The sequence below is a fragment of the Pseudomonadota bacterium genome (assembly GCA_039028935.1).
In the GTDB taxonomy this organism is placed as follows: domain Bacteria; phylum Pseudomonadota; class Gammaproteobacteria; order Steroidobacterales; family SZUA-146; genus SZUA-146.
In genome coordinates this window covers 173,015-227,932 of the sequence record JBCCHD010000002.1, presented here as the reverse complement: position 1 = coordinate 227,932, position 54,918 = coordinate 173,015, and the positions used below count along the sequence as shown (strand labels likewise).

Genomic DNA, 54,918 nt, shown 5'->3' with positions numbered 1-54,918 from the left:
GAAGCAAACAAGATCGGTCTTAATTTGCCCTTCCAGCTCGCACAGTTCCCCGATCTAAAACAACCGACGCGCTATGCCATGTACACCTGGCAAGGCGGCCTTGGCCTGCCGGATCGGGAATACTATTTCAATGACGATGAGAAGTCGGAGAGCATTCGCATTCGCTACCGCGAACATATGACCCGCATGATGCTTATGACCGGTTTAGGCGATGCCAACGATGTGGATGCCATTTATCGGCTAGAGAAAAAGCTTGCTGACAAGCACATGAAAAAAGAGCTCACGCGCGACATCGTGAAGCTCTACAACCCCTATACCCGCGAGGAACTCAGCACGCTGGCGCCTAACTTTAACTGGGATCGCTACCTGGAAGCGTCCGATCTTGGTGACTTACCCCGACTCATCGTAGCCATGACCGACTACACGCGCGAATTCAGCGATATTTTTGCAGCGACCGATGTCGACACGTGGAAGACGTTTCTCACGTGGCAGGCACTGCGTAACAGTAGCCGACGACTGACCGCAAAGCTTGACGAAGAAACCTTTGATTTTTATCGCCGAACGCTCACCGGTGCCGAAGAGCAGCCGCCCATGTGGCGACGTGGCGTGAACGTGGTGAATGCGACGCTCGGCGAAGTGGTGGGCAAAGTGTATGTCAAACGACACTTTCCGCCTGCGGCTAAAACCGAAATGCAAACGCTCGTTGACAACCTCATCAACGCCTACGGCGACAGCATCAAGGCGCTTGATTGGATGGGCGAAGACACTCGCGCCGAGGCCCTCGATAAGCTGTCGAAGTTTACGCCCAAGATTGGCTACCCGGACATTTGGAAAGACTATGACGACCTGACCATCGACGCCAAAGATCTTTACGGCAATTTGGAACGCTCAAGTCGCGTGGAATATGCGCGTGCGCTCGCAAAGCTCAACGGTCCGGTGCAAAAGCACGAGTGGGCGATGACGCCTCAAACGGTCAACGCGTATTACAACCCGCCGCAGAATGAGATTGTGTTTCCGGCCGCTATTTTGCAGCCACCGTTTTTTGACCTTTCTGCCGATGAGGCGGTGAACTACGGCGCCATTGGCGCAGTGATTGGCCATGAGATTGGTCACGGGTTCGACGACTCGGGCAGCACGTTTGACGGCGACGGGGTGTTAAGAAACTGGTGGACGGACGACGACCGCGCCGAGTTTGAAAAACGCACGGCCAAGCTGATTGAACAATACAATGCGTTTAAAGTGTTTGACGATCTCAATGTGAACGGCGAGTTCACGCTCGGCGAGAACATCGGTGATCTGGGCGGTTTAAGCATCGCGCTCAAGGCCTACAAACTGTCGCTCAACGGCAACCCGGCGCCTGTGCTCGATGGTTTTACCGGTGAGCAACGCGTGTTTTTAGGCTATGCCCAAGCGTGGCTGTCCAAGTCGCGCGAAGAGGCCATGCGCCAGCGCGTTGGCACTGATCCGCATTCCCCGCCACAGTTTCGGGTCAATGGCGTCGTTCGCAACGTGCCCGAGTTTTATGAAGCGTTCGACGTGAAACCCACCGACGCGCTGTATCTGCCTCCGGAAGACCGAGTCAAAATTTGGTAAGACGCACAACATACGTGTCGCGAGACAATGAGGGCGCTTTCTCAAAAAGCGCCCTTTTTTGTGCGTCGAGGCAATTAATCGACACGCCCGGCACCGTCACCTAAACTGGTAGACTCATCACTACTCGCCGAAACATGTAGGTGCACGCCATGGCCGGACAAGTTGAATCGCTGACCAAACTGCTCAAAGAGCACGACGTGGGACTCTCTGCTGTCGCCGCCAACAAACTATTGTTAGCCGCGGGTGTGCTCGAAGAGCGAACGCGCCCCAGTTCTGCCGATCCCGCAAAAATAAAAAAATTCAAAGTCCTCACGGCGCTCGGACGCGAGTTTGGCGACAATATTCAAAACGACTTATCGCCGGAGACCACGCCGAAGTATTTTGTCGACACCTTTCCCGATTTGGTCACACGCTTCCTCAAACCTCCCGCCCGTGTGATCGAATCGGAATGAGAAACGCTACCTAATTAGACATAAGCTGCGCATCAGCCTGCCTGTGTGGCGGTGCTATACTCGTCTCACGCGCTGACAACAATAATCACCGGCGCCGAGCCCGCTATGAATACTCAGTCGATACTTTCCACAGGATTGCTTCTTATAACGCTATTGATCGCGCCCGACGCGCGCGCCCAAGCGGAGCTGCAAAACGATGACGACAACGACGGCATCATCAATCTCTACGACAACTGCTACACACGCCCGAATCCCTCGCAGTTCGACGCGGACGGCGACGGCTGGGGTAATGCCTGCGATCAGGATCTGAACAACGATGACAGTATCGATCTCAAAGACTTTGCGCTTTTGCGCGACGTTTTTCTCACTCAAAACAAACCCGCAGACTTTAACGAAGACGGTATCGTCAACTTTATCGATGTGCGTTGGTTCAAACTCGGCTTGAACAACGGACGACCCGGCCCGGCCATTGTGGTGCGATGGCTGGGCGGCTCGGGCGATTGGGGCAATCGGCACAACTGGCGGCCAGCCACGCTACCCACCTATTTGTTTACGCATGCCATCGTAAATACTGGTCCGGACGAGTTCGTGACGAGCGCCCCTACCATTGCTCATAGCGCGAAAAGCCTGCAATTAGACGGCAATCTACGCGTGTTTAATGGTCTCACCGTCCCTAAAGGTTTCGCGATGAATGGGCAGCTCATCATCGAGCAAGGCGGCGACGTCTACCCGTTCAGCGGATTAGATTTGAACGGCACCGTTTTATTGCAGGGAGGAACGCTCCACGTTGAAGTCATCCGTGAGATGGGCCAGTCAAGTCAGATTCGATTCGACAATGAAAGCCGGCTCGAATCAGTGACACCCGCTAACAGCGTGACTACCGCGGTTGATGTCGTAATACCGCCTGGCACAAAAGGTATTTTCAGCTCTCAGCGATTAACTCTGGACGGGGCAACCGTTCACATTCAGTCAGAACCTGATCGGCCTGAAATATTTAGCATGGAAGGCTTTGCGTTTGACGGGTCGGGCACCATTTCCATTTCTGGCAAAGCGAGCGATTCTTCGCCTGGACTCCTCTCGTTCGGGGCAAACGGTGGTCAATTCGGTGAACTCGGCGAGAATATCGAACTTCGCGTAGCGCCGGGTGCCAACGGTTATATTAACGGTCAGTCGCTCTCGATTGACGGCGATATTACGCTCACGAACAATGCCACGCTGCAGCTACCGCGCTTCGGCTCGCTGTCGAATGCCGGCGACCTGACCTGCGAGTCGGGAAGCCGTATTACCGAATTGGTCGACGGCAACACCAACGTGGGCGACAGCGTATTGATCAACACTCCTGGAGGCACGCTTACCGCCGATGAGTGCACGCTGAACTGGCCCACCCGATTGCTCAATCAAGGCACTTACACGGTCACCAATAGTCAGGCCCTGTTGCCCTTTATTGGATCGGGCGGTCAACCAGTGGACATCACGCGCTCCGACCTCATTATCGGGCGTTTTTACTCCCTGCTTGCACCCGACTTTTACATTGTGCACCCCGACCAAGACAACAATGTGGAACTTCGGCAATTGTTGCCACTTGATTCAGGCACGATTGAAATCGATGCGCAGCGATGGCGCATTGCGATTGCGAACGACATCGACACCGACGACGAAATCGGTTTCTCGTTTGGAACTGTCAAAAGCGACACGCCGTTCAATCTTGCCAATGGCGAAACACTAAGCCTGACCAATATGACGCTGGATGCTGACGTCACGATTGCCAGTGGCGCCACGCTTGCAGCAAGCAATATCACGCTGCAGGACCGCACGCTCACACTCGATGCCACCGCCAACGACCCACTTTTGCCCGCGCGTCTGGCGTTTGATTTTGACACAGCGCTCAGCGGTCAAGGCACAATTGTGATGCACACATCTGGCACCGCGTCGCGTAGCGTAATCATGCAAAACAACAGCAATGCGTCCATTGTACTGCCCCCAACGATCGATTTGGTCGCGTCGGGTACCGGCGCCAGCACCCTGAGCGCGGGTGACAATGACGGCGACATCGATCTGGCGGGTAGCATCACCATTGAAGGCGAAGCAGCGTCGTTTATTCTGACTTCCGATACGCGCGTATCCGGTGCCGTGACCTCAATGGGTGGCGGGCAGCTTAAGATCGACAACCGAGCGTTAACGTTTTCTGGATTGAGTTCGATGCTGCGTATCGAAGTCGCCGAAAGCGAATCGTCTCGCGCAGCCATCAACGCAACGGGGGCGGCCAGCATCGACATTACCGATGCCGCGCTCTCGCTGTTCGCCGCACCGGGCTACCTGCTTGAGAGCGAGAAAACCGTGCGCATCTTGGATCACGCCGCCGATTCGGCGCGCATTGGCGTATTTGGTGATACCACAGGCGCGGCGATCGACGGTCAGCCGTTCACGCTTGATTACGCATCCACCGACTTCACCCAGGCTGTTGGACCTGTGCTGCCACAGTGATAACGCGGTTGCTATCGAGCTCACCGCATGCTTCCCACATTGTTCGAGTCACCGTCACCACACAGGCGGCGGTTCGGCATAAATTGTGTTGTCGCGCACTTCGACGTTCCACGGCGCAAGAGAGCGACCGAGGCACGGACCGCCGACACACAGTCCGTTCTCCAATTCGAACATGGCACCGTGGGCTGAGCACATGATGTGTTCTTTGGTTTTAGTTAGAAATGCATGCGGCGCCCAATCCAGCGGGCGGCCCGCATGCGGGCAAGAATTTTTGTAGCCGTACACCTGGCCGTTTTTTTGCACCACAAATCCGAATACGGGGTGCTCACCCGCCATCGTTTTAAACCCAAACGCGCCGGGGTCACCGATCTCATCGAGGGAACAGACTTCGTGCCATGTCTTACCGTCATCAGACATTTTTATTGCACTCATTTTTACTTTGGCAAGTGATTAGCATTCTGCCGCGGCGCGAGGGCCACTCACCAATGCCCGCGCCGGTTCGTGTGATGTGCGATACCGCCACACCTGCCGCACTCCCTTCGAATTGATCGCCGTATTGATTCATGATCAGTCAGAGGACTCGTTCCAGGGCGCAACAATAAACAGCATTAGCATGCCCGGAATTGCACAGGCAAAACACAGTAAAAAGAACTTCTCATAGCCCATCGCCTCAATCAGAAAGCCAGTGCTTGCCGATGCCAGGGTGCGCGGCACCGCCGCCAAGCTCGACAACAGCGCAAACTGCGTTGCCGTAAACTCCGTGTTGCACAGCCTCGCCATAAAGGCGATGAGCGCCACTTGCCCCAAACCCACGCCGAGGTACTCGAGGCTGACCGCCGCGCCGAGCGGCACCAGCATCGACATCGATGTGCCAAACAGCACGAAACTGTCCTGCCCCTGTAGCGAGGCCAACCAGGCATAGCCCAAGATTGAGACGATCTGCGCAACCCCAAACACCCATAGCGCTCGATTGATGCCGAGTTTAATCATCATCACGCCGCCGATAATCGACCCCACCACCGCGGCCCACAGCTTGCAGGCTTTGGCCACTGCACCAATTTCCGTGAGCGAGTAGCCCATGTCGATGAAAAATGGTGTTTCAAGCGCTACGGCCATGTTGTCGCCAAGCTTGTAAAGCATCATGAACAGCAAAATGGCCCCAGCCTTACTGAGGTTCCGGCTTTTGCTAAAGAATTCGACAAACGGCTCCACAATCGCATCGAGTAAATTATCGGGCGCCTTGCCAGAGTGCTCGGGCTCGTCGCACACCAATGTTGTGAGCACCCCAACCAACATGAATGCCGCCACAATCATATTGACCGTGCTCCAAGGCATGTAGTCGGCCAAAATCAGTGCGAGCGACCCGGGCACCAGCGATGAAATCTTATACGCGTTGATGAAATAAGAGTTGCCGACACCGAGCTCGTCGTCGGACAGCAGCTCGCGGCGATAGGCATCGAGCACAATGTCCTGACTCGCCGAGAAAAAGGCGATGCCCCCCACCAACACCAATAGCAGCGACAGACTCTCAGCCGGTTTAACCAGCGACAGACTGGCAATGAGCAACACTAATGCGATCTGCGTGACGAGCATCCAACCACGACGTCTACCGAGCAGTGGCAGCGTGTAGCGGTCCATCAGCGGCGCCCAAATAAACTTCCATGTGTAGGGAAAACCGATTAACGCAAAAAGACCGATGGTTTTAAGGTCAATCCCCTCTACCCGCAGCCAGGCGGGCACCTGTTGAATCAGAATATAAAGCGGTAAACCCGACGCAAAGCCGGTGAACAGACACACGAGCATGCGCCGATTGAACAGCGTGGTCCAAAAGCGTTTGTCGGTGAATGCAACCATCTTTTATTAGACGTCGAGCTTAAAATCGTAGTCGTGGATGAGTGGCGCGTGATCAGAGAAGCGCTTGTCGCGATAGACACGGGTTTTAGTGAGCGTCTGACCTATTCCTGGCGTACACACCTGGTAGTCTATGCGCCACCCCACGTTATTCGCCCAAGCCTGGCCGCGATTGGACCACCAAGTGTACTCATGCTCTTTTTGTTTGAGCTGTCGGAAGCTGTCGATCAGACCCACGGGCCCAAACACCTCGTCGAGCCACGCTCGCTCTTCCGGTGTGAAGCCCGAGTTTTTCTGATTGCCCTTCCAGTTGCGAATATCTTCGTTTTTGTGAGCAATGTTCCAATCGCCACAGATCACATAGTCGCGTTTTTTCTTCTTGAGCGACTTTAGATACGGCAAAAACAGATTGAGGAATCGCCATTTGGCGTCCTGGCGTACGTCGCTGGACGAACCCGACGGTAAGTAGGCGCTGATGACACTCAGATTGCCAAACTGCACTTCGACAAAACGCCCTTCGTCATCAAACTCCTGCCATGCGTCTTGCCCACCGCATGCCTCTTTGAGTGTGCGAATCACTTTGCGTGGCTTGTGGCGGCTGTAAATCGCCACACCGCTGTAGCCTTTTTTTACCGCATCAACGTAGTAAACATGATGGTTGTTGGGGTGGAACACCGGGTCGGTTAGCTGATCGATTTGTGCCTTGGTCTCCTGTACGCAACACACATCGGCGCGCTGCCGTGAGAGCCACTGAAAAAAACCCTTGCGCGCCGCGGCACGGATGCCGTTCGTATTGACACTGATAATTCGCAACGTCTCTCCCCAACGATTAGTGAGGCGTGTATCATACCCAACCACACGGTGAAGCTCAGCATTCGTTCGTTAAATATCAGAACAAATCACGATTCACCACAATCGACTCGACACGCCATGATGCACAACACTCGCGATTCCGTTTGGTACTCAACATGACTCATTACACGCACGAATTCCTTCAGCTCGCGGTAAAACTGGGTGTGCTTCGATTTGGCGAATTCACGCTCAAGTCGGGCCGCACGAGTCCCTACTTTTTTAACGCAGGTTTGTTCAATAGTGGTGCCGCGCTGGCCAAACTGGGCGCGTATTACGCTCAGGCGCTGGTGGACTCAGGTGTTGAATTCGACATGCTGTTCGGCCCCGCTTACAAGGGCATTCCGCTCGCCTCGGTGACCGCCGCTGCGCTTTACCATGACCACGGCCGCGACGTGCCGTATGCGTTTGATCGCAAAGAGGCCAAAGCCCACGGCGAGGGTGGCAAAATTGTGGGTGCGCCGTTAGCGGGTCGTGTGATGATCGTGGACGATGTGATTACGGCGGGCACCGCCATCGGCGAAGCGATCGCGACGATCAACGCCGCTGATGCCACGGCCTGCGGTGCGCTTATCGCACTCGATAGACAAGAAAGAGGAAAAGGAGAATTATCGGCGATTCAAGAGGTTACGAAAGTTCACGAACTCGACGTGGTGAGCCTTGTCCGACTAGACGACCTGTTTGGATTTATCCGCGAACAGCACGACCCGGAGCTCGAATCGCATTTGGATGCACTGACGGCGTATCGCGAACGTTATGGTGAAAAATCGTCAGAATCCTGAGCCTTTCGCGACCCCGATCACACAGGATTATGAGGGTATTGTGCTATAAATGTGGCTAATTAGAGAGCAACCCGTTGTTTTATGTAATCTGGAGTTGACGTGACGCTATCCCGACCCATTCTTTGTTTGACCGCGCTCATGCTGGCAGCCCCCGTGGCCGCCGAGCAGATGTTCAAATGGGTGGACGAAAACGGCGTCACGCATTACGGCGACTCGGTACCGGCTAAATATGCCAACAAAGAACGACATGTTCTGAATGAGCAAGGTGTTACGGTCAAAAAGCTCGACCGCGAAAAAACCGACGCCGAACTCATCGCTGACGCCAAGCATCAAGCCGAACTTCAAGCGCAGGCCGCCGAAGTTGAACGCCAGCGCGAACGCGACCGGGTGCTGCTCGACACCTATCTCTCTGTAGATGAAATCGCTATGCTGCGCGATCGCCGCTTGATGGCCATCGAAGCGCAGGTGGGCGTCATCCGTCAGTATCTCGGCACCTTGCAGTCGCGTTGGGAAGAACTTGAAACCGAAACCCGCAAGTTCAACTTCCCGTATAACGAAGAATCCGACCTGCCCCCTCTCCCGGAGGATTTGGCTCAGCTCATCATCCACACCGAGCGGGCAATGGCCGAGCACATGCAGACCGTGCAAACGCTGCGACATGAGCAAAATCAAATCAAAGCGGAGTTTGCCGCCGACGCGGAACGCTTCAAGCAGCTAAAGGCACAAGCGCGCAACAACTAGCCTCGTCGGCGCTCGCGTTCGCCGCCAGCATCAGAGCAGAGCGCGTCGCTCTCGTTCCCGTTCAATTAACACCCGCTGACGGCAATCGGCGCACTAGCGCGTACCCGAATGCCCGAAACCACCCTCGCCGCGCTCAGTTTGATCGAACTCTTCCACCACGTTAAACGTCGCTTGGACCACCGGCACAAAGACCATCTGACAAATACGCTCACCCGGTTCGATCGTGTACGTTTTGCCTCCGCGATTCCAACACGAGACAAACACTTGACCCTGATAGTCTGAATCGATCAACCCGGTTAGATTCCCCAGCACCAAACCGTGCTTGTGACCCAAGCCCGACCGCGGTAGCAGCACAGCCGCAAGACTTGGATCGTTGATATGCATGGCAAAGCCCGTGGGCACGAGATGCGTTTCGCCTGGCTGAACCGCGAGCGGCTCGTCAATACACGCCCGAAGATCCAGTCCGGCCGATCCGGCCGTGGCATACGCCGGCAGCGCATCGCGAACGCGCGCATCGAGAACTTTGAGTTGAATAGCAGGCATGGCGTGTCCTTTCGGTTCAATCAGGCGCGCTGGATGCGCGTTTCAGCATAGCGTTGGGCAATGAGTTTGACGAGCGCTTCGCCGAGTGCTCTTTTGCTCATTGACGGCAATTCGTGCTCGGCATGGGCGGTCAGTACCAGTAGCGCATTGGTGTCGCTCTCAAATCCACGGTTTTCACCACAGGATTCAACATCGCCCACACGGTTGGCGGCAATCATATCGAGCTTTTTCCGCGCCAACTTATCGAGCGCGTACTCTTTGATCTTGTCGGTCTCCGCCGCAAACCCAACCGTGAATGGCGGTGAGGGTAAATGACCAACGCTCGCCAAAATATCCGGACACGGCTCAAGCTCGAGCGTGATGGTGTCACCGGACTTTTTGAGTTTGTGATCGCCGGCATTGGCTGGACGATAATCCGCTACGGCCGCGGCAGCAATAAACAAATCGACATCAGCAATTCTCTCGTGAACGGCGTCGTACATGTGTTGTGCCGACTCGACATCCACCCGCGTGACCTCATCGGGCGTGTCCAGTGATACTGGGCCACTAATCAGCGTTACCTGTGCGCCCGCTTCGACCGCCGCCTGCGCCACCGCATAGCCCATCTTGCCCGAACTGCGATTGGTCAAATAGCGAACCGGATCGAGTCGCTCACGCGTCGGCCCCGCGGTGATCATCACATTGACGCCATTCAGTGGTCCCTGCCGTCGGCGGTCGGTGAGTGTGCGCGCCACCTGCTCGACGATCGCGAGCGGTTCGAGCATGCGACCAGAGCCTGTTTCGCCGCACGCCTGATCGCCTTCGCCCGGTCCCATCAACACGACGCCGCGATCATCGAGCATGCGGGCGTTGGCGGCAGTCGCCTCATCCGCCCACATCACGCGGTTCATCGCTGGTGCAACACAGACCGGGTGCTCGGAAGCCAGACACAATGTGGTGAGTAAATCGTCGGCGCGCCCTTGCGCAAGACGGGCCATGAAATTGGCGCTAGCGGGCGCCACCACGATGACATCGGCCCAGCGCGCCAGCTCGATATGCCCCATGGCCGCTTCCGCATCACGATCGAACAAATCACCACGCACCGGCTTTCCCGACACCGCCTGAAACGTCAGCGGAGTGACAAACTGCGTGGCGCCCTGCGTCATCACTACCTGTACGTCACAACCGCGATCACGCAAACGCCGGACCAGGTCCGGACTCTTGTAGCTGGCGATACCGCCCGTCACACCCAGCAGTATCCGCTTATTGGTTAAGATATCGATCATGGCGCAAAGCTTACCCCATCATCGACGGCCTGACAGCCCACCCGCTGCCAGCGTGACAATCACCGCCCCCGTGGCCGGGCGATCGGACGGTGGAGGCCTCTATTGAGCACGAGATGGTTTAGGATAGAGCCGTTCAGTAGTGACGCAGGCGTGTGATGACCCCACCGACTCTTTATACGATCGACCAAGCGCGCGGCCCGCTGCGCGTTAAAACCAGCGACATTGAACTGGGCGTATTCGTCGCGGGTCCGGACGACGGGCTTCCGGTTATCTTGTGCCACGGTTTTCCGGAGCTGGCGTATTCATGGCGGGCTCAGGTGGCGGCCTTGAGTCACGCCGGTTTTCGGGTAATCGCACCCGATATGCGCGGGTATGGGCATTCGGATCAACCGATCGATATCGCGGCGTATTCACTGGCAAATCTATGTGCCGACATGGCTGGCCTGCTCGACGCTTTTGCGATTGAAGCCGCCGTATTTATCGGTCATGACTGGGGCGGCAACGTGGTTTGGCAAATGCCGTTGCGTTATCCCGAGCGCGTGCTCGGCGTCGCCGGTCTCAATATGCCGTTCGTGCCGTATCACGCGCCGCGCCCGGCGGTCGAAGCCTATCGCGAAAAGTATGGCGACGACATGTACATCGTGCGCTTTCAAGAACCCGGCGTTGAGAAAATTCTCGAGGCGGACTGCGACGCGACAATGAAATTTTTCATGCGTAAGAGCCGCTATACGCCTGAAGAGTTCGCGCGCGCGCCAGCGCATGCTCGTAACCTTGATTTCCTGGGCGCGATTGAAAACGGCGACAAAACCGAATGGGCAAAGCACGTGTTCTTAAGCCGGGAAGAACTCGCCGTGTACGCCGGCACGTTTTCGCATAACGGCTTTCGCGGCCCGGTCAACTGGTACCGCAATTTCGAGCGCAATTGGCGCCAGGACAAAGGCCTTCCTCAATTGGTGGAGCAGCCAAGCCTAATGATCATGGCGGACAACGATGTGGTGTTGCCGCCTTCAGCAGCCGATCATATGGAAACCTATGTGCCGAATCTCACTCGTCACCTGGTCAAAGAATGCGGTCACTGGACCATGCAAGAGCAACCCGAAGAGGTGAATCGGGTACTCATCGACTGGTTAGAATCCTCCTGGTGATTGATAACTGCGAGCGGTGTTGACCTGTCTTTCGCGTGCGTACCGCGATGCGCAAGCGAGGCGTTTAGCAAGACTGATTTCACATTCACCGCGTGCCTCGTTGTTACTCACGCCTAACTCGCCACAGGGTATCGGGTGTTCCTGTCGAGCCGCACACTCGTTGCATCGTTCATAACACACCGCGAACGCTACCCCGACCCCATTCCGGCGGGTCAATATTACTCCCACGATTACCGCAATTCGTTTATTGAGCGGGAGCGGTCGTCGCGGCACACTTTTATCGTCGCCCACGCCCAAGGACGGGAAATGAGGATGAGGATATGCCACTAAGCGACTGGCCAGCCGGCGAGCGCCCTCGCGAAAGATTGTTTTCACAGGGCGCCGCCGCGCTGTCCGACTCAGAACTACTCGCCATTGTGCTTGGTCGCGGAATTCGCGGCTTGACCGCCGTTGATCTAGCCAGGGAATGTCTAATCGAGTTTGGTAATGTGCGCACGCTACTGCACAGCCCGGTCACCAAACTGTTGACTCAACGCGGACTCGGCCCCGCCCGCGTCGCGACCTTAAGGGCGGCTACCGAGCTTGTGCGGCGAAGTTTGTCCGAAACACTTCAGCGCGGCAGTCCGATGCTTAAACCGCGCGATACCGAGGCGTTTTTGCAGGCGCAGCTTCGCGACCGACAGCACGAGGTATTCTGTGTGCTTTTGCTCGACAACCGACACCGTATCATCGAGTTTTGCGAGCTTTTTCGCGGCACGATTGATGGTGCGAGCGTGCACGCGCGGGAAGTCGTCAAACACGCGTTGTTCACCAACGCGGCCGCGGTTATTTTTGCCCACAATCATCCGAGTGGAATAGCCGAACCAAGCGCGGCCGATGAACGCATTACGCGCAAGTTACAGCACGCCCTGGCGCTGGTCGATATACGCGTGCTCGATCACTTTGTGGTCGGAGATGGCCATACCGTCTCGTTTGCCGCGCGAGGTTTACTGTGAATCACAACCAACGGACGTCACATGGTTCAGCACTCTCGAGAGCGCTCTGCACGAACATCGAGGGCCGACGCCCGTACTTCGGATAAAGAAAGGCGCGATGGATACCGAGCAAATTCTCGATCACCACCGCGCCGGCTATCTTCACGTCTTGCGCTCGGCCCGCCAGGGATTCACTGTGCGACTCGAGGCGCTCGGACACGCCACAGCGCGTGTACTAGAGATTGCCAAATTTGCCGTTGTCGTTTTTCCACTGAGATTTGGGTGCGATCGTTTCAATGACATCCCAGTGCTCGACGATCTTGCCATTGTCTACGCGAAACAGATCGTAGAAAGAGGTGTGCTGATCGGCAAACGTACCTTCACTGATCACCAGCACAAAGTTGCCCTCACCGAGCACTTTGTGGACAGTGTGATACACCATAGTGATGCCTTGCTTAGCCATCGCCTCGAGTGCGGCACTCAGTCCAGACAAACCGTCCGCAACCGCTGTGTTGTGCTGTCGGTAATTGTCACCCTCGATAAACTCGTTCACCCGATCAAATTGCCCCTTGACCAGTATGGTCTCCACAAAGTCACCAACCAGTCGCTTGTTGTCGGCCGTAGCCGCTAATTCGGTTGCTCGTGTGGGGCCGTCAAGTTGAGTGCGGCCGCTCGGATTGGGCTGGGCCGCTTTCTCGGCAAGATTATCCCAGTGCTCAACAATGCGCCCGTTTTCAAATCGAAACACATCGAAACCCACTTTGGGCCCGAAGAAATCATAATCGGTGTGGGTAAACACATAGTCCCCATCTTCGAACGCGCGCACAACTCGCGCTTTGGCACTGCCCCGGGGCAGCGCCTGCATGACCTCACCGAACCCCGCCAGGCCATCACCCACCAATAGATTATGCTGGGTGTAGTTTTGCGGATCGATAAATGCAATTGGTGCTGTATCGCCCGTCTCGATACTTTCAAGAAGCGCGATGGCTTTTACTCGGTTAGACAGTTCCGGCACCTCCGATGGTGTATCGGTTGACGCACATGCGGATAAGAACAAGACCGGCGCAACCGCCGTGATGAACCAATTCGAACGCATCACAAATCCCCCTCTGAATAGAATAGGATCCAGCCTACTCCGGGTGCCGAGTGTACGAAAGGTAGATTAGAGCCCTTTTACGGTGACTTTATACTCAGGCGCCGCACCATGCTGGACTGGCGGTGCGATTGTCAGGCGATCTCGCGCTGAAATTGACTTGGGGTAAACCCAGCGTGCTTTTTGAAATACTTCACAAAATTACTGACATCATCGAAACCAAATTGATACGCAAGCTGCGATACCTTAATGCGTTCAATTGCCAAGCGGCGCTTGGCTTCCAGAATAATGTGCGCGTCGATCAACTGCTTGGGCGTTTTTTGAGTCATCTGCTTACACAATTTATTCAATGTCTTGTACGACAACCCCAACGACTCGGCATATCCCGAGGCGTCTTTACTGGTCGAAAACTGTGACTGCACCAGCTCCATAAAACGCGCAAAGCGCTGTTGGTCATGCTCACTAATCAGGCCGTCAGTAGACGCCGGGCGGTATCGATGCAGCTTGACCATGAGCGTTGAAAACAGCAATTTGGTCACCGTCCCGTCACCCTGTTCATCGCGTTCTTTGCTCAACTCCAACAGCAGTGTTTCGCAGCTCGCCTTCAATCGGCCTTCAACGGTTAACACCGGCGCAAAGGACTCGGAATGGAAGCCGGTATTAAATGCTGCGAATCGAATATGGGTGCGAATCGAGTCAACAAAATCCTGAGTGAACAGCAATATGTATCCGCGTGGACGATGGTCCCGATCAAACGCGTTAACTTGATGCCGATTGGCAAAAATAAAGCTGCCCGCACGGAAGGGCTGAGCATGAAAATCAATCGTATGGGCACCGCGTCCTTCTGCGATGTACACCAGATGATGAAAATTGATGCGATGAGGCGAAAATGGGTCGATGTCGAGCTGATCCGATCGTTCATACAGCGAATCGAGCTCGATCAGCTCAAAGTCACCGCCAAAAGTCTGGGTGGGTGCGAACTCAACGACAGGAATGGACGTAGTGTCGGCCATGGCGACCGATCATAACCCGATCAACGCCTGCACAACAGTGAGCGAAATCAATCGGTTGCATGATAGGGCGTCATTCGTCGACCGGCGACGTCGACGTGTTCGATTCGGTGCTGAGCAGTGACCGCACCAGCCTGCGCTTGGAGCGATGGACCAAACTTTGCTGGAGCAACTTAACACGCTGATTTATCTATTTATTCGAACTTTAATGAGCCCGTCCGCAACTCAACATCGTTCCTGTCGCTGGCCCGACAGGAGAAACTGTCGAACCGACCACACCGAGGCCAATAAGTGATTGCTATTGCCGGCATTGGCTGGTATAAATTGCGGCCCTTTCAGTGAGCGCTGAGGCCGGCGTGCGCGGTGACCGCGAAAATCGGCTAAGTTATTGAGGAATATAGAAATGTCTAGAATTTGCCAAGTGACCGGCAAGGGCCCGACAACCGGAAACAACGTGTCGCACGCCAACAACCGCACGCGACGACGCTTTTTGCCCAACCTGCACACGCACCGAATTTGGGTAGAGTCCGAAAACCGCTACGTTAAGCTTCGGGTGTCCAAGAAAGGTCTGCGTATCATCGATCGCGACGGCATCGACGCGGTTTTGAAAAAACTGCGTAACAAAGGCGTAAAGGTTTAAAGGAGACTACTCATGCGCGATAAAATTCGACTGGTGTCGTCTGCTGGAACCGGACACTTCTACACCACAACAAAAAACAAACGCCTGCACCCGGAAAAAATGGTCGTGAAAAAGTTCGACCCCCGTGTGCGTAAGCATGTTGAGTACAAGGAAGCGAAGATCAAGTAATCGCCACCCGCTCAACACCGAAATACCCGCCCATTGGCGGGTTTTTTGTGCGCGATTCGTTGGTAGCGATGGAAACAGCGTTTGGGCTGCCCAGTTGAATCCATCCACACAGCCGGTTTAGCTGGATGCGAGTTCCACACGCAGCCACGCACGTGCGGCCCGCCATCCGCGTTTAACGGTAGCGGGTGAGGCGTCCATCACGCTTGCCACCTCGTCCACTGTGAGACCGCCAAAATAGCGCATCTCCACAATGCTCGCATGACTGTCGTTGATGTTCTTGAGCTTCACGAGCGCCTCTTCGAGCGCAAGTAAATCCACCGCCTGATCATTGCGTCCCTGCAGCTCTGTGATCAGCGTGACTTTTTGGTGCTTTCGTTTGTTTGATTTTTTTTGCCGCGCGTGGTCGATCAACACGCGCCGCATCATGCGAGACGCCAACGCCATAAAGTGAGGTTTATCGTTCCAATTAATACTCTCAAGACTCATCAGTCGAATAACCGCTTCATTAACCAAGTCCCCCGGTGATAGTGACACCGCGCCCTCTCGCGACAGCATGGCTGCGGACAACAATCGCAGCTCATGATAGAGCTGATCAAACAGCGCATCGCGCGCATCGAGATCGCCGCTGCGCCACTCATCGAGCAACACGGCTACATTTTTTTCAGGCGGCATTGCCATCACTCACGTTCGATGCTGGCCACAAGCGAAAACAACACACACAGCATGACGTAGCCGCTATCACTGGTTCGCCTAAACCGTCACACGGCAAAGCGCGCTCGCGTTGACTCAAGGGCATGGGGGCTGTGATTCCACATAGGCTTTGATTCCAGCCCGATCATTTTCGATCAGGTTACCCGCATCATCCATGAGCTGCCCCCAACGCTGCACTTCGGCAAGACTTTTGCACCGCCCTTCGTCATTGCCCCAGCCCTCATAGAACGCCGTTAGCTGTGCATTGATCACCATCATTGATCGCTGCGCCGAGCCCATGTCGGGATTCTCGTCGTAGCGTGCCTGGAAGAAGTCTCTCGACGCCATCATCATCGTTTCCGCTTCCTCAAAGCGCTTAAGCGCGACCAAACTTCTGGCAGCTTCGCCTTGAAAAGAGGCGATGCCCCGGGCCGCATCAATATTACCGGGGTCTCGTTGTGCAATATAGCGCGTGTATTCAATGGCCTTTTCAAAATTCTCCACGGCGGCGTCGTGATCATTGGCCATCCAACTCGGTGTGGCTAATCGCCAGTAGCTAGTCGCCATAGCCCGATGCTTAAGCATATTGGCGGCTGGATCGTCGCTGCCGCGAGAGCGTTCGATCTCTATGGCTCGCTTCGCAATTGGAATCGCTTGTTCGGCGGTTTCGTCTGTACTCAAAAACTCGGCTTTTGAGCGTACCGCTTTGGCGATGTCCTCAATCAGCGTCGCATCGTTCGGATAGGTTTCAAGTAGTCGTTCGTATTCACCAATAACAGCCGACACCAATTCGGTGGCTTGCTCTCGCCGATCATCCCAGCGCTGAGTAATGGCAAGCTCCATCTGACTCACAAGCAAGTCTTTCTTTAGGTCAAGACTATCCGGCTGAAGCGCAAGCGCGCGTTCACTCAGTGCAATCGCCTCTTCGAGCAGTACTTCCGCGTCATCGCTTTGACCTTCAATGAAAAACTCCCGGGTGGCGCGCACCAGCGCCATGTCGCGGCGGGCCTTGAGTAAAGGCACCGTCTCAGGCGCGTTGGTATCGATGCTCGCAAGAATGGTTTGGGCGCGATCGATGTAGCCTTTGGCTTCCTCGTAGTCGCCCATATGGCTCATACGCGGCGAACCTAAAATATCGGCGAGTCGAACAAATCCTTCTGCGGCCTCTGTTTTGAGTTCGTCTGAGGCGCTGGCATCCAGCGACAGTTCGTTGAGATATTCGGTGGCCGCCAATGCTAATCGCTGTTTCGCAGCGAGTGTTCCGGCCACTGCATCCATCTCATCATAGATGTCGAAGATCATCGTGTTCGCCAGTTCGCGCACGTCATTAAACCGCTGATCCGCCACCGCGCGTGCTTGCTCGGCGTCGTTATACAAATGCGTGGTGATGGCAAGCGCGCCAATCAACCCCACCATCGCCAACGTCGACGCGGTCACCGCTAAACGATTGCGTCCAACAAACTTACGCATTCGGTAAGCCCAGCCGCCGTTCACTGCATTGACCGCGTGGCCGTCGAGAAGATTTTGGATATCGTCGGCCAACGCATCCACCGACGCATACCGTGTTGCGGGGTCGTTATGCGTCGCCTTATTCACTACCGCATCAAATTCCGCGGTTTTTTGCGATGATGCCACCATCGCATCCAAGAGCTTTCCAAGCGAGAAAATGTCCGACAACGTGTTCACGCTCTGACCAAACTGACGCTCTGGTGCGGCGTAACCCGGCGTGAAACTCAGACTCGCCACACTATCCTCTGTTTGGGATGCGTCCCTTTCGTCAACGCTCGGTTTCGCAATGCCAAAGTCAATGAGCTTGACGTCACCGTCTTGTGTGACCAACACATTGGCGGGCGTGATATCGCGATGAATAATGAGGTTTTGGTGTGCGTAGGACACCGCGCTACACACCGTAGCGAAAAGGGCGAGTCTGCCTGCCAAGGACAACGACCGGCGAGCGGCCCACTCTGTGATCGGCAAGCCCTCAATATATTCCATGACGATGTAGGGCTCACCGTCTTGGGTTTCGCCGCCGTCGAACAACCGCGCAATGTTCGGGTGAGAAAAACTCGCTAGAATTTGCTGCTCGTTTTGAAACCGCGGCCGCAGTTTATCGGTCAGCAGGCCTTGTCGAATAATCTTGATCGCGACGGTGTGATCAAAGTCGCCCGTGCGGCGCTCACCCTTTAGCACGGCACCCATACCGCCTTGCCCGATACGTTCGGTGATGGCGTACGCGCCGATGGATTCCGGTAACGCCGATTGTGTGACGTCGCGCATGTGATCGCGCACCGCGCCACCGGTGGCAATGATCGAGTCCGCTTCGCCATCGGCGGCGAGCAGCGCAAGCGCCTGCTGACGCACCGCGTCGCTCACACCCTCGTAAGCCATTAACCACTCTTGGCGCGATACCGATGGTTGCTCGAGCGCTTGTTCAAACAGTGCCAGAACCTTGGCTCCAAACTCATCCGTTGAGTTCGACATGATGCCCCCCACTTGGCTAGTTGTTCGTGACGTTGCGGCGGAGTTTGTCAGCGACGCCGTTTGCTTAGCTGGTTGCCAACCCTCTCGAGACGCGACACCTTGATTCGCCTCGGCTTAATCCCCTACAAAACCGCTTTTCTAAGGCTTTTGATCATACGCGCAACGGGACAATTCGGGCAAATTCACGTCGACAGCCGTCGTTATTATGGTCAATTGTAGCGGACAAACAGTCGCCACCCGTCCGGTCGGCGCACCCCAGCGCAGACATCAGTAGCGGGGCGAGAAGACTGTCACCGCAGACGCCAAAGGGAAGATGGGGACGGTGAGAGTCCGACGGACGCAGAGCGACGGACGGCTAACGCCTACGCGTGTTGGTGTGACCGCCGAACCAATACCATGCGCCTAGACTCGATAGCATCAACCACAATGCAGCCGGAATCGGCACGGCGCGAACCAACAATGTGCGTCCGATACAGTCAGAACACACGCCAACTTCAAAGTCGCCGTACAGCGGCACTTCTGACAGATACTCAAGTGTTGACACCCTCGTTGTGCCAAATAGGGGAATATCAGACTCTTGTTCCGCGATTAAAATGAACGGTGTAAAGGCCCAGTTGCGCGTGTCCGAGCAAAGGTTGGCATCGGTGATTTGGCTGCCGCACGCCCATGGCTCGACATAGGCGTCATCAAAACCATTTGTACTGATGCCCAACGCACCAATCAGTATCATAAAGTCGGAAAACGCCAGCGGCACTATGGTTTCGTCGCCGTTGCCGGAGGGCGGCGAGAGCATCCCGTCTCGCGTGAGCAGGTAGCGCACCTCTGTATAGTTGGCAATCCGCCACCCGTCTTCCAATAAGACGTCAATGGCATCCGGCGTGCCGGCAGTCAAATCGGCATTGAGCCACTCAAGCTGCGTGTCGACATCGACAAGACCAGTACTGGTAAAACGAATGCCATAGTCCTCCAGCGTCAGCGCGAAACTCGCTGTCGCGATATTCAGGCCGAGTAGAGCAAGACCAATGCGACTTCCTATTCGCGTCATCATGACCATCTCCAGATTAGGGGTATTCCTGAGTAGGGCGCTCGGCTGTGCGCATTTGCGCGCCTCAGAGGCATCGCCCATCCATCGTCATCAGCTTACGTCTCATCCGCTTGGCACGCCATCACGCGCGATTCATCATCCAAAAAAATGGGGTTTCCGACTTCCTATCGCGTCAAACTTTACCCTCTCGCCGTCCGGTCTAAATGAGATTGATTATTATTTACATAGGTAATATGATCCGTCGACCGCGGTATTGTGCCGCGCACAAAACTCTCGCATCGGCGATTTTATAGGTTTCAGATCATGCGCAATATTCTGTTTTTACATATTATTCTAGGCTTTATCGCGATTTCACTGCCCGCTTCCGCCCAGGAGACAGCGAACGATGAAATCGACGAGATCATCGTCATTGGCAAACCGTCGAAATTCGGGGCAACCAAATCAGAAATCCCCATCATGGAAACACCCCGTTCGGTCAGTGTGATTACCGCCGATGAGTTTTTAAGCAAAGGCGCACTCACGCTCAGCGACACGCTCAACTATACCGCGGGCGTCACCAGCGACGCATTCGGTTACGCGACGCGCGGCGACTTCACGAGCATCCGTGGGCTTGATGCGCCTGAGTATCAGGACAACCTGCAGGTACTGTTCGGTTTCTACAATAACGCGCGCGCGGACGTCTACACGCTCGAGCAAATCGAAATATTGAAGGGCCCGGCATCGGTGTTGTATGGACAGGCCGCACCCGGAGGTATTGCCAGCACCGTGTCCAAAGTGGCGGGTCCCGAACATTTGGGCCGCGAACTTATCTTTACAGCGGGCAATCACAGTCGCTACCAGGCCTCGTTTGATGCCGGCTTTGATCTGACCGGCGACAGCCGTTGGACCGCCCGTCTGGTCGGCCTGTATCGAGACAGTGAAACGCAAGTCGATTTTGTTACCGATGACGCAATTGTGTTGGCACCGTCGATCACGTTTGCAAACGAGGATTCAACGTTTACCGCGTTGCTTAACTACACGGATCGGGAAAGCGACACGTCCGCGCAGTTTCTGCCGCTCACTGCCACCGCCTGTGGGACAGCTGACGTGACGGTTTCGGAAGCCAACGTCTGTGCCGGTACAACGGGACAGGAAGTCGATCATTCCGTTTATGTCGGTGATCCTGGTTTTAATCGCTACGATACCGAAGCGACCACGTTCAGTCTGTTTGGTACGCACGATTTTAGCGACACGCTGTCGTTTGCGGCCACCGCTCGCTATCGCGATAACGAAGCGCAGTACGACCAAACGTGGGTGTCGTTTCTCGGGGACGGTAATCCGCGCTTGCTTCCGGACGGCTCAGCGGTCGGTCGCTCTTGGTCCAGCGCACCAGCGAGCTCAACACAAATCGCCTTTGATGCACGTCTTCGCACCGTATTCGACACCGGTCCGATTACGCACGAACTGTTGATCGGTATGAACTATCAGGATGTTGAGACTAGCGAAAACTCGTCGTTTCTCTACGCTCGCGCAACGACGTTTAACATCTTCAACCCGGTTTACGACGGCAGCGAAATCCCAACCGCCGCGGAATTCGATGCACAGCGGTTTTTAGCCGAAGACAAAACCACCGCCAAGGATATTTACCTGACGGACCACATGACCATCGGCAATCTTGTGGCGAGCGCCGGTATCCGCTTTTCGTCGGTAAACTCCAAGGACAACCTGACCAATCAAGAAGATGACGAAACGCCGATCACGCTCGGCTTGCTATACAAAACCGACATCGGCCTGAATCCCTATGCCAGCTACTCGGAGTCATTCCGAGCTACGGTGGGCACCGACATTTTGACCGCACGCTCGCTTCTCCCTCGTCGCGGAGAGCAAACCGAATTCGGCGTTAAGTATCAGCCTCTCAACGGCGATAGCTACATTACGATCGCCTGGTTTGATTTGGAAGAAGACAACCTGGTTGAGTTTGTACCGGGCGGCCGCACACAACCTGGCCTCACTATCGAAACAGAAGGATTCGAAATCGAGGCGCTACTGAAGTGGCGCGATTGGTCGTTTGACTTCGACTATCGCGATCTCGACGCCAACGACGTTGATGAAATGGGCGTCGCCGTTGTGCGACCCAGCCTGCCCGAAACAGCCGCGTCACTCTGGACCACATGGACACCATCGAGCGGTGCACTGAACGGTCTGCGAATCGGCATTGGTGCACGGTATGCTAGCGAAAACGAAAGCAACGGTGTCGCCTTCCTCCCGGCCAACGGGTTTGCCCCCACACCCAATCGTGTGGTGACCGATGGCTACACGGTAATCGACGCACTGATTGGCTATCGCTTTGAACGTGTGGATGTTGCGCTGAATATTCGCAACGCGGCAGATAAAGAGTACTATGCGACGTGTTTGTCACGCGGTGATTGTTTTCCTGGGGAGCAGCGTACCGTCGTCGGCACAGTGGCATGGCGATTCTGATCGCCCCGTAGGGCAACGAGTAGACTGTCTTAAGGAACGGAAGCGATGGCGAGTGACCTGGTTATCCGATTGCTCGCCATCGCAATTACCCTCGCGGGTTTTGGCGTACTGTTGTACGCCTGGCAACGCGCGACCCGAAGCTGGCCGCTGCTGGGCCTTGCCTGGGGTTTACTCGTCACCGCCCTGATCCTATGGAGCGCCACGAGCGCCTCGGATAAGGGCGTTGCGCTTGGCCTGGTTGCGGGAGTGCTCATTGCACTCGCCGTGCTAACGGTCAGAACCCTTCGCGAAACGCCCCGAACCCTACGTCGAACAAGAGAGGCCCAAAATACGGCTCAAGCCGCTGTTGAGGAGCTGCAGCTCATTCGCCGCCTATGGCTCTTCATGCTCTATGGCCCGCTTGCCGGTTTGGCGTCGATGGCGTTGTGTTCCGCCGCCTTCGTACTTTTCCAAGAGGTCGGCTTGGAGCACACCGCAAACGTAACCATCGTATTCTTGTTGTTTCCCATCGCATGGTCCTGCATTGCCGTGGGCGTGGGCTACCCAATCGGACTGCTGCGCAAAACCACGTCCGTATTCGTTACCGGCCTGGTCTCACTTGCCTGCTTATGGGCCCTCGCCTAAATTAACGATCTATGGAACCGGCTTCAGCAACCAAAGAAAAAACCGGGCGTGTCGCCCAAGGACTGGAAGCACACACCGCCATCGCACTTGCGCTAGGCGCGCTGATTTATATCCTGGCAGTCACCGGCACGCTCTCGGTGTTCAACCGTGAACTGCAGCGTTGGGAGCAACCGCAGGCGCCGGAAATGACTCAGATTTCGCCCGCTGCGGCCGCGGCGGCTGCGCAGGCGGTGTTTGAAAGTGAAAATCCATCCACCACACACCTGTATATCAACTTTCCTCAACCGGATTTACCGCGAACGGTGATCACCACCGACACGCAGGCTTTCTTCGCCAATGCGGATGGCACGGCCGGCATCAAAGAACACTTTCCGTGGACGCAGTTTCTACTCGACCTACATTACTATCTACACCTACCGCAGATTCTCGGACTCACCGTTGTGGGTGCCCTCGGTGCGTTTTTGCTCGCCATGTCGCTGTCCGGATTTATTGCGCACCCGCGTATCTTTCGCGACGCGTTTACCTTGCGTCGGGGCGAAGGACTCTTACCGCTGGTTGATTTACACAACCGGCTAAGCGTTTGGACGTCGCCGTTTCACATTTCCAATGCGTTGACAGGTGCCCTGCTGGGTTTGGCCAGCCTATTAGCGTTTGCGATTGCCGCGCTTCGATTTGACGGCGATATTGGTGGCGTATTCGATCCGGTATTTGGCGGTGAGCCAGCGCCTATCGAGACCGCGGCACCCTTTGCAAATATCGAAACACCCATTCAATACATGACGGATGTGTATCCGCAATTACCTCCGACCTTTTTAATTCTCCACGATCCTGGCACAGCCGGACAAAGCACGTCGATCATCGCCAAGCATAGCGACCGACTGATATTCGGCGATTACTACCAGTTTGATTCCAGTGGTCAATACAAAGGCAATGTCGGCATGTCCGACGGCACGCTGGGCCAACAAATCATCGGGTCGGTGTACAACGTGCATTTTGGCAATTGGGGCGGACTTGCCGTCAAGTTAGCGTATTCTGTCTTCGGACTTATGCTGTGCATCATCGTAGCGAGCGGGCTGCGCATCTATTTTCTACGTCGACGACAGAAAAAGCGTGCCGCACCACGACTCGAATCGGCCTGGGAAGCGATTGTATGGGGCACACCGCTCATGCTTGGCCTCACCCTGCTGCTTGCCTTAGCCGCCAGTCTCGAAGGCCTCGCGCTGGTTCTGTTTTTTTGGTTGGGCTTAATCCTGTTAGTCGCGGTAGCCAGCGTTCGCTCATCCGCTCACACCATGCGGCGTTGGTTAAAATGGGCGACTGGCATCACATTGATCAGCACCGTTGTCACGCACAGTCTTCGGTACCGCGAGTTCGTACTTGCCGATCCGGTTCTGCCCGTCACGCTCGCAACACTCGGACTGGCCGGGTTGCTTATCGCTTGGGTAAGTCGGCGCGATCCGATGTCGCCTAACACCGCCACCACTCATTGATTAGTGCTGAGCCGCGGATGTTCCGCTTGGGTACGGTCGCGCCCAGCGCCGGACGCACACTGAACACGCGACTGGACGGCAGACCGTCGACATTCCGGTGTCTAATCGCACAACCCTCTTGCATGGTGCAGTGCCACTTGGCTGTGGAGGCAGATTGAGTACACTACGCCGTCCTCTGTAGAAGAAAGGCCACGCTATGGAATACTCCGCGATCATCACGCTCCTCATTGTCATTCAGCTTCTGATTTTCACCATGCTGGTTGGCAAGTCGCGACAACAGACCGGGGTCAAAGCGCCCGCGGTATCTGGCGATCCAGTATTCGAACGCTACTTTCGCGTGCATCAGAACTCGGTTGAAAACGCGGTTGTCGCGATCCCGGCTCTGTGGGTATTCAATCTGTATTGGGATCCGCGCATCGGCGCCGCGATTGGTCTTTTGTATATCATCGGCCGCTTCCTTTACCTGCGCGGCTATGTGTCCGACCCCAGTAAACGCGGCAAGGGGTTTGGCCTAGCGTTTTTGTGCCAGATTACATTGGTAATCGGCGGCCTGATCGGTGCCGTGATGGCCGTGATTCCCTAGCACGACGCGCGCACCACCGAAGGCGAATTTCATTTGCATCGTTGAATCGACCCGCGGCAACGTGTGAGGTGGCTGTGCACGATGGGGTTATGGTGATGGGCGCGAGGCATGTGCACGCATCGCTTGCGCCGGCTATGTCGGCGCTGACCGCCGCTGAAGAGTACGTCATCGAATGACAGACCTGACTCTCGTGTTTGAGTCAGGACAAGTCGGTCAAAGCGAGTCGATGATCAGTTTGGCGATAAACACAATGAGCACCGCGTTGAGCACCCATCGAATTGCACTGTCGCCTTTACTCACCGAGGTGTGCGCGCCTAGGTAGCCACCGATCGAGTTTCCCAGCGCCAACGTCAAACCGAGCGCCCAAACAATCGGCACGTTCAGTGCGTACACCAGCAGCGCCGCGAGGTTAAAGCTTCCGGCAACAAACACTTTGTGCATATTCACACGCACAAGATCAAGATTGAGCACATTGGCGAGCACGCCGATGAGTAAAAAACCCACACCGATTTGAATAAAGCCGCCGTAGAATCCAACCCCCACCATCAGTGCATGGGCAGCCAGAATACGACTCCGAGTGGGTGGATTGTCATTCCGAGTGTCGGGACGATCCTTCCGCCACATCATGATCATGACAAACACGAGCACAATGGCCAGCACCCGGTTAAACCACACGCCCTCAAGCCGCACACCCGCCATCGCACCGAGCACTGAACCCGGTACGGCGCACAGTGCGAGCGTTACACTCAGTTTGAAATCTGAAAAACCCTTGCGGAAAAACGTCGCGACCGCGGTGACATTCTGAGCGACAATCGCAATGCGATTTGTGCCGTTCGCGATCGGACCCGGCAAGCCGAGAAACACCATCACTGGCACCGTGAGCATTGAGCCACCCCCGGCCATGACGTTCATGAAACCCGCCGCAATGCCGCTTAGAAATAGCAGCAGATAATGCCACCAGAGTAGGTCCACTACTCAACGTCCGTGGTGAGCGCCGCATCAGCGACTATCGGGGCCGACCAAGCACCCTCTACGCACGAGGCGTTCACCAACCCGCTCGTGTGCTGACACACACGACGATAGGTCACAGGCTGTTGACGGTGCACGTCGATTGCCCGACGACCACCCAATCGGTCACGCGGTTGCGGCAGCCGGTGCCAGCGTGTAGCGCTTGAGTCGATCAGAAAACTCCTGCAGCGCCTGAATGCCGGTGTCCTCGGCCTGTTGGCACCACTCTTTGAGTTGCTGAAGGAGTTTGTCGTTGCTCACCGTCGCACCCGACCACAGCTCTCGCAGCCGTTCACGATACTCATGCACAGTTTTAAGCCGAGCGTTGTTCGCCAGCAGTGTTTCTAGCTTCGCGCGGTGAGTCGAGTCGAGTAGTTCTGGTCGACGCACCAGAACACGCCGCGCCTTACTCCACATGTCTTTCATGCGCTCTGCGCCAACACGTTTTTTCTCCGCCGCTAGCACCGGTAACGTGACCGACTTAGCGTACTCGCGAAGTACATGCATGCGGTTTTGCACGATGGCTCTGACCGTTTCGATGTCAACGATTTCCTTATCCTCAAGCACAGGTGTCGGTGCCACGCGCCGCACTTTCGCCAGTCCAAAGAATTTAAATATCGTCAAATACATCCAGCCGATATCAAACTCCCATTTCCGCACGGAAAATTTAGCGGAACTGGGGAACGCATGGTGATTGTTGTGTAACTCTTCGCCACCGAGGAAAAATGCCCAGGGTGTCAGGTTGGTCGCGGCGTCATCGCATTCGAAATTGCGATAGCCGGTGTGGTGGCCCAAGCCATTGATGATCCCCGCAGCAAAAAGCGGCATAGACATCATTTGGAACGCCCAGATGGAAATACCGACCACGCCAAAGAGCAATACATTAATAATGAACATGGCGAGAATGCCGGCGTTAGGGAAGCGCGTGTAGACGTTGCGCTCTAACCAATCATCGGGGCAGCCGCGACTGTATTTTTTAATGGTTTCGGGATCGTCTTTTTCGGCTTTGTAGAGCTCGGCTCCCTCGAGCAGGACTTTCTTCAAACCGCGCACCTGCGGACTGTGAGGATCATCCTCCGTTTCGCATTTTGCGTGGTGCTTGCGGTGAACGGCGACCCATTCGGCGGTGAGCATCGATGACGTCATCCAAATCCAGAGCCTGAAAAAATGTCGCAGCGCTGGATGCAGATCGACACTTCGATGAGCCTGATCGCGATGCAGATACAGCGTCACGCCCATGATGGTGATTTGCATCATCACCAGTGCCACCACAAAGTACACCCAGATTGAGGGGCGAAAGAAACCAAAAAGATAATCCATGAATGACTCCGATAGAGCGCGCTGCAAGAAAACGAACTATAGAGGAAGCACCTTGATCTGCCAACGCGAGAGGCTTCCAATTGTTCAATTCCACGTTAGACTCATGCGTTGCATTGCGCCGTGCGCGCGTCACAATTTTTCGTTGTCATGCCTGAATTACCAGAAGTCGAAACCACCACACGTGGAATTCGACCACATATCAAAGGGTTGACCATCACCAACGCGGTGGTACGCCAGCGTGCACTGCGCCATCCTGTGCCACGAAATCTGCGACAACTTGTTAAAAATCAGACGGTTGTTGATGTGACGCGGCGGGCAAAGTATGTGCTCATCGCGCTGACTAACGGTCACCTCATTATTCACCTCGGCATGACGGGTAATCTGCGGGTAATTAACCCTGCGCCAAACCCTGAGAAACACGATCACATCGATATCACCTTTGAAGATGGGCGAGTATTGCGATTCACGGACCCTCGCCGGTTTGGGTGTGTGCTGCACACCAAAGAAGACCCCGCGCAGCATGCATTGATTCAATCGCTCGGACCCGAACCCTTATCCACCGCTTTTACGCCCCACTATCTGCACGCCCGTTCACGCACACGATCGTTGGCAGTCAAGAACTTCATCATGGACGGCAAGATCGTTGTGGGGGTTGGCAATATCTACGCCAGTGAATCGTTATTTCGGGCGGGCATCTTGCCGCATCGACAGGCCGGTCGGGTATCACTTCAAAAATACCGCGCACTGCACGGCCACATTCAGGATGTGTTGCGAGAAGCGATTGACGCGGGCGGCACGACGCTTCGGGACTACACAAATGCAGAGGGCTTTCGCGGCTACTTCAGTCAAGAGCTGGATGTCTACGGTCAGGAAGGGAATCCCTGCACGCGCTGCGCCCGGCCGATCAAAATGAAGGTCATCGGCCAACGCTCGAGTTTTTATTGCACGGGCTGTCAACGCTAGATGCCGTAACGCCCGCGAATGCGGGCGTTACGGCGATCGACTCATTGTGTGAAGATTGAGCACCTGACAAATAGCCTCAGGCCGATTCAGTAAAGATGTCGCGATAGGCGACGTAGGTCGCTGCGGTAAACGTTGGCAAGAAGATCAACAAACCCAAGCCGATCGGCAGGATAGCGAGAAAGTACAACACGAGGCCAATTACACCGAACACGAGAAACGGCAGCATGTTTTTCAGGCAACCCGCAAAGCTGCGCTTCAAGGCATCCACTAAGCCAACGTCGTGAAGGGTGATCAACGCAGGGGCAAACCAGATCGCCATCGCAAGTGGTATTGATATCAACGAGCCGATCAGCGTTTTCAGCATAAAACCGGTCGGGTCGCCCAAAAGCGCGTTGGCGGCCGCCGTTTCCGACTCAGATCCCAATGGCGAAGTCATCATCGACACAAAGGTGGGTCCGAGCGTCACCCCCATGATGACGATGGTGGCGATCAGCACAACAACCGCGAGCAAGATCAGTTTGACAGGATTACTAAACGCCGCGAGCAGATACCTCACTTCAAACGGTTGACCCTGACTTTGCGCGTGACATCCAAGCATGATCCCACCAATCACCACATAGAAACTCAGCATATAGAGAATCGGGCCAATCAGCGGAATAAACATCAACAGCAAGATGCCCAAGCCGCCGAGGATAAGTCCAAGAATCCATCCAACCGGACTGCGCTTAAAAAAACCAAAACCCTCTGCGATCCAACCCCAACCTCTACCTGCAGGCAGCTTTCTGGGTTGATCGAGGAGCGTAACATCTCCACCGGATAAGGGCCTTTCAATATTGGCTGACGGAGCCTGGTATGGATTGTTGTTATCGTCCATTGTGTTTCCCCCATGTGATGACGCCTAGAGCTTACGCCAATGCGAAAGGGAATTCAGCGTATCGTCGACTCTACGGCACATCATGACCGGACATCGAATGACACGACCCAGAGGCGCTTAAACAAACGGAGTGTGAGGAATGGATTGCCATACCATCAGAACCGTTCTATGTCGGTCCATTCGGCCAAAGCAAATTGAGCGTCAAAAGAGCCTGGCGCTCAAGACGAGCCAGAAGAGTCTTTATTCGACGTCAACCGATGATACTTCGCCATCAACTGCTCGGGAGTCTCAACATGGAGGTCATCGAGCGGGATACAGTCTACCGGACACACCTGCTGACACTGCGGCTCATCAAAATGCCCCACACATTCGGTGCACAGAGACGGATCGATGTGATAGATCTCGGGACCCATGTAAATCGCTTCATTGGGACACTCCGGTTCACATACGTCGCAGTTGATGCACTCGTCGGTGATTTTAAGTGACATGAGCCCAATGCCTAGCCGTTGATCGGCCCGCAGACCGCGCCACGCTCGGTACCCGACAGCATCCGTACAACACCGGTCGCGCCGATACCCGCCGCTCGGGAACCTATGAATGCCATCCATTTTGCGAACATACCGCTAGCTCCCAGAGTACGTTCGTTTTTTCAGTTCATCATGCACGCGTGGATGCACGAACGGCGACACGTCACCGCCAAACGTGGCCACTTCCTTGACCATGGTCGAGGAGATATAAGTGAACTGCTCATCCGGTGTGAGAAACACGGTTTCCACTTCGGGCTCTATTTTGCGCGTCATGGTGGCCATCTGAAATTCAAATTCAAAATCCGACACCGCGCGCAGCCCACGCACCATCACGCCGATGTCGTTGTCGCGCGCGTACTGCACAGTAAGCCCCGTGTAGCCGATGACCGAGCAGTTGGAAATATCGCTCAACACCAGGCGCGCCAGTTCCACCCTCTCTTCCAGAGTAAATAGCGGTCGCTTTTTGGGGTTCGATGCAATCGCCACCACCACTTCATCAAAAATGCGGCAGGCGCGCCGCACCAGATCGTGGTGGCCGTTGGTAATGGGGTCGAACGTTCCCGGATACAGTGCTCGCATGCCGTGCTCTCGTTGTGTGTCGTCGTCAAAGCGCCGACGTCGGTTAGGGCGCTACCCGAATGAGCTGATAGCGCACATTGCCGGCGCGCTTATCGCGCACCACGTCCCAATTTTGCGGCAGCGGGTCCGGCTCGCGGCCGGCGCTCATCTCGCGATAGCACCAACCACCGGGCGTTATGCTGCGATGCAATTCCAGAAGTGTACACAATTTGCCGTGACTGTGAGCGTCGAACGGCGGATCGAGAAACACGAGGTCTACCGGCTGCTCCTGCGTGGGGATATACGCCTCAGCCAGCGCGCAGTGAACCACAATATCGCGCGTGTTCGGCTCCAATAAGGCAATATTTTGTTCAATGCTGCGCACAAGGCGGGCATCCCGCTCAATTAGCGTGACCTGTCCTGCCCCTCTCGACCACGCTTCTAGACCCAGCGCACCGGATCCAGCGAACAAATCGAGAACACGTAGCCCCTCGATGTGCGGCGCGAGCCAGTTAAACAGCGTCTCGCGAACCCGGCCAGGCGTTGGACGCGCGGTGGAACCCTCCGCAAAACGCAATTTTCGTCGTCGAAACCGACCACCGATAAGGCGAAACTCGTTGGCGGTTGAGGGTTTACGAGCGCCCATCGATTAGCTTCACCCCACCGCCAACGCGGCGCACCACGGCGCTCGACATCGTGTGCAACGTCGGTCGGTTGGTCAGCGCGATCAACCGCGCAATTGCATGGAAAATAGAGCACATAATCGCTAGCATAACCGCTTCGTCTTGCGTGCGCAGGCCTGAGCGACCCGACCAATATCGCTCTCGGGCTCTGCGCGCACCCGTCGCTTGCGGCTTACGCGATGATATCAAGCGAAAATGACGCCACTCACCCTCCGCTTCTGCGGGCACAACAGAAGGCCATCATGTCCGATTCCGACCTTCCACAACCTGACAACTCGGCAGCAGCCAAAAAAAGCGGGTTCTTTTCGCGCATGCGCGCACGTCTCAACAAAGGCGAATCGTGGCTGACGGCCGACCTCGGCGATTTGTTTGGCGGCGGCAAGATCGATGACGATCTGGTTGAGGAACTCGAAACTCGACTGCTGATGGCCGATGTGGGCGTCGATGCCACTGAACAGATCATGAGCGACATTCAAGGCCAGATTTCGCGCAACGAACTGAGTAATGGCAAGGCGCTGTATGCCGCGCTCAAGAAGGCCATGCTCGAGATTCTCGAGCCGTGCAACCAGCCGCTAAAGTTGCGCGGCGCCGAAGGACCGTTTGTGATTCTAATGGTGGGCGTCAACGGCGCGGGCAAGACCACCACCATTGGCAAACTGGCGCGGCGCTTTCGTGAAAATGGCGTGCCCGTCATGCTCGCGGCCGGCGATACCTTTCGCGCGGCGGCCGTTGAGCAACTGCAGACCTGGGGTGAACGCAATAATGTGCCGGTGATCGCACAGAGCACCGGCGCCGATCCGGCCGCCGTGGTGTTCGACGCCTTTCAGGCGGCCAAGTCGCGGGAAATGGAAGTCCTCATTGCCGACACCGCCGGCCGTTTGCATACTCAGGATGGCCTCATGGACGAGCTGAAAAAAATTAAGCGCGTGTTGGGCCGCATTGATGAAGACGCGCCACATGAAGTCATGCTCGTTATCGATGCGAGCAACGGGCAGAACGCGCTGGCGCAAGCGACTCAGTTTAATGAAGCGATTGGGCTAACCGGTATTACCATCACCAAACTGGATGGCACCGCCAAGGGCGGCATACTGATTAACGTCGCTAAGAAATTAGGCGTACCGATTCGGTATGTCGGCATCGGCGAACAAGCGGCCGACCTGGGACCATTCGACGCCGAGCAGTACGTCGATGCGTTGCTCAAGGGTCCGGAATAGCATCGCGCCGTGATTCGATTCGAGAACGTCACGAAACGCTACGCGGGCGGACACGACGCACTGTCCGGCGTCAGCTTTGCGCTTGAAGCCGGTGACATGGCGTTCCTGACCGGCCATTCCGGTGCAGGGAAAAGCACGCTATTGAAGCTCATTGCGCTCATCGAGCGCCCCACGCGCGGCCAAGTCTTTATTAACGGCGTTAACACCGCCAAGACCACCGCTCGTCGCATTCCGTTTTTCCGTCGCCAGGTCGGCGTCGTATTTCAAGATCACAAATTGCTTTACGATCGTGATGTGTTTGCGAACGTGGCGTTACCGCTGGTCGTGGCCGGCGTGCCCAAGAATCAAATCGAAAAGCGCGTGCGCGCCGCTCTCGATCAGGTCGGTTTATTGCACAAGGAACAATCGCTGCCCGAAGCGCTTTCCACGGGCGAGCAACAACGTGTAGGTATCGCTCGCGCGGTCGTGCGCAAGCCTGCTCTGCTGATTGCCGACGAACCGACCGGCAACCTCGACCCCGAACTGTCAATGGAAATCATGACGATATTCCAGCGCTTCAGCGAAGTTGGCGTGACCGTAATGGTGGCGAGTCACGATCATCATCTGATTCAGTCATTCCGACCGCGTCTGCTGACACTCGACAATGGCAGATTGGTCTCGCCCGATAACGAGAATGAGCCGGACAGCGCGTCCTCCGGCGGAGACCGTTACATTGTCTAGCCGACCTCGACAGGGCCCCGACGCCAAATCCGTGCGTCGCGCAACAGCCTCACGCCAAGGCGCCGTGCGCAAGCGATCAAGTCGCCAATCCACGTCGATGGGAGTGCTGGCTGGCGGCCACATTGAGGCGGCGACAAATGCGTTAAAACGACTCCTACGTCAGCCGTTTGCCACTTTACTCACGTTGGTGGTCATCGGCATTGCGATCGCACTGCCCGCCGGTCTGCATTTACTGGTTCAAAATGCCCGACTGATCAGTGGTGAGTGGGCCAGCGCCATCGATCTGTCGGTCTATGTTACACCTGGCACGAGCGACAACGATATCGATGAGCTGCGGCAGCGTATTGAGCAGTTTGAAGCGGTGGATGGCGTGGTCGTCATCTCGGCCGACGAAGCCATCGAAGATTTCAAAGCGTTGTCGGGCTTCGGCCGAGCGATTGAAACACTTGACGACAATCCTTTGCCTGCCTCACTCATTGTGCGACCGGCCGGAATCGACGATGACCCCGAAAAAATGACTGCGCTCGCCGCGCAGCTCGGCGAGCTGCCCAATGTTGATCTTGTGCAACTCGATACCGAGTGGGTCGCGCGGTTACAGAGCATTCTCGATGTGATTAAGCGCGCGGTATTTGTCGCCGCTTCACTGCTTGCTCTTGCTGTCTTAGTTATCGTCGGCAACACCATCCGCATGGAAGTGCAGCAACGACGCGATGAGATCGAGATCACCAAGTTGGTGGGCGGCACCAACAGTTTCATTCGCCGGCCGTTTGTTTACACCGGCTTGTGGTTCGGCCTGTTTGGGGGTGGCGTGGCGCTGGCGCTGATCACCCTCACCGTCACGGTCATGTCCGGGCCGGTTCAACGGGTGGCGGGTTTATACGGCAGCGACTACACGCTGCGTGGTCTCGAAAATGGCCAGTGGGCTTGGTTGCTCGGCGCAGCCGCACTACTGGGAATTGTGGGCGCCTTCATCGCCGCCTCGCGGCAAATCCGACGCATCGAACCGGGTTAGCGATGCGGCTTCACATCCGCTGAAACTCGCCGTTGAGAACGCGGGGTGAGCGGCCGCATCAGTTCTTTTCTCATCATATCAATCGCTTAGCCGGCCAACCGGCGCGCCGTGGAGACGGCCGGGTTGAAATTCACAATCCCGCCCCCACTTCGTGAGAACGCCTAAATCGACTGGGCCTGTTTCACCCTGAATTTACAAGCCTCTGATTAGAATAGGATTTTAATCTAGGACGAATGGGAACCCAGATCGCGTTTAGCACTCTATAGGCTGGAGTGCTAAAATAGGCGCCCAATGGAGACGAAAATGACCAACGCTGTCGTATTACAGTCTAACAATCAGGTACTTGCGGGTCCCGTAGGCAGTCTCGACGCCTACCTTCAGACCGTCACCCAGATCCCCATTCTGGAAAAAGAGACCGAGATTGAGCTGGCTACCCGCTACCGCGAGAATGACGACCTCGACGCGGCGCGCGAGCTGGTGTTCAGCCATTTGCGATTTGTCGTACACATTGCTCGAGGCTACTCAGGCTATGGTCTCAATCTGGCGGACATTGTTCAGGAAGGTAACGTGGGGTTGATGAAGGCCGTCAAGCGCTTTGATCCAAACGTCGGCGTCCGCTTGGTGTCATTTGCCGTACATTGGATTCGCTCCGAAATTCATGAATTTGTGCTGCGCAACTGGCGAGTGGTCAAAGTGGCCACAACCAAAGCACAACGCAAACTGTTCTTTAATCTTCGTAAAAAGAAGAAAAACCTCTCTTGGCTGTCGGTCGAAGACACCAAAGCGATTGCTAACGACCTGGGCGTTGACGTCAAGGACGTGATCGAAATGGAACGCCGTATGGCCAACGCCGACATGTCGTTCAATGCGGTACCGGCTGCTGGCGAGTCCGATGGCTACGGCCCTGAGACCTACCTGCCAGCACCCGACGCAGATCCACAAGTGGCGATCGAAGAAGCGGACGAGCAATCGCACCAGTCCGCCGAGCTCGGTCGGGCATTGAGTGAACTCGATGAGCGAACGCGTGACATTCTTGAGCGCCGATGGCTCACCGAGAAAAAAGAGACACTCACCGCGCTTGCCAACGAATATGGCGTCTCCGCCGAGCGGATTCGCCAAATTGAGAGCCGCGGCCTCAAGCTGCTCAAAGCCAGCATGATCTGAAACTCGCGCTAACCCCATCACAAAGCCCGCTGCGACCTCGCCGCGGGCTTTTTTTATGATTGTTTACACAGCGCCTTTCGACCTATCGTCAAAGGGCGCAAGCTCGACGTTCAAATTAACCACGCTCTTCGAGCGTCTGCTGATCATTTGACGTGTCCCTTACCCTACTCCTAGTATGATCCGCTCGCCGGTTGCGACGAGTAAACCGATTAATTCATCACCAAGGAGTGACATCATGACCATTGCACGCGTTACGGAAATTACCGCTTCCAGCACTAAGAGCTTTGAAGACGCGGTTCGACAAGGCATCAAACGCGCCGCCAAAACGCTCGATAACATCTCCGGCGCCTGGGTCGACAGTCAAAAGGTCGTCGTTAACGACGGCGAAGTCACTGAATACCGGGTCAACATGAAAATCACTTTCGTGCTTAAAGACTGAGCGCTGGTTACGCACTGTATAAACCCAGTGCTTGATACAAGCGCGGCACAAACGCGCTCGTCACAAATGAAAAAGCCCAGGTTCAACCTGGGCTTTTTGATTTTGCACAAACACTATTCATAGGTCTTTTGTCGATGGCTGATCCAACCGCCTCTTTTCCGACCGCGCGGATCGTGGTGCGTCCAGTGCACCACACCGCCGCGATCGTTCCACTCGTATTCCCCGCGAAACGCCACCCAATCGCCTTTGGCAAGCGGCACTTTTGGCGCCAGATCAATATTGTGTGCGATGAGCACCGTATGCCCCGTGCGCAGTTCCACCAAGAAACGCTGATGACGCGAACCGTCATTGTCATCCGGTAACACTCGCGCCACTTCGCCGCTGGCTTCGACCCACACATCCGATTGACCCGCCTTAAAACTCTCGATAATCAGATCAGTATCGTCCGCAGGTTGACCACCCACAGGGGGCGTTCCACCGGTCGATGAGTCGTTACCCAGCCCTAGATACTCGCTGCCGAGATAGAGCACAACAAGCAGCGCAAGCACACCAAGCTGTTTGAGAAGACCGGCGGGTTTTTTCATGGTGACTGTTTCATCGTTTCGACAACGCGATAATGTCGGCTTGCGCTACCCTACGCAAGCCTTCCCACAAAACGTTACAGTGCGCGCTCATCGCTGAGACGTTTTGAGGTTAGCCACACCAGCGCCCATGCCGCGAGGAGCGTGGTGAGCGATCCGCCCAAGAGGGCTCGAGCGGACGAACCGCCTTCAAGCAACACATCCTTCAACGCGATGGTCTGACTGGTGAGGGGCAACCACTCACCGACTGCGCCGTAATCGACACTACCGATCATGACCGACCCGGCAACAGCAATGGGAATGAACATCGTAAATTGCGCATAGGTACCGGCTTCGCGATAAGTCCGAGCTCGGGCGGCGACAAACATCTGAATCGCGACTGCAAGCAGTGCCAGCGGTACCAAAATCAACGCGCCCAGCGCAATGCTCGCTGGATCGATAAACAGCCGCAGACCCAGAACATCGAGCGGCGCTTTGGCCAACAACACGCCGCTGATGACCGCCGTCGCAATCGACACAAAAACACTGATCCCGCCCGCAGTGAGCCACTTGCCGCCCACGATCGACAGCGGACTCACCGGTTGAGCGAGCAACGATTCCAGAGAATGACGCTCCCGCTCCCCCGCGACGGAATCCGCGGCCATGAATGCACCGCTTATAAAACCACTTAACAGCAGCATGTAAATCAGCGTATCGCTGATCGCCGCTGCCCGCCCACCGGCCAGTGACGAATCGTAGGACTGCGCACGCACGACATTTAGTGATCCGGGCAGCACACCCGCGGCGACCATGCGGGAGTACGCCACCGTCTGACCAAACCCATTGATCAGCGTGGTCACACGTCGCGCACCCGCCTCGGCCTTGCCGTCTTTAAAATCGGCGGTTACCGCGATATCGATCGGCGTGTTGCTCAAATAGCGATCGCGGTAGTCGTCGGGAATTTTAACTAGCACCTCCGCCGAACTGTCAGCCGCCTCAGCGCGCGACGCAAACTGTTCAAACACGACACCCTGCTCGGTCAGTCGTGTCAGCAGCGCGGGTGCCTGTTCTGCGCCGATGATTGCCACCTGCAAGTCACCCGACTCGTCCATCTCATCCGCCAGCGAACCCAGCAGTAGGTAGATCATCAAAGGGCCAAACGCAGCGAACAACAATGACGCCATAACGCTGCGACGATCCCGCGAGGCATCGCGCCACTCTTTGCTTACGACATTCAAAAACGCATTCATGCTCTTCTCCTAGGCCACGCGGCGCTGAGTCATTGTGATAAAGGCTTCCTCTAAAGAGTCGGCGTTGCCCGCGGCGATCAGCTCTTCGGCCGTGCCGGCGTGCACAACGTTACCCGCCGCCAAAAACACGATGTGATTCGACAGCTCTTCCACATCCGCCATAACGTGACTCGATAACAAAATACAGCGGCCCGCGTCTCGCAAGGACTTGAGCACCGAGCGAAGCAGCCGAATACTCATAATGTCGAGACCGCGCGTCGGTTCATCGAGCACAATATTTTGGGGTTGATGCACCAGCGTTCGAGCCAGCGCCACTTTCATTCGTTGCCCCTGAGAAAAGCCCTCAGTACGACGATGCAAAATGTTGTTCATATCAAGTAGCTCACTCACCGAGAGAATGGCGTCTTTTCTGGCCGCTCCGCGCAAACCATGAAAACCTGCTACGTACTCAAGATGTTCGTAGGCGGTAAGACGCGGATACAAACCGAACTTGTCGCCAAACAGCCCAAGACGGCGCCGAGCCTCAAGCGGTTTTATCGCGACATTTATCGCATCAATCGTGGCGGTCCCGGCGTCCGGCACCACGATGCCCGCCAACATGCGAAGCGTCGTTGACTTGCCTGAGCCATTGGCGCCCAACAGGGTGGTGATGCGACCGTCTTGGGCTGTCAGGTTCAATCCATCGACAGCGCGCACATCGCCAAAAGACTTTTGCAACTGTTTTAATTCAATCATTGTGTTCTCCAAAAAACGCGACTGTGCGTTCTGAGTAGGGTGTGCTGGTAAAAGCGGTTCTGTGTGCCAAGACTTCGCTAACGATGCCGACACCGTCTACGGATCTTTGGGCGTCAGCGAGAACGGCTAAGGATGAGGACCGTACGCACTGAGCGTGTAGGGGTCGCGAGCGAAACGCATGAGGCACTCTTCGTCGATGGCGTTCACATCCAACGAGTCGAGAAAATCCGCAACCAAGGTTGGAATGCAGCCGTATGAACCAATTGTGTGCCCGCCATGAGGCGCAACTAGGTGACGAGAGTTAGGCAATCGCGACGCGGCAACCTCACCAAACGCCGGCGGTGTGACCGGGTCTAACTCACCGGACAAAATCAGTGCCGGCACGTCGGACACCACCGGATCCCGATAAGCTGTGTCCGCTACTCGATGCGGCCACACGCGGCATGCGTCGAACCAGAAGGCCATCGACACGTTGCTGAACACGCCGTCTCCGCTCAGAGCCGCAATGGCCTCTGCAGACGTCGACGCGATCTCCTCGCCACAGAGCACGGACAACAGGGTGCCGACGGACATCTCTGTAAACGCACCATTCATACTGCCGGCGATCGCACGCCACGGGCCAAAGTCGCCATTGGCAGCCGCGTCGATAACCAACGGAAGTTGCGCCGTATTGAGCGGTGTGTAAAGCGCGTTACGCATCGCGTTCAAAAACACATCCGGCGTCACCTCTAACTCGTTGGGCCGCTCTAAGATCACCGATTCGCGCTCGAGCGATGCAAGCGTTTGGGCTAACTTGTCGGCCAGATCTGGAAAAGCACGCGCACAGTCTTCATCCGCCGCACAATCGACCATCAGATTATCAATGGCGCGCGATGCATTAACCAAAAAGCGCTCGAAAAAGGCGGTTTCCGGCGCGGCAACGGCGTCCAATACCAGCGCGTTCACCTGACTTGGGTATTTTCGTAAATACAACAGCGCCGCACGCGTACCGTAGGAGCCACCGACTAGATTGATGCGAGTATGTCCGAGCCGTTCGCGTACCGCGTTGAGGTCCTGCATGAACGCATCAGAATGATAATGCTCAGACTGGTTATCGGTGCCCGCTAGACAGTCTCGCGCAAACTGGTCGCCCTTGATGGTGACGTCCATCCCGGTCTCGAAGCGACAACCAAAAGGCGTACTGCCGCCGGTACCGCGCTGATCGACCAGCACAACTTCGCGCCCACGTCGCGCGCGCTCAAGACCGACAGCCACATAGCGACCCAGTGACGTCGCCGCTTGACCGGGACCACCGGCGAGCAGGTAAAGCGGCTCTTTTACCGCCTGGCCACCACTGGGCGGAACAACCGCCACATGCAGACTGATGTGCTTGCCGGAGGGGTCTTGCCAATCTTCGGGCACCGCCACCGTGGTGCAGCGCGCCCGCGATTCAATGTCCTTAATGTGGCAAGCTCGCCATTCCGGTTCGGTGGAGATCGTTTGGCCGGAAGTTGAATTGGAGTAGAGCGGTAGAAGCAGAATAACCGTGAGATACAGTAAGTGCAGTGTTCGATGGTTCATAGCAACGTCTTTGCAAGTGAGTGTATCCCGCTAGTCGTCACCGCCACCAAAACATTACAACATGTCGCTTTCCTCTAACGCCTGAATTCGCTTCTCGAGTGCCTTGAGCCGTGTGCGAGCGACCATTTCCTTACGCACGCCCCACAAAAAAAGCGCCAGCAAAAAAATGACGGCGAAGGCGAGAAGCGCCATACGCAATCCCTCGTCGATATCGAGGCGCTCTCCTTCAACAAACAGGCCCATGCCAAAACCGACAAGCACACCGATCACCACGCCCCATGAACAAGAACGTGCAATCTTGATGTCCAATAACAAATGGCGCTTTTGCAAGTCGAGTAATTCCGGCGGCGAACCGGCCATGGCGTCCCACAACCCGCGGCGCCAAGTCCATGTCCAAAACTGCAGGGCAATCGCGGCCACCACCAATAACGCAATCAATCCGCGCTGATCTCCTAACCCATCCAGACTCCAAAACCAGGCAATCAATGCCAACCCCAATATCGAGCTACCCAACTCAAAGTAAAAGAAACGACGCATCTTACTGCGCGCCTGCTTCACTCCGCGGATCAGCTCATCGACATCCACACTCGGGCTTTGCTGCCAGATGTTGCGGAGATTGAAGTCGTCCTGAGAATCGTTCATCGGATTTCCTCGATACGCGCTTTCAACATTGTGCGACCGCGATTCAGGCGCACGCCGACATTATTGGGCGTCAACGCCAGTGCGGTCGCTATCTCTTTATTGCTAAACCCTTCTAGATGAAGCGTCACAACCGGCCGCAGACTCAAGGGAAGCTCGCGCACAGCCGCTAACAGCCATGCTCGTTGCCCGTCGCGATCCGCCACGTCGTCGGGCATGGGGCCGGGGTCCACTAACTCCGCGGGCAGCTCGTCAAGCTGTCCTTTGGACTCCTTACGAACATGGCTGATGCAGACATTATGTGTAATGCGTCCAACAAAGGTGCGCATCGAACTGTCGCCGCGAAAACTGGGCAATGCGCGCCACAAGGCAAACGCCGCCTCTTGAACCAGCTCTTGGATAAGTGCCGGCCGACGCTCATGCGTTTGCGCAATACGCTGAATCATCGACGCATGTTCTGCCAAAATCTGTTGGAATTGCTGTTCAACCGCCACGCGGTTACCTCGGGCTCAGCACCGGTATTAGTCTGTGTAGTCGCAGCGACCACCAAACCATTACACGCCTCGGAAAATAGCCGAACGGTAACCGGTCAATCGCCGGGCGTGGTGTCGGAGGCCGTGAGGGCCAACGCCGCCCGGGCGCGGGCCGTTTGCTCATTCACCGCCTGCTCCATCCGAGCCCGATAGGTTTCGAGCTGATCGGCCGGCACCGATTTGGGCACATCGATGGGTTCGGATACGCAAATCGCTACTCGAGCGAAGGGTTTGGGGATAATAAACTGGTCCCAGCGCCTTTCGAGCACCCAGGCACGATCCGCGGCACACCCCAGCGCCACCAGCGGTGCGCCACCAATGCGGGCCATCAGCACCGCTCCCTCTTTGAAATGGTGCTGCGGGCCGAGTGGTCCATCGGCGGTTGTTACGATCGAAACGCCCTCACGCATCGCCGCGTGCATGTCGCGCAGAACCAGCGCGCCGGATGTGTTTGACGACCCGCGAATCACCTCGGCCCCCCACGCCGCGGCGATTCGTGCCGGCACCTCGCCATCAACCGAACCCGAAATCAGAAACGCTGCGCGAAATCCTCGCCTGATCCACTGCTTGATGGTGCTCGTACACAGAATGTGGTTTTGATGCCAATAACACGGAGCGAACAACGTGTTGTTGTCGATCATGGTGTTGACGCTGGCAGGAAGATCAATCGGCTTCACCCGATAGCTCATCCATAAGAGCCGTAACGTGAGTCTCAGCAACGGCAAGCCAACCGCATAAGCGACGCGACGCCCCAGCGTCATGCGTCGTCGTGACGCTTTGCCACGACGGGCATCGATGGATGAATCGGGTTTAGTCATTAAAACTCGCTATCGGCTGCACTATCGGTTGAGACCCGGTCATTGTAAACTTAAATACGGCGAAACGCGGCCCGGACTGTGCCTTAATACATGAACTCTCCCACTCATTTCCAAGCGCTCGGACCGTCCGAGCCGGTGTCGATTGGCATCGATCCGCAAAGCCTCGATCAGCTTCGCGCGTTGCAACGGGAGTATGGCGACGTTGTCGCGCTGACGCGCCCCAATGGGCGCCGCGGCTGGTTTATCAATCATCCCGATTTTTTGCACCGCCTATTGGTCAAGCATCACGGCAAGTTCTACAAAGGGCCTGGTTTCGAGCGCGTCAAAATGCTGCTAGGTAATGGCCTGATTGTCAGCGACGGCACAACTTGGAGGCGCTCGCGCCGCATGATTCAGCCGGCGTTTTCGCGAAAAAAACTGCACCTACTGATCGATATGATGCGCGCATGCTGCGACGAGCGAGCGCGCCGCTGGGCAGAAAAAATCGAACACGACAATGGGCGTGTGAACATTACGCGCGAAATGAACGACGCGGGTCTTGAACTGATTTTACGCGCCATATTTGGTCCCGACTACGACCGCGCGATTGCCACCGAAGGTCAAAATCCGTTTGCATTTTTAAGCGAAGACGCTACGCGCGACTTGCGGGTGGTTCTGCAAGTTCGTGATCTTCGGTCGCTAATCCTCTCTATCATTGAGCATCGCCGCCAACAGTCCGATGCCGACCATTTCGATTTTCTTTCGGTATTGATGGGACAGACCGATCGCGATGGTCAAGGCTTCAGCGACGCTGAACTGCTCGATGAAATCATTACATTGACCGTTGCAGGCTATGAGACCTCGGCGGGCACGCTGAATTGGGCGTGGTATTTACTGGCCACGCACCCGGAAGTGGAGCAGACAATGCTCCGTGAATTCGCCGAGATTGACAGCCCATCACTCGACGCAGACACGCTATCCAATCTAACCTATTGCCAGCAGGTTCTGGACGAGACGCTGCGTTTGTACCCGCCGGTTTGGTTGTTTACTCGGCGCGCGGTGGCGGATTTCGAGCTCGATGATCTGACCATTCGCGACGGTGACGATGTTTATATTTCACCGCTCATCCTGCACACCACCGCCCACCACTGGCCCGATCCCGAGCGGTTTGACCCAACGCGTTTTGCACCAGGCACACGTATCGCCGATGGTTTATCCTTACCGTTCTCGCTGGGACCCCGACGCTGTCTGGGCGAGTATTTTTCGTTCTTGGAAATGAAGCTCATGCTGGCCACGCTGTTGCCCAAATTCTCGGTTGCCACCAACGTCCAGCCAGATCTGGAACTCGGTATCAATCTGCGGTCGGCCGAACCGATTTATCTGACCATCGAGCAGCGGGCAGCCTGACGTGCCGCGCTACGCCACACTGGCCAAGATGCTCGACGCATCGATGGCCCGCCCGCTTCAGATCGAATGCATTCGCACACAGGACGAGACCTCGACGATGACGCCAGTCGAGCTCAAAGCGCGCGCCAGCGCACTGCTCGCCACGCTCCAACAGCGCGGCCTGCAGACAGGTAACGAACTGATCATCTACACCCAGTCGAACGAAGCGTTTATTGTGGCGTTCTGGGCGGCGGTGCTCGGCGGCATCGTGCCCGTACCGGTCGCGGTGGGCATCAGCGACGAGCACCGCTCCAAGCTCTTACGCATTATGGGACAGCTTAACAATGCCACGCTGTTCACCTCACTCGATCAGCACGCACGCCTCACCGAGTTTGCCGCGACTAATCGGCATGCCCAACACACTCTGGACACCGTGCCAGTGTTCACGCCCGACGATAGTCAACCCGACGCCGTCGGCCAACTCGTCGCCGCTCAGCCCGACGACGTGGCGTTTATTCAGTACAGTTCAGGCTCAACGGGCGACCCCAAGGGCGTTTGTCTGACGCATAAAAACGTCATGACAAACATTGACGCGATTATCAAAGCTGGCGAATGGACCGCCGATGATCGCGCGCTCAGCTGGATGCCGCTCACCCATGATATGGGCCTAATTGGGTTTCATCTTGCTGTGTTGGCCGCCGGGATGACGCACGCCATACTCGATACCAGTGCGTTTGTCCGGCGGCCCAAACTGTGGCTGTCGCTCGCTGCTGAACGGCGCAGCACCCTTTTATGCTCGCCGAACTTCGGCTACGAACATTTGCTAAAGAGTATTGCACGGCGCGGTCTTGATGATCTCGATCTGAGCGCGGTGCGCCAGATACTGAACGGCGCAGAGCCTATTTCAAAATCGCTGTGCGACACCTTTCTTACAACGCTTGCGCCACTCAATTTAAAGGCCACTAGCCTGCGGCCGGTATACGGTCTAGCCGAAGCGACCGTCGGGGTTAGCTTTTCGCCCGCCGAGACTCACTTTGAGAGCACCTGCGTGGATCGCTCGATGCTTGGCATCGGCAACCCGCTCAAGAAGGTCGCTTCGGACCACGATCACGCACTGGCGCTGGTGCACGTGGGCACCCCGATTCCCGACGTCGCACTGCGCATTACTGATGACCACGACAAGCCCGTGCCCCACGAGACGGTCGGTCATATTCAACTTCGCGGAAACAGTGTGACGCACGCGATCTACGGGGACGCCGCGACCACTGCCAGTCTGTTCACAGAAGACGGGTGGCTTAGAACAGGCGATTCCGGCGCTTGGGTGGACGGATCTGAGGGCAAGAGCCTGGTCATTGTGGGCAGGATTAAAGATGTATTAATCAGCGCCGGGCAAAATTATTATGCGCACGATGTCGAGGCCACGCTCAGCGACGTGCCCGGTGCTGAACTGGGCAAGGTGGCAGTCGCTGCCGTACGACCGGCCGGCGAAGAACGAGAGCGCGTCGCCGTGTTTGTGCTGTATCGCCAAGAGGTCGCTGATTTTGGTGAACGTGCCAACGCTATCCGCGCGAATATCAGCGCGCGCCTAGGGCTTGAGGCAGACTACGTGGTGCCGGTGTCGCGCATCCCCAAAACCACCTCAGGCAAAATTCAACGCCTTCATCTTGCCAATGCGTTTATGCGCGGCGAATTCGATGACGTGCTCACTGCCCCGGGCGTGCGCGTTCTCCCGACCGACAAAGAGGGGCCAGATGCAGCCACAGAGGATCACGACGCGGATGCCCCCGCCGTTGACGTCTGTGCGAAGGTAGTGGCCATCGCTCAAGAGTTTGCGGAGAGTCCGATCGGCCCCGACGACAACTTATTTGAGGTCGGCGTCAGTTCTCTCACGCTCTCGGAAATCGCATTGGCTATCGAAGAACAGTTCCCTGGCAAGCTCGATGTGAGCGATCTGTTTGATCATCCGACGCTGCGGGATATCGCTGCCTGGGTGCAGAGGGACTAAGTACCTGAATAAATGGAGATTATTGAGATCTCCGATTTTCGACGTAGCGGGTCGCCTGGATCGTTTTGCCCAACGTCGAGAAAATCCGCGAAAAGCCGCAATCCGTGCTGGACGCCCGAAAACGAATATACTACCATCGCACTCCATTTTTTGGCCCGGAGCGCCTCGCATGAGACCCGACATCCACCCTGAGTACCGCGACGTGCTGTTTCACGACACGACAGCGGATCTGTATTACGTCATCGGCTCAACGGTGAAAACCGAGCGTACCGCCGAGCATGAAGGCAAAACCTACCCGTATGTGACGGTCGAGGTCTCCAGCGCATCGCATCCGTTCTATACCGGTAAGCAGCGCGTGGCGCAGCTCGACGGGCGCATCGCCAAGTTCAACAAGCGCTTTAAGCGAAAGAAAAAGGAAGACACAGAATGAAAGTCATGAGTTCGCTTAAAAGCGCCAAAAAACGCCATCCGGACTGCCAAGTGGTCAAGCGCCGTGGTCGGCTCTATGTGATCTGCAAGTCGAATCCCCGCTTTAAGGCGGTGCAGGGACGAACCAAAAAACGGTAACCGTATCGACATTGCGGGCCATGGAAGGCTCCGACTCCTGCCTCTGCAGGCCGCCCGAGCATGCTCGCCGCCTGCCTACTTATCCGTATTGATCAATTCGTAGTTGCCCAGTTCTGCGCGCATCAGTCGCTTCCCTTTGCGCGTCTGTTCAATTTTGATCGGCAAATAACCCAGCTCTTCAGCAAGCCAGAAGGTGGTGATTCGCGAAGAGCCTTCGACCTGGTGCTGCACCGGCACCACATCAAACTCACCATACGGCACACGCAGCGCGGCGGGTTCAAGGCGCGTTATGTTAATGCGCTTGATGTCGCTGCCGTCGAGTAGTGTGTAGTGGGCCTTGAGTGCGTCATTGTGCAGATCGTGCATGAGGGCATATTGCAGCGATATCGCGTCGTGCATATCGGTTTCCGCTTCGGTATCGATCACCGTTTCGATACGCTTACCGCTTTTCTTCTGGGCCGCTTGTCCGGTAACGCGCAACGCGTCCCAATCGAAATTGAGCGACGCTTGCTTTTTGCGCTTTGAAATCATATCGCTGCCAGTAAACGCCAGCGGCTGCACGCCCTGGTCAGACAGCTGAAAAATCGATTGATTGACAATTTCGCCGCGCGTTGCAAAACGGGCCAGCCCGCGAGGCTTAATACGAGAGGTGCCTCGATAGCCCGCTTCGTCCTTGCGCAATTCGGTCGTCATGGCGCCTTTCAACACGTTGATGCGCACATCGTAATAGGCGCTGTGGGCCTGAAAGTCCGCGTGCACCGACGGCACAGCGGCGACAACGGCGGCCGCCGACACAACTAGAAAACGTGTAACAAAATCAAGCATTAAGCATCTCTCAACTAAGACAGCTATTCAGACAATGCGGCCGATTCGGAGTTCAGCACCCCTCTGTCAACGTTTGTTATCGCATGGACTCAATGCGGTTTTTTGCCTTTTTTGCCCGATGATCGCCGCTGATCAGCGACGTTTCTAATAATCACAGGGTGATTATGCGGACCCAAGTCGTCCGCCGATCCAACATCGAACCGGCGGACGAGAGGGGCGCGATACCGCAAGGACGTTTTTAAGTGATGGGCACGAGCGTGATCTCGACGCGTCGGTTGAGCTGGCGCCCGACTTCGGTGGCGTTATCCGCGATCGGATAGGCCGAACTTTGGCCGAATCCAGCAAGACGCTCACCCACGACGCTGCGGCCTTTGAAGTACGACACCACGCTTTGGGCGCGGCGCTCAGACAGCGCCTGGTTGATCGAATCGGATCCAGTGCTGTCGGTGTGACCAACCACCTCGATAAACGTCTGGTTGTTCTCATTAAACACCTGTGACAGGCGATCGAGCACCGGCACAAACTGTGGCTGAATGTCGGCCTTGTTTACGTCGAACGTGACATTGCCCGGCATAGCCATCACGATGTTGTCGCCTTGGCGCTCGAACACAATCCCCGTATCCGCCAATTCCTGGCGCAAAATCGCTTCCTGACGATCCATGTAGTAACCGATCGACCCCCCAGCCAAGGCGCCAATACCCGCACCGATTAATGCGCGCTTGCGACGATCCCGTGAATCGTCACCGGAAATAATGCCGGCCAGCGCGCCAATGCCCGCGCCGATCAGCGACCCCTTCGTGGCTTTGGCGGTTTGCTCATCGCCAGTGTACGGGTTGATGGTGGTACAGCCACCGATGCTCAACACAAGCGCAGCAGCCAGTGCGGTCACGCCAGTTGGTTTAATACGCATCTTGTTATCTCCATTATGTGAAAAAGGGCGGTCACTCACGGACCGTTGCTGAATAAGAACACGTCGGACGAGAAATCGTGTGAGGCGATATTGCCACACCTCGTGAAACATCTCGCGCCCCTCACCGGTCTTAAGGGATAATCGAGATATACCTTTGTAAAACAATGTGTTTCGGAAAATAAATGGACCCAACCCCCACACCACCCCCCACCGCGGAAGATCGCGACGCATCCACTCCGCCCAAGAAAACCGGCGCACCACTGTGGCACTGGCTGGTGATCGCCGGCGCGTTTTTTGTGGTGCTTAACTTCAGCACATTGCGGGACACGTTGGGCGAGCCGATCGCCTACAACGCAAGCGAAGCCGGCGCCGTCACGATGTACAGCACGAGCTGGTGTGGATACTGCAAAAAAATGCGTCGCATACTCGATCGACACAACATCCCCTATCAGGACTTGGACATCGAACAAAACGCGCAGGCTAATCGCGACTTTCAACGTCTTGGGGGGCGAGGTGTACCGGTCGTCACCGTTGGCGATCGTGTCGTTCATGGCTTTAACTACTCGCGTCTGCGCAAAGTGCTGGAGTGCGCCGACTGCCGTTGACGGCTTTTTGGGTGTGCTAATCGGCGCGCGGGAACAGCTTGTTCCTGGGCTGCTCGACGGCTAATCGCGTTAACCTCCGCTCCCTGTTGAACGGCACAGCGCATTGCGTTGAACACCTGTGATGGGCAGTATCTGTGCACACCGCACGGCCTGCCTGGCATGGCTGTTTACTTTGCCCGCGCGAGACGAACCGACCGTCAATGACCACCGATTTCACCCATCGCGCCGTGTGGCGTATCGCACTCCCGTTAGTGCTCTCCAACATTACCGTGCCACTGCTCGGACTTGTCGATACCTTCGTTGTTGGTCATTTGCCGAGCCCTGATTATTTGGGGGCCGTGGCGGTCGGGGCCACGATCTTCAGTGTGCTATTCCTTGGCATGAATTTCCTGCGAATGGGCACGACCGGGTTGGCGGCCCAAGCGCTCGGCGCACAGGATGAAGCCGAATTGCGTCGCGTGTTACTGCGTGGCTTAACGCTGGCGCTCGTCATTGCCGCCGGGCTGCTCATTCTGCAAGCGCCGATTCGTTGGTTTTCCCTCGCGCTCATCAATCCCGAGCTGGGTATTGCGCTCATCGCCAGCGACTACTACGCAGTGCGCATCTGGGCGGCGCCGGCGTCACTAATGAACATTGTGCTCATTGGCTGGTTTATCGGGCGACAGGATGGCCGCACGCCGTTCATCCTCATGTTTACCATCAACCTGATTAACATCGCGCTGGATCTGCTGTTTGTACTGCACTATGACCTGCGCGCCAACGGCGTCGCGTTGGCGAGCGTAATCGCCGAATACTCCGGCTGCGGTCTGGGACTCTGGCTCGCGTGGCGAACATTACCGATTAGCCAGCGTGGTGAATTAGCCGAAGGCGTACTCATACTTTCGCGTTTCACATCGCTGATGAGAGTCAACGCCGATTTACTGATTCGCACACTCGCGCTGCAGGCGGTGTTCGTGCTCATCACGGCGATGGGCGCACGACAAGGTGCAGTAATTTTGGCGGCCAATGCGGTCTTGTTGAACTTTCAAATTCTCGCGTCGTACGCCTTGGACGGCTTTGCCAATGCGGCCGAGGCCCTGGTGGGAAAAGCCTTTGGTGCTGGCCAACGCGCCGCCTTGTTTAAAGCCGTCAATCTCAGTCGTCAATGGTCTGTATTGGTGGCGATCGGCATCACCGCCGTGTTTGCACTGACCGGCAAACCACTCGTACAGATAATGACCGACATCGATGCCGTGCGCAGCATGGCCTACACGTTTTTGCCCTATCTTGTGGTTCTGCCGCTCGTCTCGGTATGGAGTTACTTATACGACGGTGTGTTCGTCGGCGTTCTGCGCAGTAAAGATATGCGCAACGTGATGCTCGCCAGCCTTTTGTTGGTGTTTATTCCCACCGCGTGGTGGCTGCGTGGATTGGGTAATCACGGCCTTTGGATCGCCTTCACATTGTTCATGGCCGCTCGCGGCGCTCTGATGCATTGGCACTGGCGCCAGCAACCACCGCTGAAATAGCGCCTCACCTGTGGCCGATCGCCCCGACGCACCTCAACGCAAACACCACTCATGATGGCGTCACGCCCCACGCTCATGGCGCCCCAACGTGCGCCGGTTCGATTACGGCGCAGTGAAAAGGCCCACCACCAACAGACACGCCAGCAGCAGCACGCCTTTTGGTACCCAACGGCGCCTGGTCGGTCGAAAACGATCAGATGGAACGGCAGTCAGGGTCGGGGACGCTTGAGACATAAGTCAACTCCAGTGTGGCACGTAAGTGAAGACGACTGTCAGTTCACCAGCGGAATACGCGAATTTGTTGTTTGCACCGTGATCAAAATCGTCACAATAGTGACGAAAAATGATCCGACCTGTGGGACACTTAAACCATGCAAAAACATATCGCCATCGTGGAAGATCAACCCGACATTCGTGAAAACTATGTCGATGCCTTTACGCGCCACGGTTACCGTGTATCAGGGTTTAGTAATCGCAGCCAAGCGCTGGCGGCCTTTACCCACAAGCTGCCCGACCTGGTCATTATCGACATCAACCTCGGAACGGAAGTCGAAGGCGGCTTTGAACTGTGTCGCGAATTGCGTGCGCGAAGCGACTCGCTGCCGATCATCTTTCTCACCGCACGCGACAGCGAGCTAGACGCCATTTCGGGGCTTCGCCTTGGCGCGGACGATTACCTCACAAAAGACCTGTCGCTCAATCATCTTGTCGCGCGGGTCGTGGCGCTGTTTCGTCGAACCGATGCACTGCTCAATGATGACAAAGAGGAAAGCAACATTGAGCGCGGCGCGCTGGGCATTAACGTCGATCGCATGGTGGTGAGCTGGCGCGGTGAAGTCATACCACTCACGGTTACTGAGTTTTGGCTCGTGCACGCCATGGCTCGCTTTCCTGGCCACGTGAAAAACCGTCAGCAGCTGATGGATGCCGCCAACGTTGTATTGGACGACAACACCATCACGTCACACATCAAGCGTCTGCGAAAAAAATTCTTGGCCGTCGACACCGATTTCGATTCCATTGAAACCGTCTACGGCATGGGCTACCGCTGGAAGGGCGACGCGGTTTAATCGTCACCGCGATTTTTTCGTCCGGGCACATAGGCGACGAACCCACTGGTTTTTCAACCAGCTGCCGAGACGCGTACACTAACGCCTTATGAGTCTTCGCCGTCAACTGCTGCTCGTGAGTTTGCTCACGCTGTTCCTGCCCTGGGCGGGCTGGGAATACGTGACCGAGCTTGAAAAAGCACTGCGCGAAGGTCAGCAGTCGAGCCTAGAAGACAGCGCCAACGCGATCGCCAGCATTTTGCAAGAACGCCAGCAGCTGCTGTATCGCTATCGCAGTACGCTCAATGTCGATCCCGATCCAGTCAGTGACGTCTACGCCCATCCTGTCTCAACGCCGATCACGCTCGACGGCTTCGATGACGATTGGCCACTCGACATGGCGCAATACCGCACGCTCGAAGGCGGTGAAACCACCGACGGCACATTGCGCGTCACGTTCGCGCTCGCGGCTAACCGCCAAAACCTGTATCTGTTCTTGCGCGTTGCTGATGACTACGTGATTTATAAAGACGCCGCAAAAGGCCCCGTGCACGATGTGATTCGCTTGGTGTTTTGGGATTCGATCGAACGTTTTACGCACGCGGTCATCGAAACCAGTGCGCCGGGCGTACTACGCGCCACACTCCATCGGGATAACGCCGGCAGCATTGACCCCACACAAATCCAAGGCAACTGGCAACCCACCGCTGAGGGGTACAACGTCGAGCTGAAAATTCCTCAAGCACTGCTCGGACCGCGCTTTGGTTTTGCGGTCATCGATGGCGATGCCACACCGCTCGATCCATTGCCGTTTTTGGGCACCGTTGATCCGTACGACCTAAATCCGCTGCCCGCGCTGCTCAGTCAGCCGCTGCCGGAGCTTACCGCCAACGTGACCGACTTGAGTCAGGGCGATCGACGCCTCCGAGTGCTCGATCGACACGGTTGGATTTTGGCCGAAGGAGGAAAACTGCCCGATACCCAAGATAACGACGCGCCCTCTCCAAATCTGCTCGATCGGGTGTACCGTCGCTTGCTCGACCCGGGACTACAGCCGTACGACAATCAAAGCACCATGGCAGGACAGGTGCTCGGGCCTGAAGTGCAGCAAGCACTCAATGGGAACGGCGCCAGCGTTTGGTATCAGCCTCCCTATGATTCCGACGCCGTGATTTCCGCGGCTGCACCACTTTATGATAACGACCAAGTCGTGGGGGCGGTGACGCTCGAGCAAACCAGCACCGCCACGCTGCTGCTGACGAACAACGCGCTAAAGCGCATTTTGAGCGTGACGTTTATCTCTACCGCGTTCGTCGTGACCGGCCTCTTAGGATTCGCCACGTTGCTCAGCCTGCGTATCCGCCGACTGCGGAACGCCACCGAACACGCCATGGCCGACGATGGCCGCCTGTCCACACACCTGCCGGGCATTGGTGCGGATGATGAACTCGGCGATCTGTCACGCAGCTTCCAGTCCCTGCTCGTACAGCTCAAAGATTACACGCAGTATCTGCGCTCGTTGGCCAGTAAACTGTCGCACGAGCTGCGCACACCGCTGGCGGTCGTGCAGTCATCGCTGGACAACTTACAATCTCAGTCGCTATCGCAGCAATCGGATGTGTACGCACAGCGCGCTGCCGCCGGTGTCGCCCGTCTTCGTCACATCGTCAGCGCCATGAGCGCAGCGAGCCGTGTCGAGCAGAGTATCGAAACGGCGGAGTTCGACTACGTCAACTTATCCGGCTTCGTCAACGACATGGCGCAGGGTTATCAAGACACCTATGAGTCGCACGTGATTGATGTCAGCGTGCCGGACGACCCATGCCGATATTATTGCGTGGGCGATCTTCTCGCGCAGATGATGGATAAGCTGGTGGAAAATGCGGTCGACTTTACCCCACCCGGCGGCGCCATCTCCTTTAGCCTCGAACGCTATCCGCGCAACTACACGCTGCGTGTCGCCAACGAGGGTCCTGAGCTTCCCGCGCAAATGCATGCACGGTTATTCGACTCACTGATTTCCGTTCGCGAGAGCGGCAGCGACGGCGCACACCTGGGCTTTGGTTTGTTCATCGCCCGACTGGTCACCACGCTGCACAGCGGACAGATCAGCGCCCGCAATCTGCCGGACGGCAGCGGCGTAGAGTTTATGATTGTGTTGCCGAACCCCGGTCCACGGCGGCCGTCCTAGTCAATCGAATCCGGCATTGGAACGCTTGGGTCGCCCAGACCGACGCATTGAGGCGATCGACAACACTCGATTGAACCGAATCGATAACACCGCCACCGATTGGTCAGGCGATTTGTCGGGATAATAACCTGTTTAATGAACAACTCAACGTCGAGGGGTTGAGATTGTCAACGCCCGGCATAACCGATTCAATTTGCCGATGACGACTCCAAGCCATGAACATACACAATGGGCGTGTCGTCTGAGGAAGGAATGGTGGAGAACACCACTTCGCCGTCTTCATAGACGATAACGCTGATCAACCCCTGACCGATCACGCGCTGAATACGCACGTGGCGCAACGTTTGACAGGAGAACGAATGTGTCGTTGTGCCGGCACCCGAAATATCCACCACCTGTTCCGCGCCGGGATTATCGCAGGTATAACTGCCGGCAAACTTGACCGGCACGGGCGTGGCCGAGCCCTGAACCACAATCTGATAGTCATGGCGCTCAGGCGCCGACGGCCCGCAGGCCGTTAAGGCCAGCAAGGCGCCGGCTAGCATTCCGGCAACAACACGCATATTAGCGAACGTTGAGGTTACTCAAATCCACCACGCCCGAGCGGGAGAATGGCAGCGAATTAATAAACGGGAGGTCAACGTTGATATTACCGCTGAGGTTGTAGTCCACGTTGTCTTTGCCATTTTTAAACAGCGTGTAAAGATGACGCGCCGACTCCAGCAGGTTGGTCGAGACATCGATCTCAACCACGTCTTCACCTTTGGCCGGCAGCGAGAACGCACTGGCGCTGACGCCTTTGGCAAACTCAGCGCCGCCGATATTTACCGCGTAATCCAGGCCGTTAATCGGAATGGCCACGCCGTTCGGATTTTGCACGCGCAGACTCAGGCGATAGCGCTGCTCGAGCAGTCCCGCACTCAACAACTCCACATTCGCCAGGCTGACTTTGGGCGGATCAACAATTTGGCGCAGCGTGTTGACACCGCTGCATGCGGAGAGTCCAAACAACACCAGCGTAAACAGCACAAGGTGACCAACACGGGCTAGATTCATGACACTCTCCTAAAGAATGTGGCGACGCTCAAACCGGGGAATGGACGGCCGACTGAGCGGAGCGGCTGATATGGTGAAAACGCCAGCATAACAAAATTGCCGCGACGGTCAGACCCACAGCAAGGCCGCCCCATACCCCCTCACCCCGGAAACCGAGCTGAGTGCCGGCATACCAGGCAATTGGAAAGCCCACCACCCAAAACGCGAAGATATTGATGTACATGGGAACCGTCGTATCTTTAAAACCGCGCACCGCGCCCGCAGCACCCACCTGAATTCCATCGGTTATCTGGAAAATCATCGCGAGTAATAATAGCTGCGCCGCCACTGCCCGCACGGCCGGATCATCGACATACAGCGAGGTAATCGGTGTGCGAAAGACCATGAGCACGAGGGCCGATACGGTCATAAACGCGCCACACAAACAAATCCCCACCCAGCCGGCATAGCGCGCATCCGACACATGGCCCGATCCTACGTTCTGCCCGACGCGGATCATCAGGGCCGAATGCAACCCCAGCGGCACCATGAACATAGTCGCCGCGTAGTTGATCGCCACCGCATGTGCGGCAGCTTCGGTTGCGCTCAGTGTGCCCATAATCAGGCCCGCCGCGCTGAACAACCCCACCTCGGCGGTGACGCTGCCGCCGATCGGCAATCCCACCCTGAGAAACTCGCGAATACGTGCGCCATTTGGCCAGTCGAAATGGCGAAACAACTCGAGCGGCGCATAGACCCGCTTACGCAGGTGCATGTAGGTCAACATAAACAGCAGACTTACCCACATCGACACCGCTGTGGCCACACCACAGCCAACCAACCCTAAGCGCGGCGCCCCAAAATTGCCAAACATCAGCACATAGTTACCGGTTGCATTGGTAATCAGTCCGATGATCGCCACCATCATGATCGGCTTCGTGTGGCCAATGCCCTCACTGATGAACCGCAGGCCGAGGAAAGCGAAAATAGCAAAGCTGCCAAACGCCAGTGCCTGCAGGTAGCCGGTAGCGAGTGGAATGAGCGGCTCCTCAATACCAATGAGTCGCATGAACGGTGCACTGGCGTACCGAATCGCGACAAAAATAATCAGGGCGATGAGCAGCGACAACCACAGCCCCTGTCTGCCCGCTTCGCCGATGTTGGTCGGCCGATTGGCACCGTGTAGCTGTGCCGCGATGGGATTGAGGGCCATCATGACGCCCATTCCCGCCAAGAACACGAACGACCACAGCGTACTGGCCACACTGACAGCCCCAAGGTCGAGGGTCCCCAAACGACCCGCCATGATGAAATCGAT

General features: G+C 56.2%; 55 protein-coding genes (1 of these 55 running past the window's edge). 27 read left to right on the top strand and 28 right to left on the bottom strand.

All coding sequences use genetic code 11. The features are described from left to right. The 3 genes from AAF465_02160 to AAF465_02150 form a co-directional block, all read left to right on the top strand. Nucleotides 1-1,593 (top strand): M13 family metallopeptidase (locus AAF465_02160; GenBank protein MEM7081529.1); only part of this gene is annotated, 1,593 nt, incomplete at its 5' end. Nucleotides 1,594-1,742: 149 nt separating this feature from the next. Further along, the gene (locus AAF465_02155; GenBank protein MEM7081528.1) at nucleotides 1,743-2,045 is read left to right on the top strand and encodes a hypothetical protein; all 303 of its coding nucleotides are present in this window, start codon (nucleotides 1,743-1,745) and stop codon (nucleotides 2,043-2,045) included. A gap of 105 nt (nucleotides 2,046-2,150) precedes the next feature. Then, the gene (locus AAF465_02150) at nucleotides 2,151-4,529 is read left to right on the top strand and encodes a hypothetical protein (protein ID MEM7081527.1); all 2,379 of its coding nucleotides are present in this window, start codon (nucleotides 2,151-2,153) and stop codon (nucleotides 4,527-4,529) included. Between the two features lie 54 nt (nucleotides 4,530-4,583). Here AAF465_02150 and AAF465_02145 read toward each other — a convergent pair whose 3' ends face one another. The 3 genes from AAF465_02145 to AAF465_02135 form a co-directional block, all read right to left on the bottom strand. After that, a complete protein-coding gene (locus AAF465_02145; GenBank protein ID MEM7081526.1) occupies nucleotides 4,584-4,946 on the bottom strand; it encodes a Rieske (2Fe-2S) protein in 363 nt (120 codons plus the stop codon). A 150-nt stretch (nucleotides 4,947-5,096) separates the two neighbouring features. Continuing rightward, on the bottom strand, nucleotides 5,097-6,383 hold the full coding sequence (locus AAF465_02140; protein MEM7081525.1) for an AmpG family muropeptide MFS transporter: 1,287 nt from the start codon (nucleotides 6,381-6,383) through the stop codon (nucleotides 5,097-5,099). 6 nt (nucleotides 6,384-6,389) lie between these two features. Then, nucleotides 6,390-7,193 carry an exodeoxyribonuclease III gene (locus AAF465_02135; GenBank protein ID MEM7081524.1) on the bottom strand — a complete coding sequence of 268 codons (804 nt, stop codon included), beginning with the start codon at nucleotides 7,191-7,193 and terminating at the stop codon, nucleotides 6,390-6,392. A gap of 155 nt (nucleotides 7,194-7,348) precedes the next feature. On the opposite strand from AAF465_02135, the gene pyrE reads away from it, so the two are divergent. Next, the gene (gene pyrE, locus AAF465_02130) at nucleotides 7,349-8,011 is read left to right on the top strand and encodes an orotate phosphoribosyltransferase (protein MEM7081523.1); all 663 of its coding nucleotides are present in this window, start codon (nucleotides 7,349-7,351) and stop codon (nucleotides 8,009-8,011) included. A 99-nt stretch (nucleotides 8,012-8,110) separates the two neighbouring features. After that, nucleotides 8,111-8,752: a DUF4124 domain-containing protein gene (locus AAF465_02125; GenBank protein MEM7081522.1), complete on the top strand. Its 642-nt coding sequence runs from the start codon at nucleotides 8,111-8,113 to the stop codon at nucleotides 8,750-8,752. Nucleotides 8,753-8,845: 93 nt separating this feature from the next. Here AAF465_02125 and dut read toward each other — a convergent pair whose 3' ends face one another. Both dut and coaBC read right to left on the bottom strand, forming a co-directional pair. After that, nucleotides 8,846-9,295 (bottom strand): dUTP diphosphatase, encoded by a 450-nt coding sequence (gene dut / locus AAF465_02120; protein ID MEM7081521.1) that lies wholly within the window; start codon nucleotides 9,293-9,295, stop codon nucleotides 8,846-8,848. A 20-nt stretch (nucleotides 9,296-9,315) separates the two neighbouring features. After that, nucleotides 9,316-10,560 (bottom strand): bifunctional phosphopantothenoylcysteine decarboxylase/phosphopantothenate--cysteine ligase CoaBC, encoded by a 1,245-nt coding sequence (coaBC, locus tag AAF465_02115; protein ID MEM7081520.1) that lies wholly within the window; start codon nucleotides 10,558-10,560, stop codon nucleotides 9,316-9,318. A gap of 155 nt (nucleotides 10,561-10,715) precedes the next feature. Between coaBC and AAF465_02110 the strand changes: the two genes are divergently transcribed. Together AAF465_02110 and radC are read left to right on the top strand one after the other, a co-directional pair. Then, complete coding sequence (locus tag AAF465_02110) at nucleotides 10,716-11,705, top strand: alpha/beta hydrolase (GenBank protein ID MEM7081519.1); 990 nt, start codon at nucleotides 10,716-10,718, stop codon at nucleotides 11,703-11,705. Between the two features lie 320 nt (nucleotides 11,706-12,025). After that, a complete protein-coding gene (gene radC, locus AAF465_02105) occupies nucleotides 12,026-12,700 on the top strand; it encodes a DNA repair protein RadC (protein MEM7081518.1) in 675 nt (224 codons plus the stop codon). 214 nt (nucleotides 12,701-12,914) lie between these two features. Here the strand turns inward: radC and AAF465_02100 are convergent, their stop codons facing one another. Both AAF465_02100 and AAF465_02095 read right to left on the bottom strand, forming a co-directional pair. Next, nucleotides 12,915-13,775, bottom strand: coding sequence for a nuclear transport factor 2 family protein (locus AAF465_02100; protein ID MEM7081517.1), 861 nt, complete (start codon nucleotides 13,773-13,775; stop codon nucleotides 12,915-12,917). 131 nt (nucleotides 13,776-13,906) lie between these two features. Next, nucleotides 13,907-14,785: a helix-turn-helix transcriptional regulator gene (locus AAF465_02095; GenBank protein MEM7081516.1), complete on the bottom strand. Its 879-nt coding sequence runs from the start codon at nucleotides 14,783-14,785 to the stop codon at nucleotides 13,907-13,909. Nucleotides 14,786-15,185: 400 nt separating this feature from the next. Between AAF465_02095 and rpmB the strand changes: the two genes are divergently transcribed. Next, nucleotides 15,186-15,422, top strand: coding sequence for a 50S ribosomal protein L28 (gene rpmB / locus AAF465_02090; GenBank protein ID MEM7081515.1), 237 nt, complete (start codon nucleotides 15,186-15,188; stop codon nucleotides 15,420-15,422). Between the two features lie 12 nt (nucleotides 15,423-15,434). Beyond that, nucleotides 15,435-15,590, top strand: coding sequence for a 50S ribosomal protein L33 (gene rpmG / locus AAF465_02085; protein ID MEM7081514.1), 156 nt, complete (start codon nucleotides 15,435-15,437; stop codon nucleotides 15,588-15,590). A gap of 117 nt (nucleotides 15,591-15,707) precedes the next feature. Here the strand turns inward: rpmG and AAF465_02080 are convergent, their stop codons facing one another. The 3 genes from AAF465_02080 to AAF465_02070 all read right to left on the bottom strand — a co-directional run bounded on the left by AAF465_02080 (nucleotide 15,708) and on the right by AAF465_02070 (nucleotide 19,809). Then, nucleotides 15,708-16,262, bottom strand: coding sequence for an ECF-type sigma factor (locus AAF465_02080; protein ID MEM7081513.1), 555 nt, complete (start codon nucleotides 16,260-16,262; stop codon nucleotides 15,708-15,710). Nucleotides 16,263-16,376: 114 nt separating this feature from the next. Then, nucleotides 16,377-18,761, bottom strand: coding sequence for a serine/threonine-protein kinase (locus AAF465_02075; GenBank protein ID MEM7081512.1), 2,385 nt, complete (start codon nucleotides 18,759-18,761; stop codon nucleotides 16,377-16,379). Nucleotides 18,762-19,116: 355 nt separating this feature from the next. Beyond that, nucleotides 19,117-19,809 (bottom strand): hypothetical protein, encoded by a 693-nt coding sequence (locus tag AAF465_02070; protein MEM7081511.1) that lies wholly within the window; start codon nucleotides 19,807-19,809, stop codon nucleotides 19,117-19,119. 300 nt (nucleotides 19,810-20,109) lie between these two features. Between AAF465_02070 and AAF465_02065 the strand changes: the two genes are divergently transcribed. From AAF465_02065 to AAF465_02050, 4 genes are all read left to right on the top strand, one after another. Next, nucleotides 20,110-22,266 (top strand): TonB-dependent siderophore receptor, encoded by a 2,157-nt coding sequence (locus tag AAF465_02065; GenBank protein MEM7081510.1) that lies wholly within the window; start codon nucleotides 20,110-20,112, stop codon nucleotides 22,264-22,266. Between the two features lie 45 nt (nucleotides 22,267-22,311). Continuing rightward, the gene (locus tag AAF465_02060) at nucleotides 22,312-22,890 is read left to right on the top strand and encodes a hypothetical protein (protein MEM7081509.1); all 579 of its coding nucleotides are present in this window, start codon (nucleotides 22,312-22,314) and stop codon (nucleotides 22,888-22,890) included. Between the two features lie 11 nt (nucleotides 22,891-22,901). Continuing rightward, a complete protein-coding gene (locus AAF465_02055; protein MEM7081508.1) occupies nucleotides 22,902-24,380 on the top strand; it encodes a PepSY-associated TM helix domain-containing protein in 1,479 nt (492 codons plus the stop codon). 196 nt (nucleotides 24,381-24,576) lie between these two features. Beyond that, nucleotides 24,577-24,963 (top strand): MAPEG family protein, encoded by a 387-nt coding sequence (locus AAF465_02050; GenBank protein ID MEM7081507.1) that lies wholly within the window; start codon nucleotides 24,577-24,579, stop codon nucleotides 24,961-24,963. A gap of 213 nt (nucleotides 24,964-25,176) precedes the next feature. On the opposite strand, the gene AAF465_02045 is transcribed toward AAF465_02050, so the two are convergent. Beyond that, a complete protein-coding gene (locus AAF465_02045; protein ID MEM7081506.1) occupies nucleotides 25,177-25,935 on the bottom strand; it encodes a sulfite exporter TauE/SafE family protein in 759 nt (252 codons plus the stop codon). 162 nt (nucleotides 25,936-26,097) lie between these two features. After that, nucleotides 26,098-27,291, bottom strand: a complete 1,194-nt coding sequence (locus tag AAF465_02040; protein ID MEM7081505.1) for a fatty acid desaturase — start codon at nucleotides 27,289-27,291, stop codon at nucleotides 26,098-26,100. Nucleotides 27,292-27,438: 147 nt separating this feature from the next. Between AAF465_02040 and mutM the strand changes: the two genes are divergently transcribed. Beyond that, the gene (gene mutM / locus AAF465_02035) at nucleotides 27,439-28,254 is read left to right on the top strand and encodes a bifunctional DNA-formamidopyrimidine glycosylase/DNA-(apurinic or apyrimidinic site) lyase (protein ID MEM7081504.1); all 816 of its coding nucleotides are present in this window, start codon (nucleotides 27,439-27,441) and stop codon (nucleotides 28,252-28,254) included. Between the two features lie 76 nt (nucleotides 28,255-28,330). On the opposite strand, the gene AAF465_02030 is transcribed toward mutM, so the two are convergent. The 4 genes from AAF465_02030 to rsmD form a co-directional block, all read right to left on the bottom strand. Continuing rightward, on the bottom strand, nucleotides 28,331-29,128 hold the full coding sequence (locus AAF465_02030) for a BPSS1780 family membrane protein (GenBank protein MEM7081503.1): 798 nt from the start codon (nucleotides 29,126-29,128) through the stop codon (nucleotides 28,331-28,333). A gap of 218 nt (nucleotides 29,129-29,346) precedes the next feature. Next, nucleotides 29,347-29,616 carry a YfhL family 4Fe-4S dicluster ferredoxin gene (locus AAF465_02025; protein ID MEM7081502.1) on the bottom strand — a complete coding sequence of 90 codons (270 nt, stop codon included), beginning with the start codon at nucleotides 29,614-29,616 and terminating at the stop codon, nucleotides 29,347-29,349. A gap of 135 nt (nucleotides 29,617-29,751) precedes the next feature. Continuing rightward, nucleotides 29,752-30,234: a pantetheine-phosphate adenylyltransferase gene (gene coaD / locus AAF465_02020; GenBank protein ID MEM7081501.1), complete on the bottom strand. Its 483-nt coding sequence runs from the start codon at nucleotides 30,232-30,234 to the stop codon at nucleotides 29,752-29,754. 43 nt (nucleotides 30,235-30,277) lie between these two features. Continuing rightward, on the bottom strand, nucleotides 30,278-30,859 hold the full coding sequence (gene rsmD / locus AAF465_02015; GenBank protein ID MEM7081500.1) for a 16S rRNA (guanine(966)-N(2))-methyltransferase RsmD: 582 nt from the start codon (nucleotides 30,857-30,859) through the stop codon (nucleotides 30,278-30,280). Between the two features lie 279 nt (nucleotides 30,860-31,138). Here rsmD and ftsY point away from each other — a divergent pair, with 279 nt between their 5' ends. The 5 genes from ftsY (at nucleotide 31,139) to AAF465_01990 (ending at nucleotide 35,445) form a co-directional block, all read left to right on the top strand. Continuing rightward, on the top strand, nucleotides 31,139-32,110 hold the full coding sequence (ftsY, locus tag AAF465_02010; GenBank protein MEM7081499.1) for a signal recognition particle-docking protein FtsY: 972 nt from the start codon (nucleotides 31,139-31,141) through the stop codon (nucleotides 32,108-32,110). 9 nt (nucleotides 32,111-32,119) lie between these two features. Further along, the gene (gene ftsE, locus AAF465_02005) at nucleotides 32,120-32,830 is read left to right on the top strand and encodes a cell division ATP-binding protein FtsE (GenBank protein MEM7081498.1); all 711 of its coding nucleotides are present in this window, start codon (nucleotides 32,120-32,122) and stop codon (nucleotides 32,828-32,830) included. Then, a complete protein-coding gene (gene ftsX / locus AAF465_02000) occupies nucleotides 32,823-33,842 on the top strand; it encodes a permease-like cell division protein FtsX (GenBank protein ID MEM7081497.1) in 1,020 nt (339 codons plus the stop codon). Before ftsE ends, ftsX begins: the two co-directional genes overlap by 8 nt. Nucleotides 33,843-34,145: 303 nt before the next feature. Continuing rightward, nucleotides 34,146-35,006, top strand: a complete 861-nt coding sequence (rpoH, locus tag AAF465_01995; protein ID MEM7081496.1) for an RNA polymerase sigma factor RpoH — start codon at nucleotides 34,146-34,148, stop codon at nucleotides 35,004-35,006. Between the two features lie 235 nt (nucleotides 35,007-35,241). Beyond that, the gene (locus AAF465_01990; protein ID MEM7081495.1) at nucleotides 35,242-35,445 is read left to right on the top strand and encodes a dodecin family protein; all 204 of its coding nucleotides are present in this window, start codon (nucleotides 35,242-35,244) and stop codon (nucleotides 35,443-35,445) included. 113 nt (nucleotides 35,446-35,558) lie between these two features. Here AAF465_01990 and AAF465_01985 read toward each other — a convergent pair whose 3' ends face one another. The 7 genes from AAF465_01985 to AAF465_01955 all read right to left on the bottom strand — a co-directional run bounded on the left by AAF465_01985 (nucleotide 35,559) and on the right by AAF465_01955 (nucleotide 41,540). Next, nucleotides 35,559-36,029 carry a DUF3465 domain-containing protein gene (locus AAF465_01985; GenBank protein MEM7081494.1) on the bottom strand — a complete coding sequence of 157 codons (471 nt, stop codon included), beginning with the start codon at nucleotides 36,027-36,029 and terminating at the stop codon, nucleotides 35,559-35,561. A 74-nt stretch (nucleotides 36,030-36,103) separates the two neighbouring features. Continuing rightward, a complete protein-coding gene (locus AAF465_01980; protein ID MEM7081493.1) occupies nucleotides 36,104-37,255 on the bottom strand; it encodes an ABC transporter permease subunit in 1,152 nt (383 codons plus the stop codon). 9 nt (nucleotides 37,256-37,264) lie between these two features. After that, nucleotides 37,265-37,990: an ATP-binding cassette domain-containing protein gene (locus AAF465_01975; protein ID MEM7081492.1), complete on the bottom strand. Its 726-nt coding sequence runs from the start codon at nucleotides 37,988-37,990 to the stop codon at nucleotides 37,265-37,267. Nucleotides 37,991-38,116: 126 nt separating this feature from the next. Further along, a complete protein-coding gene (locus AAF465_01970; GenBank protein ID MEM7081491.1) occupies nucleotides 38,117-39,550 on the bottom strand; it encodes an alpha/beta hydrolase in 1,434 nt (477 codons plus the stop codon). A 54-nt stretch (nucleotides 39,551-39,604) separates the two neighbouring features. Beyond that, nucleotides 39,605-40,192 (bottom strand): hypothetical protein, encoded by a 588-nt coding sequence (locus AAF465_01965; GenBank protein ID MEM7081490.1) that lies wholly within the window; start codon nucleotides 40,190-40,192, stop codon nucleotides 39,605-39,607. Next, nucleotides 40,189-40,683: a sigma-70 family RNA polymerase sigma factor gene (locus AAF465_01960; GenBank protein ID MEM7081489.1), complete on the bottom strand. Its 495-nt coding sequence runs from the start codon at nucleotides 40,681-40,683 to the stop codon at nucleotides 40,189-40,191. Before AAF465_01960 ends, AAF465_01965 begins: the two co-directional genes overlap by 4 nt. 95 nt (nucleotides 40,684-40,778) lie before the next feature. Continuing rightward, nucleotides 40,779-41,540: a DUF374 domain-containing protein gene (locus tag AAF465_01955; GenBank protein MEM7081488.1), complete on the bottom strand. Its 762-nt coding sequence runs from the start codon at nucleotides 41,538-41,540 to the stop codon at nucleotides 40,779-40,781. Nucleotides 41,541-41,630: 90 nt separating this feature from the next. Here AAF465_01955 and AAF465_01950 point away from each other — a divergent pair, with 90 nt between their 5' ends. The 4 genes from AAF465_01950 (at nucleotide 41,631) to ykgO (ending at nucleotide 45,477) form a co-directional block, all read left to right on the top strand. Beyond that, the gene (locus tag AAF465_01950) at nucleotides 41,631-42,926 is read left to right on the top strand and encodes a cytochrome P450 (protein ID MEM7081487.1); all 1,296 of its coding nucleotides are present in this window, start codon (nucleotides 41,631-41,633) and stop codon (nucleotides 42,924-42,926) included. 1 nt (nucleotide 42,927) lies between these two features. After that, on the top strand, nucleotides 42,928-44,910 hold the full coding sequence (locus tag AAF465_01945; protein MEM7081486.1) for a non-ribosomal peptide synthetase: 1,983 nt from the start codon (nucleotides 42,928-42,930) through the stop codon (nucleotides 44,908-44,910). Nucleotides 44,911-45,079: 169 nt separating this feature from the next. Then, nucleotides 45,080-45,340: a type B 50S ribosomal protein L31 gene (locus AAF465_01940; protein ID MEM7081485.1), complete on the top strand. Its 261-nt coding sequence runs from the start codon at nucleotides 45,080-45,082 to the stop codon at nucleotides 45,338-45,340. Further along, on the top strand, nucleotides 45,337-45,477 hold the full coding sequence (gene ykgO, locus AAF465_01935) for a type B 50S ribosomal protein L36 (protein MEM7081484.1): 141 nt from the start codon (nucleotides 45,337-45,339) through the stop codon (nucleotides 45,475-45,477). The genes AAF465_01940 and ykgO overlap by 4 nt, the downstream gene beginning before the upstream one ends. A 75-nt stretch (nucleotides 45,478-45,552) precedes the next feature. On the opposite strand, the gene AAF465_01930 is transcribed toward ykgO, so the two are convergent. Together AAF465_01930 and AAF465_01925 are read right to left on the bottom strand one after the other, a co-directional pair. Continuing rightward, the gene (locus AAF465_01930; protein MEM7081483.1) at nucleotides 45,553-46,302 is read right to left on the bottom strand and encodes a DUF3108 domain-containing protein; all 750 of its coding nucleotides are present in this window, start codon (nucleotides 46,300-46,302) and stop codon (nucleotides 45,553-45,555) included. A gap of 238 nt (nucleotides 46,303-46,540) precedes the next feature. Beyond that, nucleotides 46,541-47,212, bottom strand: a complete 672-nt coding sequence (locus AAF465_01925; protein MEM7081482.1) for an OmpA family protein — start codon at nucleotides 47,210-47,212, stop codon at nucleotides 46,541-46,543. A 182-nt stretch (nucleotides 47,213-47,394) separates the two neighbouring features. Between AAF465_01925 and AAF465_01920 the strand changes: the two genes are divergently transcribed. From AAF465_01920 to AAF465_01905, 4 genes are all read left to right on the top strand, one after another. Then, on the top strand, nucleotides 47,395-47,817 hold the full coding sequence (locus AAF465_01920) for a glutaredoxin family protein (protein ID MEM7081481.1): 423 nt from the start codon (nucleotides 47,395-47,397) through the stop codon (nucleotides 47,815-47,817). Between the two features lie 200 nt (nucleotides 47,818-48,017). Further along, a complete protein-coding gene (locus AAF465_01915; protein MEM7081480.1) occupies nucleotides 48,018-49,325 on the top strand; it encodes an MATE family efflux transporter in 1,308 nt (435 codons plus the stop codon). A 371-nt stretch (nucleotides 49,326-49,696) separates the two neighbouring features. Next, nucleotides 49,697-50,395 (top strand): proteobacterial dedicated sortase system response regulator, encoded by a 699-nt coding sequence (gene pdsR / locus AAF465_01910; GenBank protein ID MEM7081479.1) that lies wholly within the window; start codon nucleotides 49,697-49,699, stop codon nucleotides 50,393-50,395. Between the two features lie 88 nt (nucleotides 50,396-50,483). Continuing rightward, nucleotides 50,484-52,565, top strand: coding sequence for an ATP-binding protein (locus tag AAF465_01905; GenBank protein ID MEM7081478.1), 2,082 nt, complete (start codon nucleotides 50,484-50,486; stop codon nucleotides 52,563-52,565). Between the two features lie 188 nt (nucleotides 52,566-52,753). Here the strand turns inward: AAF465_01905 and AAF465_01900 are convergent, their stop codons facing one another. The 3 genes in view from AAF465_01900 to AAF465_01890 are tightly spaced (at most 28 nt apart) and all read right to left on the bottom strand, a layout consistent with a single transcriptional unit that may run on beyond the window. Then, a complete protein-coding gene (locus AAF465_01900; protein MEM7081477.1) occupies nucleotides 52,754-53,128 on the bottom strand; it encodes a hypothetical protein in 375 nt (124 codons plus the stop codon). A gap of 1 nt (nucleotide 53,129) precedes the next feature. Beyond that, complete coding sequence (locus tag AAF465_01895; GenBank protein MEM7081476.1) at nucleotides 53,130-53,621, bottom strand: LEA type 2 family protein; 492 nt, start codon at nucleotides 53,619-53,621, stop codon at nucleotides 53,130-53,132. Between the two features lie 28 nt (nucleotides 53,622-53,649). Next, nucleotides 53,650-54,918, bottom strand: partial view of an MATE family efflux transporter gene (locus AAF465_01890; protein MEM7081475.1) — the 3' portion only. It continues 108 nt past the right edge of the window; the window shows 1,269 of its 1,377 coding nt (coding positions 109-1,377); its start codon lies beyond the right edge, outside the window; its stop codon occupies nucleotides 53,650-53,652.

Bases quoted from the DNA above. Each gene is read 5' to 3' on its own strand.
- AAF465_01955 (MEM7081488.1), bottom strand. From the start codon at position 41,540: ATGACTAAACCCGATTCATCCATCGATGCCCGTCGTGGCAAAGCGTCA.
- AAF465_01930 (MEM7081483.1), bottom strand. From the start codon at position 46,302: ATGCTTGATTTTGTTACACGTTTTCTAGTTGTGTCGGCGGCCGCCGTT.
- AAF465_01975 (MEM7081492.1), bottom strand. From the start codon at position 37,990: ATGATTGAATTAAAACAGTTGCAAAAGTCTTTTGGCGATGTGCGCGCT.
- AAF465_01980 (MEM7081493.1), bottom strand. From the start codon at position 37,255: ATGAATGCGTTTTTGAATGTCGTAAGCAAAGAGTGGCGCGATGCCTCG.
- AAF465_01985 (MEM7081494.1), bottom strand. From the start codon at position 36,029: ATGAAAAAACCCGCCGGTCTTCTCAAACAGCTTGGTGTGCTTGCGCTG.
- pdsR (MEM7081479.1), top strand. From the start codon at position 49,697: ATGCAAAAACATATCGCCATCGTGGAAGATCAACCCGACATTCGTGAA.
- coaD (MEM7081501.1), bottom strand. From the start codon at position 30,234: ATGCGAGCACTGTATCCGGGAACGTTCGACCCCATTACCAACGGCCAC.
- pyrE (MEM7081523.1), top strand. From the start codon at position 7,349: ATGACTCATTACACGCACGAATTCCTTCAGCTCGCGGTAAAACTGGGT.
- AAF465_02065 (MEM7081510.1), top strand. From the start codon at position 20,110: ATGCGCAATATTCTGTTTTTACATATTATTCTAGGCTTTATCGCGATT.
- dut (MEM7081521.1), bottom strand. From the start codon at position 9,295: ATGCCTGCTATTCAACTCAAAGTTCTCGATGCGCGCGTTCGCGATGCG.
- AAF465_02080 (MEM7081513.1), bottom strand. From the start codon at position 16,262: ATGCCGCCTGAAAAAAATGTAGCCGTGTTGCTCGATGAGTGGCGCAGC.
- AAF465_02075 (MEM7081512.1), bottom strand. From the start codon at position 18,761: ATGTCGAACTCAACGGATGAGTTTGGAGCCAAGGTTCTGGCACTGTTT.
- AAF465_02155 (MEM7081528.1), top strand. From the start codon at position 1,743: ATGGCCGGACAAGTTGAATCGCTGACCAAACTGCTCAAAGAGCACGAC.
- AAF465_02050 (MEM7081507.1), top strand. From the start codon at position 24,577: ATGGAATACTCCGCGATCATCACGCTCCTCATTGTCATTCAGCTTCTG.
- AAF465_02030 (MEM7081503.1), bottom strand. From the start codon at position 29,128: ATGGACGATAACAACAATCCATACCAGGCTCCGTCAGCCAATATTGAA.
- ftsY (MEM7081499.1), top strand. From the start codon at position 31,139: ATGTCCGATTCCGACCTTCCACAACCTGACAACTCGGCAGCAGCCAAA.
- ykgO (MEM7081484.1), top strand. From the start codon at position 45,337: ATGAAAGTCATGAGTTCGCTTAAAAGCGCCAAAAAACGCCATCCGGAC.
- AAF465_02100 (MEM7081517.1), bottom strand. From the start codon at position 13,775: ATGCGTTCGAATTGGTTCATCACGGCGGTTGCGCCGGTCTTGTTCTTA.
- AAF465_01905 (MEM7081478.1), top strand. From the start codon at position 50,484: ATGAGTCTTCGCCGTCAACTGCTGCTCGTGAGTTTGCTCACGCTGTTC.
- AAF465_02040 (MEM7081505.1), bottom strand. From the start codon at position 27,291: ATGGATTATCTTTTTGGTTTCTTTCGCCCCTCAATCTGGGTGTACTTT.
- rpmB (MEM7081515.1), top strand. From the start codon at position 15,186: ATGTCTAGAATTTGCCAAGTGACCGGCAAGGGCCCGACAACCGGAAAC.
- AAF465_02150 (MEM7081527.1), top strand. From the start codon at position 2,151: ATGAATACTCAGTCGATACTTTCCACAGGATTGCTTCTTATAACGCTA.
- AAF465_02025 (MEM7081502.1), bottom strand. From the start codon at position 29,616: ATGTCACTTAAAATCACCGACGAGTGCATCAACTGCGACGTATGTGAA.
- mutM (MEM7081504.1), top strand. From the start codon at position 27,439: ATGCCTGAATTACCAGAAGTCGAAACCACCACACGTGGAATTCGACCA.
- radC (MEM7081518.1), top strand. From the start codon at position 12,026: ATGCCACTAAGCGACTGGCCAGCCGGCGAGCGCCCTCGCGAAAGATTG.
- AAF465_02060 (MEM7081509.1), top strand. From the start codon at position 22,312: ATGGCGAGTGACCTGGTTATCCGATTGCTCGCCATCGCAATTACCCTC.
- AAF465_01900 (MEM7081477.1), bottom strand. From the start codon at position 53,128: ATGCGTGTTGTTGCCGGAATGCTAGCCGGCGCCTTGCTGGCCTTAACG.
- rpmG (MEM7081514.1), top strand. From the start codon at position 15,435: ATGCGCGATAAAATTCGACTGGTGTCGTCTGCTGGAACCGGACACTTC.
- AAF465_02140 (MEM7081525.1), bottom strand. From the start codon at position 6,383: ATGGTTGCATTCACCGACAAACGCTTTTGGACCACGCTGTTCAATCGG.
- rpoH (MEM7081496.1), top strand. From the start codon at position 34,146: ATGACCAACGCTGTCGTATTACAGTCTAACAATCAGGTACTTGCGGGT.
- AAF465_02145 (MEM7081526.1), bottom strand. From the start codon at position 4,946: ATGTCTGATGACGGTAAGACATGGCACGAAGTCTGTTCCCTCGATGAG.
- AAF465_01895 (MEM7081476.1), bottom strand. From the start codon at position 53,621: ATGAATCTAGCCCGTGTTGGTCACCTTGTGCTGTTTACGCTGGTGTTG.
- AAF465_01920 (MEM7081481.1), top strand. From the start codon at position 47,395: ATGGACCCAACCCCCACACCACCCCCCACCGCGGAAGATCGCGACGCA.
- AAF465_01940 (MEM7081485.1), top strand. From the start codon at position 45,080: ATGAGACCCGACATCCACCCTGAGTACCGCGACGTGCTGTTTCACGAC.
- AAF465_01965 (MEM7081490.1), bottom strand. From the start codon at position 40,192: ATGAACGATTCTCAGGACGACTTCAATCTCCGCAACATCTGGCAGCAA.
- AAF465_02055 (MEM7081508.1), top strand. From the start codon at position 22,902: ATGGAACCGGCTTCAGCAACCAAAGAAAAAACCGGGCGTGTCGCCCAA.
- AAF465_02110 (MEM7081519.1), top strand. From the start codon at position 10,716: ATGACCCCACCGACTCTTTATACGATCGACCAAGCGCGCGGCCCGCTG.
- AAF465_01925 (MEM7081482.1), bottom strand. From the start codon at position 47,212: ATGCGTATTAAACCAACTGGCGTGACCGCACTGGCTGCTGCGCTTGTG.
- AAF465_01990 (MEM7081495.1), top strand. From the start codon at position 35,242: ATGACCATTGCACGCGTTACGGAAATTACCGCTTCCAGCACTAAGAGC.
- AAF465_01970 (MEM7081491.1), bottom strand. From the start codon at position 39,550: ATGAACCATCGAACACTGCACTTACTGTATCTCACGGTTATTCTGCTT.
- AAF465_02095 (MEM7081516.1), bottom strand. From the start codon at position 14,785: ATGGCCGACACTACGTCCATTCCTGTCGTTGAGTTCGCACCCACCCAG.
- coaBC (MEM7081520.1), bottom strand. From the start codon at position 10,560: ATGATCGATATCTTAACCAATAAGCGGATACTGCTGGGTGTGACGGGC.
- AAF465_01915 (MEM7081480.1), top strand. From the start codon at position 48,018: ATGACCACCGATTTCACCCATCGCGCCGTGTGGCGTATCGCACTCCCG.
- AAF465_01950 (MEM7081487.1), top strand. From the start codon at position 41,631: ATGAACTCTCCCACTCATTTCCAAGCGCTCGGACCGTCCGAGCCGGTG.
- AAF465_02070 (MEM7081511.1), bottom strand. From the start codon at position 19,809: ATGATGACGCGAATAGGAAGTCGCATTGGTCTTGCTCTACTCGGCCTG.
- rsmD (MEM7081500.1), bottom strand. From the start codon at position 30,859: ATGGGCGCTCGTAAACCCTCAACCGCCAACGAGTTTCGCCTTATCGGT.